The sequence below is a fragment of the Pseudomonas sp. GD04091 genome (genome assembly GCF_029836165.1).
In the GTDB taxonomy this organism is placed as follows: Bacteria; Pseudomonadota; Gammaproteobacteria; order Pseudomonadales; family Pseudomonadaceae; genus Aquipseudomonas.
On record NZ_JAOEBG010000005.1, the window covers coordinates 1 to 57208 of the forward strand.

The 57208-nt window shown below is 65.5% G+C and carries 48 protein-coding genes and 1 pseudogene (1 of these 49 cut by a window edge); 29 read left to right on the top strand and 20 right to left on the bottom strand.

Annotation, left to right across the window (positions count from 1 at the left end):
- Positions 1–43: 43 nt before the first annotated feature.
- Positions 44–637 (bottom strand): TetR/AcrR family transcriptional regulator, encoded by a 594-nt coding sequence (locus tag N7422_RS08195; protein WP_279806074.1) that lies wholly within the window; start codon positions 635–637, stop codon positions 44–46.
- Between the two features lie 103 nt (positions 638–740).
- On the opposite strand from N7422_RS08195, the gene N7422_RS08200 reads away from it, so the two are divergent.
- Positions 741–2111: an MATE family efflux transporter gene (locus tag N7422_RS08200; RefSeq protein ID WP_279806075.1), complete on the top strand. Its 1371-nt coding sequence runs from the start codon at positions 741–743 to the stop codon at positions 2109–2111.
- Here N7422_RS08200 and N7422_RS08205 read toward each other — a convergent pair.
- Together N7422_RS08205 and N7422_RS08210 are read right to left on the bottom strand one after the other, a co-directional pair.
- Positions 2099–2427: pseudogene (locus N7422_RS08205) on the bottom strand (cupin). The gene N7422_RS08200 and the pseudogene N7422_RS08205 overlap by 13 nt on opposite strands.
- A gap of 52 nt (positions 2428–2479) precedes the next feature.
- Positions 2480–3091, bottom strand: a complete 612-nt coding sequence (locus N7422_RS08210; RefSeq protein WP_279806076.1) for a LysE family translocator — start codon at positions 3089–3091, stop codon at positions 2480–2482.
- A gap of 99 nt (positions 3092–3190) precedes the next feature.
- Between N7422_RS08210 and N7422_RS08215 the strand changes: the two genes are divergently transcribed.
- The gene (locus N7422_RS08215; RefSeq protein WP_279806077.1) at positions 3191–4198 is read left to right on the top strand and encodes a helix-turn-helix domain-containing protein; all 1008 of its coding nucleotides are present in this window, start codon (positions 3191–3193) and stop codon (positions 4196–4198) included.
- Here the strand turns inward: N7422_RS08215 and N7422_RS08220 are convergent.
- Entirely contained in the window at positions 4165–5022 is an 858-nt protein-coding gene (locus tag N7422_RS08220; RefSeq protein WP_279806078.1) for a CAP domain-containing protein, read from the bottom strand. The genes N7422_RS08215 and N7422_RS08220 overlap by 34 nt on opposite strands.
- A 257-nt stretch (positions 5023–5279) precedes the next feature.
- Here N7422_RS08220 and N7422_RS08225 point away from each other — a divergent pair, with 257 nt between their 5' ends.
- A complete protein-coding gene (locus N7422_RS08225) occupies positions 5280–7448 on the top strand; it encodes a TonB-dependent siderophore receptor (RefSeq protein WP_279806079.1) in 2169 nt (722 codons plus the stop codon).
- Between the two features lie 34 nt (positions 7449–7482).
- On the opposite strand, the gene N7422_RS08230 is transcribed toward N7422_RS08225, so the two are convergent.
- The 3 genes from N7422_RS08230 to N7422_RS08240 form a co-directional block, all read right to left on the bottom strand.
- The gene (locus tag N7422_RS08230; protein ID WP_279806080.1) at positions 7483–8094 is read right to left on the bottom strand and encodes a cell wall hydrolase; all 612 of its coding nucleotides are present in this window, start codon (positions 8092–8094) and stop codon (positions 7483–7485) included.
- A gap of 48 nt (positions 8095–8142) precedes the next feature.
- Positions 8143–9060 carry an AEC family transporter gene (locus N7422_RS08235; RefSeq protein WP_279806081.1) on the bottom strand — a complete coding sequence of 306 codons (918 nt, stop codon included), beginning with the start codon at positions 9058–9060 and terminating at the stop codon, positions 8143–8145.
- 111 nt (positions 9061–9171) lie between these two features.
- Positions 9172–9522, bottom strand: a complete 351-nt coding sequence (locus N7422_RS08240) for a response regulator (RefSeq protein WP_279806082.1) — start codon at positions 9520–9522, stop codon at positions 9172–9174.
- 255 nt (positions 9523–9777) lie between these two features.
- Between N7422_RS08240 and N7422_RS08245 the strand changes: the two genes are divergently transcribed.
- The 12 genes from N7422_RS08245 to N7422_RS08300 all read left to right on the top strand — a co-directional run bounded on the left by N7422_RS08245 (position 9778) and on the right by N7422_RS08300 (position 29157).
- The gene (locus tag N7422_RS08245) at positions 9778–13245 is read left to right on the top strand and encodes a response regulator (RefSeq protein WP_279806083.1); all 3468 of its coding nucleotides are present in this window, start codon (positions 9778–9780) and stop codon (positions 13243–13245) included.
- Positions 13246–13249: 4 nt separating this feature from the next.
- Entirely contained in the window at positions 13250–14071 is an 822-nt protein-coding gene (locus tag N7422_RS08250) for a protein-glutamate O-methyltransferase CheR (RefSeq protein WP_279806084.1), read from the top strand.
- Positions 14068–14643 (top strand): chemotaxis protein CheB, encoded by a 576-nt coding sequence (locus N7422_RS08255; RefSeq protein WP_279806085.1) that lies wholly within the window; start codon positions 14068–14070, stop codon positions 14641–14643. Before N7422_RS08250 ends, N7422_RS08255 begins: the two co-directional genes overlap by 4 nt.
- Complete coding sequence (locus N7422_RS08260) at positions 14637–15863, top strand: hybrid sensor histidine kinase/response regulator (protein ID WP_279806086.1); 1227 nt, start codon at positions 14637–14639, stop codon at positions 15861–15863. Before N7422_RS08255 ends, N7422_RS08260 begins: the two co-directional genes overlap by 7 nt.
- 44 nt (positions 15864–15907) lie before the next feature.
- Positions 15908–16285, top strand: a complete 378-nt coding sequence (locus N7422_RS08265) for a response regulator (protein ID WP_279806087.1) — start codon at positions 15908–15910, stop codon at positions 16283–16285.
- Between the two features lie 167 nt (positions 16286–16452).
- Positions 16453–17649: an aspartate/tyrosine/aromatic aminotransferase gene (locus N7422_RS08270; protein WP_279806088.1), complete on the top strand. Its 1197-nt coding sequence runs from the start codon at positions 16453–16455 to the stop codon at positions 17647–17649.
- A gap of 293 nt (positions 17650–17942) precedes the next feature.
- Positions 17943–19223: a serine/threonine transporter gene (locus N7422_RS08275; RefSeq protein WP_279806089.1), complete on the top strand. Its 1281-nt coding sequence runs from the start codon at positions 17943–17945 to the stop codon at positions 19221–19223.
- 165 nt (positions 19224–19388) lie between these two features.
- Entirely contained in the window at positions 19389–19889 is a 501-nt protein-coding gene (tpx, locus tag N7422_RS08280; RefSeq protein ID WP_279806090.1) for a thiol peroxidase, read from the top strand.
- 286 nt (positions 19890–20175) lie between these two features.
- Entirely contained in the window at positions 20176–21468 is a 1293-nt protein-coding gene (locus N7422_RS08285) for an MdtA/MuxA family multidrug efflux RND transporter periplasmic adaptor subunit (protein ID WP_279806091.1), read from the top strand.
- A complete protein-coding gene (locus N7422_RS08290; RefSeq protein ID WP_279806092.1) occupies positions 21465–24563 on the top strand; it encodes an MdtB/MuxB family multidrug efflux RND transporter permease subunit in 3099 nt (1032 codons plus the stop codon). The genes N7422_RS08285 and N7422_RS08290 overlap by 4 nt, the downstream gene beginning before the upstream one ends.
- Positions 24560–27670, top strand: coding sequence for an efflux RND transporter permease subunit (locus N7422_RS08295; protein ID WP_279806093.1), 3111 nt, complete (start codon positions 24560–24562; stop codon positions 27668–27670). The genes N7422_RS08290 and N7422_RS08295 overlap by 4 nt, the downstream gene beginning before the upstream one ends.
- Positions 27667–29157 (top strand): efflux transporter outer membrane subunit, encoded by a 1491-nt coding sequence (locus N7422_RS08300; RefSeq protein ID WP_279806094.1) that lies wholly within the window; start codon positions 27667–27669, stop codon positions 29155–29157. The genes N7422_RS08295 and N7422_RS08300 overlap by 4 nt, the downstream gene beginning before the upstream one ends.
- Before the next feature lie 38 nt (positions 29158–29195).
- On the opposite strand, the gene N7422_RS08305 is transcribed toward N7422_RS08300, so the two are convergent.
- The 4 genes from N7422_RS08305 to N7422_RS08320 all read right to left on the bottom strand — a co-directional run bounded on the left by N7422_RS08305 (position 29196) and on the right by N7422_RS08320 (position 32723).
- The gene (locus N7422_RS08305) at positions 29196–29891 is read right to left on the bottom strand and encodes an anti-sigma factor (protein WP_279894797.1); all 696 of its coding nucleotides are present in this window, start codon (positions 29889–29891) and stop codon (positions 29196–29198) included.
- Positions 29888–30436: a sigma-70 family RNA polymerase sigma factor gene (locus N7422_RS08310; protein ID WP_279806095.1), complete on the bottom strand. Its 549-nt coding sequence runs from the start codon at positions 30434–30436 to the stop codon at positions 29888–29890. Before N7422_RS08310 ends, N7422_RS08305 begins: the two co-directional genes overlap by 4 nt.
- Before the next feature lie 87 nt (positions 30437–30523).
- Positions 30524–31051, bottom strand: coding sequence for a DUF3455 domain-containing protein (locus N7422_RS08315; protein WP_279806096.1), 528 nt, complete (start codon positions 31049–31051; stop codon positions 30524–30526).
- A 109-nt stretch (positions 31052–31160) separates the two neighbouring features.
- Positions 31161–32723, bottom strand: a complete 1563-nt coding sequence (locus tag N7422_RS08320; protein ID WP_279806097.1) for a winged helix-turn-helix domain-containing protein — start codon at positions 32721–32723, stop codon at positions 31161–31163.
- A 225-nt stretch (positions 32724–32948) separates the two neighbouring features.
- Between N7422_RS08320 and N7422_RS08325 the strand changes: the two genes are divergently transcribed.
- The 5 genes from N7422_RS08325 to N7422_RS08345 all read left to right on the top strand — a co-directional run bounded on the left by N7422_RS08325 (position 32949) and on the right by N7422_RS08345 (position 37701).
- The gene (locus N7422_RS08325; protein ID WP_279806098.1) at positions 32949–33695 is read left to right on the top strand and encodes an SDR family oxidoreductase; all 747 of its coding nucleotides are present in this window, start codon (positions 32949–32951) and stop codon (positions 33693–33695) included.
- Between the two features lie 39 nt (positions 33696–33734).
- Positions 33735–34148 carry a cupin domain-containing protein gene (locus tag N7422_RS08330; RefSeq protein ID WP_279806099.1) on the top strand — a complete coding sequence of 138 codons (414 nt, stop codon included), beginning with the start codon at positions 33735–33737 and terminating at the stop codon, positions 34146–34148.
- A gap of 68 nt (positions 34149–34216) precedes the next feature.
- Positions 34217–35302, top strand: coding sequence for an HlyD family secretion protein (locus N7422_RS08335; protein ID WP_279806100.1), 1086 nt, complete (start codon positions 34217–34219; stop codon positions 35300–35302).
- Between the two features lie 44 nt (positions 35303–35346).
- Positions 35347–36870, top strand: a complete 1524-nt coding sequence (locus N7422_RS08340; protein ID WP_279806301.1) for an MFS transporter — start codon at positions 35347–35349, stop codon at positions 36868–36870.
- Between the two features lie 132 nt (positions 36871–37002).
- Positions 37003–37701 (top strand): alpha/beta hydrolase, encoded by a 699-nt coding sequence (locus N7422_RS08345; RefSeq protein WP_279806101.1) that lies wholly within the window; start codon positions 37003–37005, stop codon positions 37699–37701.
- A 1-nt stretch (position 37702) separates the two neighbouring features.
- Here N7422_RS08345 and N7422_RS08350 read toward each other — a convergent pair whose 3' ends face one another.
- Positions 37703–37984 (bottom strand): hypothetical protein, encoded by a 282-nt coding sequence (locus N7422_RS08350; protein ID WP_279806102.1) that lies wholly within the window; start codon positions 37982–37984, stop codon positions 37703–37705.
- A 308-nt stretch (positions 37985–38292) separates the two neighbouring features.
- Between N7422_RS08350 and N7422_RS08355 the strand changes: the two genes are divergently transcribed.
- Positions 38293–40380 carry an EAL domain-containing protein gene (locus tag N7422_RS08355; protein ID WP_279806103.1) on the top strand — a complete coding sequence of 696 codons (2088 nt, stop codon included), beginning with the start codon at positions 38293–38295 and terminating at the stop codon, positions 40378–40380.
- Here N7422_RS08355 and N7422_RS08360 read toward each other — a convergent pair.
- On the bottom strand, positions 40377–40640 hold the full coding sequence (locus N7422_RS08360) for a DUF1652 domain-containing protein (protein WP_279806104.1): 264 nt from the start codon (positions 40638–40640) through the stop codon (positions 40377–40379). The genes N7422_RS08355 and N7422_RS08360 overlap by 4 nt on opposite strands.
- A gap of 296 nt (positions 40641–40936) precedes the next feature.
- On the opposite strand from N7422_RS08360, the gene N7422_RS08365 reads away from it, so the two are divergent.
- The gene (locus N7422_RS08365) at positions 40937–42166 is read left to right on the top strand and encodes an aminotransferase class I/II-fold pyridoxal phosphate-dependent enzyme (protein WP_279806105.1); all 1230 of its coding nucleotides are present in this window, start codon (positions 40937–40939) and stop codon (positions 42164–42166) included.
- Here N7422_RS08365 and N7422_RS08370 read toward each other — a convergent pair.
- Together N7422_RS08370 and N7422_RS08375 are read right to left on the bottom strand one after the other, a co-directional pair.
- On the bottom strand, positions 42092–42739 hold the full coding sequence (locus N7422_RS08370) for a DUF1345 domain-containing protein (RefSeq protein ID WP_279806106.1): 648 nt from the start codon (positions 42737–42739) through the stop codon (positions 42092–42094). The genes N7422_RS08365 and N7422_RS08370 overlap by 75 nt on opposite strands.
- 61 nt (positions 42740–42800) lie before the next feature.
- A complete protein-coding gene (locus N7422_RS08375) occupies positions 42801–43982 on the bottom strand; it encodes an NnrS family protein (RefSeq protein ID WP_279806107.1) in 1182 nt (393 codons plus the stop codon).
- Between the two features lie 214 nt (positions 43983–44196).
- On the opposite strand from N7422_RS08375, the gene N7422_RS08380 reads away from it, so the two are divergent.
- The gene (locus N7422_RS08380; protein WP_279806108.1) at positions 44197–45111 is read left to right on the top strand and encodes a tyrosine-type recombinase/integrase; all 915 of its coding nucleotides are present in this window, start codon (positions 44197–44199) and stop codon (positions 45109–45111) included.
- 59 nt (positions 45112–45170) lie between these two features.
- Here the strand turns inward: N7422_RS08380 and N7422_RS08385 are convergent, their stop codons facing one another.
- Positions 45171–46349 (bottom strand): type II secretion system F family protein, encoded by a 1179-nt coding sequence (locus tag N7422_RS08385; RefSeq protein WP_279806109.1) that lies wholly within the window; start codon positions 46347–46349, stop codon positions 45171–45173.
- An 11-nt stretch (positions 46350–46360) separates the two neighbouring features.
- Positions 46361–46786, bottom strand: a complete 426-nt coding sequence (gspG, locus tag N7422_RS08390; RefSeq protein WP_279806110.1) for a type II secretion system major pseudopilin GspG — start codon at positions 46784–46786, stop codon at positions 46361–46363.
- A 182-nt stretch (positions 46787–46968) separates the two neighbouring features.
- Here gspG and N7422_RS08395 point away from each other — a divergent pair, with 182 nt between their 5' ends.
- The 4 genes from N7422_RS08395 to N7422_RS08410 all read left to right on the top strand — a co-directional run bounded on the left by N7422_RS08395 (position 46969) and on the right by N7422_RS08410 (position 52407).
- Positions 46969–47562 carry a lytic transglycosylase domain-containing protein gene (locus N7422_RS08395; RefSeq protein ID WP_279806111.1) on the top strand — a complete coding sequence of 198 codons (594 nt, stop codon included), beginning with the start codon at positions 46969–46971 and terminating at the stop codon, positions 47560–47562.
- Between the two features lie 218 nt (positions 47563–47780).
- Entirely contained in the window at positions 47781–49226 is a 1446-nt protein-coding gene (locus N7422_RS08400) for a HAMP domain-containing sensor histidine kinase (protein WP_279806112.1), read from the top strand.
- Positions 49227–49517: 291 nt separating this feature from the next.
- Positions 49518–51011, top strand: a complete 1494-nt coding sequence (locus N7422_RS08405) for a HAMP domain-containing sensor histidine kinase (RefSeq protein WP_279806113.1) — start codon at positions 49518–49520, stop codon at positions 51009–51011.
- Positions 50980–52407 carry a sigma-54 dependent transcriptional regulator gene (locus N7422_RS08410; RefSeq protein ID WP_279806114.1) on the top strand — a complete coding sequence of 476 codons (1428 nt, stop codon included), beginning with the start codon at positions 50980–50982 and terminating at the stop codon, positions 52405–52407. The genes N7422_RS08405 and N7422_RS08410 overlap by 32 nt, the downstream gene beginning before the upstream one ends.
- A gap of 41 nt (positions 52408–52448) precedes the next feature.
- Here the strand turns inward: N7422_RS08410 and N7422_RS08415 are convergent, their stop codons facing one another.
- From N7422_RS08415 to N7422_RS08425, 3 genes are all read right to left on the bottom strand, one after another.
- Positions 52449–52748, bottom strand: a complete 300-nt coding sequence (locus tag N7422_RS08415) for a hypothetical protein (RefSeq protein ID WP_279806115.1) — start codon at positions 52746–52748, stop codon at positions 52449–52451.
- A gap of 105 nt (positions 52749–52853) precedes the next feature.
- Positions 52854–54206 (bottom strand): GntP family permease, encoded by a 1353-nt coding sequence (locus tag N7422_RS08420; RefSeq protein WP_279806116.1) that lies wholly within the window; start codon positions 54204–54206, stop codon positions 52854–52856.
- Positions 54207–54324: 118 nt separating this feature from the next.
- Complete coding sequence (locus N7422_RS08425; RefSeq protein ID WP_279806117.1) at positions 54325–54864, bottom strand: gluconokinase; 540 nt, start codon at positions 54862–54864, stop codon at positions 54325–54327.
- 208 nt (positions 54865–55072) lie between these two features.
- On the opposite strand from N7422_RS08425, the gene N7422_RS08430 reads away from it, so the two are divergent.
- Together N7422_RS08430 and N7422_RS08435 are read left to right on the top strand one after the other, a co-directional pair.
- Positions 55073–56092 (top strand): LacI family DNA-binding transcriptional regulator, encoded by a 1020-nt coding sequence (locus tag N7422_RS08430; protein WP_279806118.1) that lies wholly within the window; start codon positions 55073–55075, stop codon positions 56090–56092.
- Positions 56093–56420: 328 nt separating this feature from the next.
- Positions 56421–57208 carry the 5' portion of a PAS domain-containing methyl-accepting chemotaxis protein gene (locus N7422_RS08435; protein WP_279806119.1) on the top strand. It continues 532 nt past the right edge of the window, so the window shows 788 of its 1320 coding nt (coding positions 1–788); it begins with the start codon at positions 56421–56423; its stop codon lies off the right edge, out of view.

A 57208-nucleotide genomic window follows, 5' to 3' on the forward strand; every position in this document is an offset into this window, starting at 1 on the left:
CGACACAAGGCCGCTCCTACAGGTCGACGCCACCAGCATGAACTCAGGCCTGCAGCCCCTCCATCAGGCAGCGCAACGCGCCCTTCACCCGCTGCGCCGCCGCCTGTGGATCGTCCTGGGCGATCATCCACATGCCGCTGTCGCCCATCGCCCCGTTGATCAGGTGGGCCATGGCCACCGCATCGAAGTCGCGCAGCCGGCCGGCCTGCTGCAGTTCCACCAGCCCCTGGGCCATGGGCCCGATGTAGCTGGCTTCCTCCAGTTCACGCAGGCGTGGGCCCAGCACGGCGGGGGCATCCTGCAGCAGGATGCGGCGCAAGGCCGGCTCGTGCAGCAGGTCGTAGTAGTACAGGCAGGTGTCGATGTAGCCCTCCCACGGATCGTCGTGGGTGGCGTAGCGGGCATCGATCGCCAGATTGATCTCGTCGAGCAGGTGCTGCACCACGGCGCTGAACAGCCCGGCCTTGCCGCCGAAGTGGTGGTGCAGGGCGCCGCGGGTCAGGTCGGCCTCGGCGCACAGCTCGTCCATCACCACGGCGGCAAAGCCTTTCTCGGCGAACTGGCGACGGGCGACGGCGATCAGCCGTTCGGTGGTGTCCGCGCTCATGGCGGCGCGGCTGCGGCGAGGGTTGGGCATGGAGGGCTCCGGCAAAAGGCGATGGACGCAAATTAGCATACGTTGCGTATGTCAATAAATGGCATTAGCATACGCAGCGTATGTCAATTGGAGGTTTCTTACCGTGACCGCTCTCGTTTCGCGCAAACGCATCGGCTGGCTGGGCGAGTTGCCCGGCCTGCTGCGTCTGGCGCTCCCGCTGGTGCTGGGCCTGTCGGCGGCCGAACTGATCAGCCTGACCGACACCGTGCTGCTGGCCTCGCTGGGGACCGTGGTGCTGGCCTGTGTCGCGTTGACCAGCAGCGCAGGGCTGATTTTCCATGCCGGGTTGTACGGCATGCTCGCCACCCTCAGCGTGCGGGTCGGTCATGCCTTTGGCGCCGACGACCCTGCTGCCGTGGCCCGCACCTTGCGCGCCGGGTTGGGTTACGGCCTGCTGGTCGGCATCCTCGGTTGCCTGGCGATGCTCGCCAGCCTGCACGCGGTGCAATGGCTGGGCGTGCCGCTGCCGGACGTGGCGCTGCTGACGCCGTACTGGCAGGCGATGGCGGTGTTCCTGATCCCGTATTGCCTGGCCGTGGTGTTCAAGGATGTACTGGAGGCCATCGGCCGGCCCTGGACGGGCGTGCTGCTGGTGATGAGCGCGGTACTGTTCAACATTCCGCTGAGCTATGGCCTGATCCATGGGCATTTCGGCTTGCCGGCGCTGGGGTTGGTGGGGGCAGGTATCGCCGGAGTGATCGCCGAATCGCTGGCGGTGCTGCTGGCGTTGGCCTACTGGTGCCTGGCGCCGTCGCTGGCGCGCTATCGCCAGGCGCCGCGCGGGCCACGGCTGGCCTGGCGCACGCTGCTGGGCGAAGGCTGGCCGCTGGGCCTGGGTTACCTGGCCGAAGCGGGCGCGGTGGTGATCGCGGCCTGGATGCTTGGCTGGCTGGGCAATGCGGCGCTGGCCGCCAACCAGGTGGTGCAATCGATCGGCGCGTTGCTGTACATGCTGCCGCTGGGCATGGCCGCGGCGGTGAGCATTCGCATCAGCCAGGCCCAGGGACGGGGCGAGACGGCGCGCATCCGGGCCATCGGCAGCGCCACCTTCGCCAGTGTCACCGCCTGGATGCTGGTGGCCACCGTGCTGCTGGCGCTGTTCGGGCGGCGCATCGCCGAAGCCATGAGCGACGATCCGCAGGTGATCGCCATCGCGGTGCCGATGTTCGTGGTGGTCGCGGCCATGCAGGTGGCCGACGGCCTGCAGTCCACCGCGCTGGGGGCCTTGCGTGGATTGCAGGACTATCGCTGGCCGGTGGGGGTGACCCTGGTCAGCTACTGGCTGCTGGCGCTGCCGCTGAGCTACTGGCTCGCCTTCCACTCGTCCCTGGGCGCCGTGGGTGTGTGGGTTGGCTTCGCCTGCGGCCTGACCGTCGCGGCGGTGCTGCTGCCATGGCGCTTCTACCGGCTGCAGGCGCTGCCGGTCACGGCGGCGCTGGCTCAGCCTCGGTAGAACACGGCCAGCCATACCGTGGCCACGCCGGGCTCGGTCCATTCCACGCGATGGTGGCAGTGGGGCGGGATGTCCAGATGATCACCGGGGCGCAGCACGCGGGTCTGCGCCTCGTGCGCCAGGCGCACGAGGCGCTGCCGCTGAGCAACACCACCCATTCGCCTTCGGCCTGGTCGTACCAGAACCCCGGTGGGCTGGCCTGGCCGCTGGAAACGATGCGCTCGACGCGCAGACCCGGGCGTCGGAGCAGCTCGGTGAACTGTTCTTCAGCGTTTGCTGCCAGCGGGGGCAGGGCGGCGAACAGGTTGTCGGTCATGAACGGCTCGCGTGGAGGTGATTGTTGCACGTGAGTGTAGGCAGTGACCGCTTCAGCGCCCCAGCGGCAACGCCACGCCGATCAGCGCGAACAGGCTCCCACAGCAGCGATTGAAGCCTCGGCCGCCCTTGGCCAGCCAGGGGCGGACGCGATACGCCAGGCGCGCCAGCAGGTACTCGACGAGGAACTCGATGCTGACGAACGTCGTCGCCATCACCACGAACTGCACCAGCAGGCCACGTTGCGGGTCGATGAACTGCGGCAGGAAGGCGCCATAGAACAACAACACCTTGGGGTTGGCCAGCGCCGACAGGCAGCCCTGGCGGAACAGCCCGGCGTTGCTCAGCCGGGTGTCGCCCCGGGCCTGCTCGAGCTGCAGCGCCGGCGTGCGCCAGAGCTGGATGCCCAGCCACAGCAGGTAGGCGCCGCCCACCCACTTGAGCACCGTCAGCACCGAGGCCGAGGTCTGCAGCAGCGCGCTCAGGCCGAACATGGCCAGGGCGATCAGCGTGCCGAAGCCCAGCACGCCGCCGAGGATGGTGAACAGCGTGCGGCGGGCGCCATACAGCGCGCCGTGGGTCAGGGCCAGCAGGCTGTTCGGACCGGGGGTCAGCGACAGGCCGATGCTGGCGAGCAGGTAGAGAAGCCAGGTGTCGAGCGCCATGGAGATGCCTAGTGATGATCCAGGGCGCCAGTGTAGGGCAGGGTGGAGGGTTTAGAGGGTAGTATTCGGACATTTCATGGTCATACCTGGACATTCCTCATGACGCCCGACCTGCGCCTGCTGATCCTGCCGCTGCCGGAGTTCGCCTTGCTGCCTTTTGGCGCCTTCCTCGACAAGCTGCGTTTCTCCGCGGATGACGAGGACTACAGTCGCCAGCGCTACTGCCGCTGGACGGTGATGGGCCTGGACCTGGAGCCTGTGGCGTCGAGCAGTGGAGCCGTCGTGCAGGTCGAGGTTGCCCACGATCAGGTGGATTGGCGCGAACACGACTACCTGGTGCTGTTCGGCGGGCGCAATGCCAGTGCCACGGCGGCTCTGGCGCCGCGCTACAAGGCCTTGCTCAAGCGGGCGGCGAAGGCCGGGGTGAAGCTGGCATGCGTCGACAACGCGGCGTTCCTGCTGGCCGCCTGCGGCCTGCTGGACGGCCACAAGGTGGTGGTGCACTGGCGCCATGAGGCCGAGTTCCGGGTGGCGTTTCCCCGTGTGCAATTGCTTACCGGGCAGCTCTATTGCTTCGACGGTGCGCGTGTCACCTGTGCCGGCGGCACTGCGGCCATCGACCTGGCGGTGGAGCTGATCGCCCGCGCCAGTGGCCGCGCCCGGGCGCTCAAGGGCTTGGCCGACATGCTGGTGGACGAAAGCCGTGACAGTCGCCACGCCTTGCGCTCGCTGGAGCTCGGGTCGGCACAGGGGCGCCAGGTGCAGCGTGCCACGGCGCTGATGCGCCACCACCTGGCAGCGAGCTTGCCTGTCGAGGCGCTGGCGGCGCAGTTGGGCATCAGTCGGCGGCAATTGGATCGCCAGTTCCAGGCGTGCCATGGCATGAGCGCCAAGGCCTGGTGGCTGGAGATGCGCCTGCAGCAGGCACGCTGGCGCCTGCTCAACTCCAGCCACAGCCTGGCGCAGATTGCCGATGAAGTGGGAATGGCAGACGCCAGCCAGCTGGGCAAATGGCTGCGGCGGCGCTTTGGCTGCACGGCGCAGGCGTTGCGCAGGTCGGCCCTGTCAGACGCTTATTGCGGTGTGCCGAACAACCCCGTCCAGTAGATCCCGGCATCGCTCTTCGGATCCACCGCATAGGCCGCGCCCAACTCGCGGTAGTCCGGGTTCATCAAGGTGGCGCAGTGTCCAGGACTGGCCAGCCAGCCATCGACCACCTTGCGCGCGGTATCGCGCCCGGCGGCGATGTTCTCGCCGATCTGCCGGTACAGGTAGCCGGCCAGCTCCGCCCGGTCGCCAGGGGTACGGCCGTCGCGGTCGAGGTGGTCGAAGAAATTCTGGTTGGCCATGGCCCGGGTATGGTTGGCGGCGACGCCGGCCAGCATCGTGTTCCAGCTCAGCGCCGGGGCGGCGGGGAAGGGCTGGCCGCCACACTGGCGGGGGAGGTTGCGTGCGGCGTTGACCTCCTGCAGCAGCTTCTGCCCTTCGGCCTGCCAGTCGCCCAGGCGCCCACTGAGCAATGGCCGGGCCAGGACGATGCGCCAGTCGCGGCCTTCCTGGCTGACGCCGATATCGACGAACTGCGGGTCGAGCACCACCTGGCAGAAACTTTCCTCGATGGCCTTCATGGCCGCCTTGGCGTCACGCGGGCCGGACAGGCTGATGGCCTGCACGTTGACCATGGGGTAGGCGGCGCGGGTCATGGCCTGTTGCAGGTCGCGGGTACCTTCCGGCGACAGGGCTAGGCGGGTGTCGCTGTTGAGCGGTGGCAGCTCCAGCGAAGCTTCGCCACCGCAGCGCTGGGCCTGGCTGCGGTAAGCATTGATCGTATCGATCAGTTGCGCCTCTTCGCCGGTGATGGCCAGGGCGCTGGTCGAGGCGAGCAGGCCCAGCGACAGGCCGAGGAGGCAGGCAACGGATGGGACGCGCATGTGGATCTCCCTGTAACTGGCAGCGTCTGGATCTGCGCTGCTCATCCTACACAAGCGCACGGCTTTTGGCCCGGCGATGTGCGGTGCGAAAACAATGTCGACAATCAGTGCTGGCGGCATAAGAGGAAGTAGACCGCTGGTCGGAGAAAAAGTGCGACTGTTTGGAAATAATTCGTAATATCAGCTAGAAACGCTACTCAGTAGTTTCAGGTTTCTCATCCGCCAGGAAGGCTCTCACTCACCCTCTGGAGCCTTGCATGGCGCGACCCTGCCCGTATCAATCGACTCTGCTGGCCTTGTGCTGTTCCGTTGCCGTCAACGCCCTGGGCGCCGATGGCCCCATCGAGCTGGATGCCACCGCCATCAACGCCGAAGCCGCCAAGGCGCCGCGCGGCGAGCTGCCCGAGGTCTATGCGGGCGGTCAGGTGGCCCGGGGCGGGCAGATGGGCGTGCTGGGCAACCAGGACATGATGGACGTGCCGTTCACCATGACCAGCTACACCGCGCAGCTGATCCAGGACCAGCAGGCCGAGGACGTCGGCGACGTGCTGCTCAACGACCCATCGGTGCGCCAGTCGTTCGGCTTCGGCAACCAGTCCCAGGTCTTCGTCATTCGGGGCCTGCCGCTCAGCGGGGATGATGTCGCGTTCAATGGCCTGTACGGCGTGCTGCCACGGCAGATGATCTCCACCGACGCCGTGGAGCGGGTCGAGGTGTTCAAGGGGCCCAATGCCTTCCTCAACGGCGCCAGCCCCACCGGCACCGGCCTGGGCGGCAACGTCAACCTGCAACCCAAGCGTGCCGGCGATACGCCGACCCGCCGCTATACCCAGGACATCAGCAGCGATGGGCGCATCGGCGAGCATCTGGACATCGGTCAGCGTTTCGGCGAGGACAACCGGTTCGGCGTGCGCCTGAACCTGTCCCAGCGCGAGGGCGAGACGGCGGTGGACGACCAGGACCAGCGCAGCAAGCTGTTCGTCGCCGGGCTCGACTATCGCGGCGACAACGTGCGCCTGTCCGGCGACTTCGGCTACCAGAAGCAGCGGGTCAACCACCTGCGTAACTCGGTACGTCTGGGGGCGGGGCTGACCGATATCCCGCGCGCGCCGGACGCCGACCACAATTATGGCCAGGACTGGTCCTGGACCGAGACCGAGGACACCTTCGGCATGGTCCGCGGCGACTACGACTTCAACGACAACTGGAGCGGTTACCTGGCGGGGGGCGTCAAGCACACCCACGAGAACGGCTTCTACGGCACGCCGATTCTCACCAACGCTGCCACGGGCGCGGCCACCATCGGCGGCTCGAAGATTCCTCACAACGAAGACAACACCACCTTCATGGGCGGTATCAATGGGCGTTTCCAGACCGGCCCGGTGAGCCACCAGCTGAACATCGGCGCGGCGAGCATCTGGACCCAGCAGGAGAACGCCTTCGTCTTCTACAACTCGCAAGCCACCAACATCTACCGCACCGACCCATTGCCCAAACCGACCACGCCGACCTTCGTCGGCGGCAAGCTGGACGATCCGGGCGTGACCGGCAAGACCCGCAACCGCAGCATCGCGTTGTCCGACACCGTGGGCCTGTTCGACGACACCCTGCTGCTCACGGCAGGGGTGCGGCGTCAGCAGCTGCGGGTCGAAGGCTACGCCTACGATGGCCCAGGGGCGGACCTGGGGCGCACCGCGTTCTATGACGAGGCGGTCACTACCCCGGTGTACGGCATCGTCTACAAGCTCAATCCGTCGGTCTCGCTGTATGCCAACCGCATCGAGGGCCTGGCCCAGGGCGCCACGGCCTCGGGCCAGGTGGTCAACGTCGGCCAGGTGTTCCCGCCGGCCAAGACCAAGCAGGTCGAGGCAGGTGTGAAACTCGACTATCAAAGCTTTGGCGGCAACCTGGCGGTGTTCCGCATCGAGCGGCCCACCGATGGCTTCGTCCAGGGCAATGTGTTCGTCCAGGACGGCGAGCAGGTCAACAAGGGCATCGAACTCAGCGTGTTCGGCGAACCCGTGCGCGGCCTGCGCCTGATGGCCGGGGGCACGCGCATGGACACCGAGCTGAAGAACACCCAGGGTGGCAGCGCCGATGGCAATCATGCCGTGGGCGTGCCGACCTTCCAGCTCAACGCCAGCGTCGACTGGGACGTGCCGGGGCTCGAAGGCGTGGCCCTCAATGCGCGCATGCTGCGCACCGGCGGGCAGTACGCCAACCCGGCCAACACCCTGAGCCTGCCGACCTGGAATCGCTTCGACGTGGGCGCGCGGTATCGGTTCAGGGTGCAGGAGAAGGACGTCACCCTGCGGGTCAATGTCGAGAACCTGACGGACAAGAACTACTGGGCGTCGGCCAACGGCGGCTACCTGACCCAGGGCGATCCACGGCTGGTGAAATTCTCGGGGTCGATCGACTTCTGAGCTGTCCGGCTTTCATCGCTTGCCGGCCCGGTTTCTACCGGGCCAGTGCCTGGTTTGGCTTGTAGAACAGAAAGTGCGTGGTCTCGGCCGTCTTGCGGTAGGCCTTGGCCCAGTCGGGCCTGACATTGCGGTCGTGGAAGTACAAGGCGCCGCCGGTGGGGTCCTTGAGCTGCTGGTTCAGCGCCTTGCGCGCGATTTCCTTGGCGACCGCATAGCGCTCGGCTTCTTCCACCTGGTCGGAGCGCCCGTCGCACCACCAGGAGAACTGGCAGCTTTTGCTCTCGACGCCTTGCTTGACCACCCCGCAGATGCTGTCGGGAAAACCGTCGTGACCCAGACGGTTGAGCACCACGCTGGCCACGGCGCTCATGTCCCGGGCGTCGGCGCCCTTGGCCTCCCAGTAGATGGTGCGGGCCAGGCAGGTGATGCTGTCGTCCATGGGCGCCTGGCCGGCGGGGTCCACCGCCTGGGCTTCGCTGGGGGTCAGGATTTCCTGTTTCTTCGGTGGCGGTGCATCCTCGACCACCTTTTCCTCCAGCACCTGCGCCTTGTCTTCGGCGACCGCGGCCTTCTGTTCGTCGGCGGCGAGGATCGGGCCTGCGAACAGGGTCAGGGACAGGCCGAACACAATCCACGAAAGGCGCATGGTCGAGATTCCGCAAGGGTGGGCTGAGCACAGTCTAGCCGTACCGCTTCAATTCAGCGTCAGGCTCAGCACCAGTGGCAGCGTGGCGGCGGCGACGACGGTCTGCAGGGCGATGATGGTCGCCATCAGCGGTGCATTGCCGCCCATCTGCCGCGCCATCACATAGGACGAGGACGCCGTGGGCAGGGCCTGGAACAGCACCGCCACCACCGCGGCCTGGCCGCCCAGGCCGAGCAGCCGACACAGGCCCCAGGTGGTGACGGGCATGACCAGGAACTTGAACAGCGATGCCGCCACCAGGGGTTTGACCTGCTGGCCGAGGCGCGCGCCGCCGAGTGCCGCGCCCACGCACAGCAAGCCCAGCGGCAAGGCAGCCTGGCCGAGCGCCTTGACCGTCGGCTCCAGCCCTGCCGGCAGCCCAAGGCCGGTCACCCGCAGCAGCAGGCCGCCGGCACAGCCAACGATCAACGGGTTGGCGAAGATCGCCTTGAGCACGCTGGCCGGTGAGGCGTGACGCGCGCTGAAACGGGCGAACACCAGCACGCAGAGCAGGTTGACCAACGGCACGATGGCGGCGTTGGCCACCGCCGCCAGGGCGATACCGGCGCTGCCATAGATGCCGGCGGCCAGGGTGGCGCCGATGTAGTTGTTGAAGCGCACGCCGCCCTGGAACACCGAGGTGAAATCGGCGCCGTCGTGGCTGGCGGCGCCCTGGTACAGCACCAGCAGCAAGGCGCCCAGCAGGGTGGAGAGCATCAGCACGCCGACCATGCCGAGTATCGGTACGCCGTCGAGGTTGGCGGTGGCCAGGCCATGCAGGAACAGCGACGGCAGCAGCACGTAGTAGCTCAGCCGCTCGGCACCAGGCCAGAAATGCTCGGCGAGAAAGCCGCGAACCCGCAGCCAGGTGCCGAGGGCGATGAGCAGGATGATGGGGACGAGGGTCGTCAGCAGCAGAGAGAGCATGGGGCCGGTTCCGTGGTCGGGTACCGGCACAGGGTAATGTTGACGTTGAACAGAAAAAAACGTTGTTTTCTGCAGCGAGTGTTGAGGAAAACTTAAGGGTCGCTGAGGCTGTCACACGGTGCCGAGAATCTCGATCACCTTCGCGCGCAGTTGCTCGATGCTGAAGGGCTTGCCGATCAGGTGCATGCCCTGCGGCACCTCGACGCTTTCGGCGTAGCCACTGGCGAACAACACGGGCAGCAGCGGGCGCAGTACCCGCGCCCTGGCGGCCAGGGCTTCGCCGCGCATGTCGGGCAGGCCGACGTCGGTCATCAGCAAGGCCAGGGCAGTGTTGGGGTCTTCGAGAATCTTCAGGGCGGCGTTGGCGCTGTCCGCCTCGATGGCGCTGTAGCCCAGTTCGTCGAGCACTTCGACTATCAGCATGCGTACGATGTCGTCGTCTTCGACTACCAGAAGGTGCATGGCGGGGGGTCCTGTTTCGGTGGATTGTCTCTACTCTGTGCCCGGGGCGGTGGCAGAAGTTCCCAAGCTTAACGGCCTGGGCAAATAGATGGAACGATTGGCGCACAGCGCCTTCAAATACTGGCTAAATGCCCTGCCAGATCGGCCAAAGCTGGTTAGACTCGCTGTATTTCCCGGTCGGTCTGGCACAGGCAATGCCTACATGACGTAGCCGCCATATCGTTTCAATGGATTTCTTCACTCGGGCACCTTCAGATGATTCAAGCAGCCTCGATGGATCAACGCAGCTTCCGCAAGCTGCTCAGCCGCAACGTCGGCCTCCCCCTGGGCGTGGGGCTCCTGGGGGCCGTGGCGTTTGTCGCGGTGATCAACTACCTGCTCTCGGCCATGCAATGGGTCGAGCACACCGACCGGGTGATCGGCAATGCCAACGAGACGGTCAAGCTGTCGATCGACATGGAGACCGGCATGCGCGGTTTCCTGATCACCGGCGACGAGCGCTTCCTCGATCCCTACGAGGTCGCCAAACCGCGTATCTTCAGCAGCCTCGACAGCTTACGCGGCATGGTCGAGGACAACCCCCAGCAGGTGGACCGCATTGACCGCCTGGTGGCGCTGCAACGGGCCTGGAACGAGTTCGCCAGTGAGATGATCAGTCTGCGCCGCAACCAGGGCGAGTATCAGGTGTCGATCGGCAATGGTCGGGGCAAGCGCATCACTGACGAGATCCGCAAGGAATTCGACGCCTTCGTCGCCACCGAACAACAACTGCGCATGGCGCGCAACCAGAAAGTCAGCGATGTCACGGTGACGGCGATCACCGCTTTCGTGCTGTTCATCGTCGCCCTCAGCGCCTTGCTCGCCTACCTGGGCCGCCGCGACCTGCTGGCCTTGTCCGACAGTTATGTCGACAACCTGCAGGCCCAGCAGCGCAGCGCCGAGCGCCTGGAACACCAGGCCTGGCTGCGCGCCGGGCAGACCCAGCTGGCCGAGCAGGTGCTCGGCCAGCTAACCCTGCCGATGCTGGGCGACAACATCCTGCGCTTCTTCGCCGGCTACCTCGGCAGTGTGGTCGGCGCGCTGTATGTGCGCGACGAGCATGGCAACCTGGTGCGCGTGGCCTGTTATGGCCTGGATGCCGGGCAGCAGGGGCGCGACCCACGGCTGGGCGATCATGGCAGCCTGTTGGGGCAGGCGGTGACGCAGGGCCGCTTGCTGCGCCTGGATGACCTGCCCGAAGACTACTACCGGCTTAGCTCGGGCCTGGGCAGTGGCTTGCCGCGCAGCGGCCTGCTGATGCCGGCCAGGGACGACGGGCGCATCAACGGTGTGCTCGAGCTGGGTTTCCTGCGCCCGCTGCAGGCGCGCGACAGCGAGCTGCTGGAACGGGTGGCGGAAAACGTCGGCACCTCAATCGAGAGCGCGCGCTATCGCCAGCGCCTCCAGGAAGTGCTCGCCGAGACCCAGCAGTTGAACGAGGAACTGCAGGTCCAGCAGGAAGAACTCAAGACCGCCAACGAAGAGCTCGAAGAGCAGTCCCGTGTGCTCAAGGAGTCCCAGGCGCACCTGGAAACCCAGCAGGCCGAACTCGAGCAGACCAACGAACAACTGGCCGAGCGCACCGACGCCCTGGACCGCAAGAACAGCGAACTCAACCAGGCGCAGCTGGAGCTTCAGGCCCGCGCCGACGACCTGCAGCGCTCGAGCAAGTACAAGTCCGAATTCCTCGCCAACATGTCCCACGAGCTGCGCACGCCACTCAACAGCTCGCTGATCCTGGCCAAGTTGCTGGCCGAGAACGGCGAGGGCAACCTCAGCCAGGAGCAGGTCAAGTTCGCCGAGTCGATCTATTCGGCCGGCAATGACCTGCTCAACCTGATCAACGACATCCTCGACATTGCCAAGGTCGAGGCGGGCAAGCTCGAGGTGCGCGCCGAGACCACGCCACTGGAGCGTCTGGTCGAAGGCTTGCGGGGCATGTTCCGGCCATTGGCGCAGGACAAGGGCCTGGCCTTCGATGTGCAGCTCGAGCAACCGCTGCCGCCGACCCTGTTCACCGACCGCCAGCGCCTGGAGCAGATCCTCAAGAACCTGCTGTCCAATGCCATCAAGTTCACCGAGCGTGGCCAGGTCAGCCTGCGTATCAGCCACCAGGCCGGCCTGGGCATCGTCTTTGCCGTGCGCGACACCGGGATCGGCATCGCCGCCGACCAGCAACAGGCGATCTTCGGTGCCTTCCACCAGGTCGACGGCACCAGCAACCGCCGTTACGGCGGCACCGGCCTGGGCCTGTCGATCTCCCGCGACCTGGCGCACCTGCTCGGCGGTCAGATCAGCGTCGACAGCAGCCCGGGGCAGGGCAGCGTGTTCAGCCTGATCCTGCCCGAGCGTTTCGAGCCTTCGACAGAGCAGACCGAAGTGCACAGCCTGCGCCCGACCGTCGATGAGCTGCCGCCGGCGCCCCAGGTGCCGGCCCCCGTGCGGCCCGAGCGTCCGGCCGCGGCGTTCGCTGACGATCGGGAACAGGCGCCGTTCACCAACCGCTGCATCCTGGTCATCGAGGATGAGCCGAACTTCGCCCGTATTCTCTACGACCTGGCCCACGAACTGGGCTACAGCTGCCTGGTCGCCCACGCCGCCGACGAGGGCTTCGAGCTCGCCGCCCGCTACCTGCCCGACGCCATCCTGCTGGACATGCGCCTGCCCGACCATTCCGGGCTGACCGTGCTGCAACGTCTGAAGGAGCAGGCCGGCACCCGGCACATTCCGGTGCACATCATCTCGGTGGAGGACCGTGTCGAGGCGGCCATGCACATGGGTGCGGTGGGCTACGCGGTCAAGCCCACCAGCCGCGAGGAACTCAAGGCCGTGTTCGGCCGCCTGGAGGCCAAGCTCACGCAGAAGCTCAAGAAGATCCTGCTGGTGGAGGACGACGACCTGCAGCGCGAGAGCATCGCCCGCCTGATCGGCGACGACGACATCGAGATCACCGCCGTGGCCATGGCCCAGGATGCCCTGGCGCTGCTGCGCGAGAACATCTACGACTGCATGATCATCGACCTCAAGCTGCCCGACATGCTCGGCAACGAGCTGCTCAAGCGCATGACCGCCGAAGACATCCGCAGCTTCCCGCCGGTGATCGTCTACACCGGGCGCAACCTCACCCGTGAGGAAGAGGCCGACCTGCTCAAGTACTCGCGCTCGATCATCATCAAGGGCGCCCGCTCGCCGGAGCGCCTGCTCGACGAAGTGACGCTGTTCCTGCACAAGGTCGAGTCGCAACTGTCCAACGAACGTCAGCGCATGCTCAAGACCGCGCGCAGCCGCGACAAGGTCTTCGAAGGGCGCAAGATCCTCCTGGTGGACGATGACGTACGCAACATCTTCGCCCTGACCAGCGCCCTGGAGCACAAGGGCGCGATCGTCGAGATCGGCCGCAACGGGCGCGAGGCCCTCGAGTGCCTGGAGGCCAACGACGACATCGACCTGGTGCTGATGGACGTGATGATGCCGGAGATGGACGGCTACGAGGCCACCCGGCTGATCCGCCAGCAGCCGCGCTGGCGCAAGCTGCCGATCATCGCCGTGACCGCCAAGGCGATGAAGGACGACCAGCAGCGCTGCCTGCAGGCCGGCGCCAACGACTACCTGGCCAAACCGATCGACCTGGACCGCCTGTTCTCGCTGATTCGTGTCTGGCTGCCGCAATTGGAGCGCATCTGAAATCTTGACCAGTGAACGCAATACCGACATCGAGATCCGACTGCTGATCGAGGCGATCTACCTCAAGTACAGCTACGATTTTCGCGACTACTCCGGGGCTTCGATCAAGCGCCGGATCCTCCACGCCCTGCGCCAGTTCGACTGCCGTACCGTATCGGCGCTGCAGGAACGGGTGCTGCACGACCCGGGCATGTTCATGGAGCTGCTGCAGTACCTGACGATCCCGGTCAGCGAGATGTTCCGCGACCCCGGGCACTTCCTCGCGCTGCGCAACGAAGTGGTGCCGCTGCTGCGCACCTGGCCGTCGATCAAGGTGTGGATCGCCGGCTGCAGCACGGGCGAGGAGGTGTACTCCATGGCCATCCTGCTGCGTGAGGAAGGGCTGCTGGAGCGCACCATCCTCTATGCCACCGACATCAACCCGCACTCGCTGGAGAAGGCCAAGCAGGGCATCTATTCGATGCAGAGCATGCGCGAGTACGAAGAGAACTATCGCAAGGCCGGCGGGCGCCGGGACTTCGCCGAGTACTACACCGCCGCGTATGGCAACGCCATCATGGACGGCAGCCTGCGCGACAACGTGACGTTCGCCGACCACAGCCTGGCCACCGACAGCGTGTTCTCCGAAACGCAGCTGGTGTCGTGCCGCAACGTGCTGATCTATTTCAACAAGGACTTGCAGGACCGTGCCCTCGGGCTGTTCCACGACTCCTTGTGCCACCGGGGCTTCCTGGTGCTGGGCAGCAAGGAGTCGGTGGATTTCTCGGCCTACGGCGAGCGCTTCGAGCCGCTGGTGCGGCCCGAGCGGATCTACCGCAAGGTATGAACGGCGTGCGCGCGATCGTCATCGGCGCCTCGGCGGGAGGCGTTGCCGCGCTGTTCAGCGTGCTCGGCGCGCTGCCGGCTGGCTTCGCCATTCCGGTACTGTGCGTGCTGCACCTGCCGGAGGACCGTCACAGCCATCTGGCGCAAGTGCTGCAGCGCCGCCTGCACCGCCCGGTGCGCGAGGCCGTCGACAAGGCCCGCGTCGAGCCGGGCCTGATCTACGTGGCGGGGCCGGGCTACCACCTGTCGGTGGAGCGCGACCTGAGCTTCTCGCTCAGCCAGGAGCCGCCGGTGCATTTTTCCCGGCCAGCCATCGATTTTCTCTTCGCCTCGGCGGCCGACGCCTATGGCCCGGACCTGCTCGGCGTGCTGCTCACCGGTGCCAACGAAGACGGCGCCCAAGGGCTGTTGCGCATCAAACAGAACGGCGGGCGCACAATCGTGCAGGACCCCCGCGAAGCACAGGTCGCGCTGATGCCGGAGGCCGCGCTGGCCCTGCACAGCCCTGACCACATCCTTTCTCTGAGCGGTATCGGGCAGTTGCTCGCTACCCTGGAACCCCGCGCATGCTAAGCCATATCACCGCCAAACTGCTGATCGTCGACGACCTGCCGGAAAACCTGCTGGCGCTGGACGCCCTGATCCAGGGCGCAGACCGCGAGGTGCATCAGGCCCAGTCGGCGGAACAGGCGTTGTCGCTGCTGCTCGAACACGAATTCGCCCTGGCCATCCTCGACGTGCAGATGCCCGGCATGAACGGCTTCGAACTGGCCGAGCTGATGCGCGGCACGGAAAAGACCCGCAGCATTCCCATCGTCTTCGTCAGCGCGGCAGGCCGTGAGATGAACTACGCCTTCAAGGGTTATGAAAGCGGGGCCGTGGACTTTCTGCACAAGCCGCTGGATACCCTGGCAGTCAAGAGCAAGGTCTCGGTGTTCGTCGACCTGTTCCGTCAGCGCAAGGCCCTCGACCGGCAACTGCAGGCGCTGGAACGCAGCCGCGAAGAGCAGGAGCAGTTGCTGTCGCAGCTGCAACTGGCCCGTGGCGAGCTGGAACGGGCGGTGCGCATGCGCGACGATTTCATGTCGATCGTTTCCCATGAGGTGCGCACGCCGCTCAACGGCCTGATTCTCGAAACCCAGCTGCGCCGCATGCACTTGTCGCGGGGCAATCTGACGGCATTCAGCGAGGACAAGCTCAAGGCGATGGTCGAGCGTGACGAGCGTCAGATAAACAGCCTGATCCGCCTGGTCGAGGACATGCTCGACGTATCGCGGATTCGCACCGGCAAGCTGTCGATCCGGCCCAAGGCCTTCGATCTGGGGCAACTGGTGCAGGGCCTGGTGGAAAACTTCGCCGCCCAGGCCGCTGCCCTGGATACCCGCATCGAGCTGGAGCGCTGTCAGGCCTTGCGGGGCGAGTGGGATGAGTTTCGTATCGAACAGGTGCTGGCCAACCTGTTGTCCAATGCCTTGCGCTATGGCGAGCGCAAGCCGGTGCAGGTTCGGGTGTTCGAGGACGGTGCGATGGCCTGCGTGCAGGTGCGCGACCAAGGCATCGGCATCAGTGCGCAGAACCAGCAGCGGATATTCCAGCAGTTCGAGCGTGTGGCCGCGCACCAGGCCAGCGGTGGACTGGGACTGGGGCTGTACATTTCCGAGCAGATCGTGCTGGCGCACGGTGGGCGTATCCAGGTGGAAAGCGAGGAGGGCGCGGGTGCCGCCTTCAGCGTCTACCTGCCGTTGCCGGCGGTGCGTCAATCCAGCGATCAGGCGCAGGCAACCTCTGCGTAGCCTTGGGGTCTGATTGCCAACCTGTTGAATTCGAAGGCGTTGTCATGAGTGAAGATGCACAAGATGTCGTACTGATCGTCGAGGATGAACCGGCGATTCGCATGATTCTGCGCGATTACCTGGCGGGTGAGGGCTACCATGTGCTGGTGGCGGAGGATGGCGAGCAGGCGTTCGCCATCCTGGCCAGCAAGCCGCACCTGGATCTGATGGTCACCGATTTTCGCCTGCCGGGCGGGATTTCCGGCGTGGAGATTGCCGAGCCGGCGGTGAAACTGCGGCCTGATTTGAAAGTGATCTTCATCAGTGGGTATCCGGCGGAGATTCTCGAGTCGGGGAGCCCGATCGCGCGGCGGGCGCCCATTCTGGCCAAGCCGTTCGACCTGGATACGCTGCATGGGGAGATCCAGACGTTGTTGCGCTAGCCGCTGAGCCAGGGTGGACGTTTGCCGGGGCAGGTGCCGCGATGTCCGCGGTCCATGCGCCGCTGCACGGACGTCCTTGCACATCGGTGATGTTCCGCGCGCCTCACTGCAGGTATCCTCGGCTCATCCTCCCCCGAACTGAGTTGATTCCCAAGGAGCTGCACGCTGTGTTCAAACATGTCGATGCCTACGCCGGCGACCCGATCCTTTCGTTGATGGAAACCTTCAAGGCCGACCCCCGTGCCGACAAGGTCAACCTGAGCATCGGCCTGTACTACGACGAAGCCGGCGTGGTGCCGCAACTGGCGGCGGTGGGCGAAGTGGAGAAACGCCTGGCCGGCCAGCCTCACGAAGCCTCGCTGTACCTGCCGATGGAAGGTCTGGCCAGCTATCGCCAGGCGATCCAGGCGCTGCTGTTCGGCGCCGACCACCCGGTCGTGACCGATGGTCGCGTGGCCACCGTGCAGACCGTCGGTGGCTCCGGCGCGCTGAAAGTCGGCGCCGACTTCCTCAAACGCTACTTCCCCGACTCCGAGGTGTGGGTGAGCAACCCGACCTGGGACAACCACCGGGCGATCTTCGAAGGCGCGGGCTTCAAGGTGCACGCCTACCCGTACTTCGACCAGGCCAGCCGTGGCGTGGATTTCGCCGGCATGCTCGCTACCCTGCAGACCCTGCCGGCCAACAGCATCGTCCTGCTGCACCCTTGCTGTCACAACCCCACCGGGGCGGACCTGGAGCCGCAGCAGTGGCAGCAGGTGGTCGAGGTGGTCAAGGCGCGCCAGTTGATCCCGTTCCTCGACATCGCCTACCAGGGCTTCGGCGAAGGCCTCGTGGAAGATGCCTACGCCATCCGCGAGATGGCGCGCGCCGGTGTGCCGTGCCTGGTCAGCAACTCGTTCTCGAAGATCTTCTCGCTGTACGGCGAGCGGGTAGGGGGCCTGTCGGTGGTTTGCGACGATGCGGCCACCGCCGCCAGCGTGCTCGGCCAGCTCAAGGCCACCGTGCGCCGCAACTACTCCAGCCCGCCTGCCTTCGGCGCCCAGCTGGTGGCCGGCGTGCTCGGCGATGCCGAGCTGAGCGGGCAGTGGGCAGCGGAAGTGGAGGTCATGCGCAAGCGCATCCTCGACATGCGCCAGGGCCTGGTCGATCTGCTCGGCGAACTGTTGCCGGGCCAGGACTTCCAGTTCTTCGTGCGTCAACGCGGCATGTTCAGCTACACCGGTCTGAGCGTCGAGCAGGTGCGCCGCCTGCGTGACGAGTTCGGTGTGTACCTGATCGACAGCGGCCGCATGTGCATGTCCGGCCTGCGTCCGGCCAATCTGCGTCGGGTGGCCGAGGCGTTCGCCGCCGTTCAGAAGTAAAGGCTTCAGGGCCGCTTTGCGGCCCACTCGCGGGCAAGCCCGCTCCCACAGGAATGCGCGGGGCCTGGACCTGGCACTCTCCTGTGGGAGCGGGCTTGCCCGCGATTGGGGCGTGCGGCGCCCCTTCGACGCACCCGCTTGTAAAGACAAGTGCAACCGTCCCTCGGGCGGGGCTTCCCCAAGTGCAACCTTTGCATGCACAATCGCGGGCCCTTTACCCGGTTGAGTTGGGCGAATCGTCTATTTCGCCATTCTCAGCCTGTTGCAGTCTTGCGAGTGGAGCTTCACCCGGAATGAATGAGCAGGCCCCAAGCGTTGAACAACGCTTTGTAGAATCGACCCCCGCCACCCTCGGCAGCTGGTCGCGTCACGACACCACCTGGATGCTGGGCCTGTTCGGCACGGCCATCGGCGCCGGAACCTTGTTCCTGCCCATCAATGCCGGCCTTGGCGGTTTCTGGCCGCTGCTGGTCCTGGCCTTGCTGGCCTTCCCCATGACCTACTTCGCGCACCGCGGGCTAACCCGTTTCGTGCTCTCCGGCAGCAAGGGCGGCGACATCACCGAAGTGGTCGAGGAGCATTTCGGCATCACCGCCGGCGCGCTGATCACCGTCCTGTACTTCTTCGCCATCTTCCCGATCCTGCTGATCTACAGCGTGGCGCTGACCAACACCGTCAGCAGCTTCATGGAGCACCAGCTGCACATGACACCGCCGCCGCGGGCGATCCTTTCGTTCGTGCTGATCCTCGGCCTGCTGGCGATCGTGCGCTGCGGTGAACAGGCCACGGTCAAGGTCATGAGCCTGCTGGTCTACCCGTTCATCGTCGCCCTGGCGCTGCTGGCCCTGTACCTGGTGCCGCACTGGACCGGCGGGATCCTCGACACCGCCACCCAGGTGCCGTCCGGTTCGGCGTTCCTGCACACCGTGTGGCTGGCGATTCCGGTGATGGTGTTCTCGTTCAACCACTCGCCGATCATCTCGGCCTTCGCCGTCGACCAGAAGCGCCGTTACGGTGAGCACGCCGATGAGCGCAGTGGCCAGATCCTGCGTCGCGCCCACTTGCTGATGGTGCTGATGGTGCTGTTCTTCGTGTTCAGCTGCGTGCTGACCCTGAGCAGCGCCCAGCTGGCCGAGGCCAAGGCGCAGAACCTGTCGATCCTGTCGTACCTGGCCAATCACTTCGACCAGCCGGCCATCGCCTTCGCCGCGCCGCTGATCGCCTTCATCGCCATCGCCAAGTCGTTCCTGGGCCACTACATCGGTGCCAGCGAGGGCCTCAAGGGCATGATCGTCAAGGCCGGCATGCGCCCGGGCGCCAAGACCCTGGACCGCGTGGTCGCCGCGCTGATGCTGGTGGTGTGCTGGATCGTCGCCACCCTCAATCCGAGCATCCTCGGCATGATCGAATCCCTGGGCGGCCCGATCATCGCCGTGCTGCTGTTCCTGATGCCGATGTACGCCATCCGTCGCGTGCCGTCGATGCGCAAGTACAGTGGCGCGCTGTCCAATCTGTTCGTGGTGGTCGTCGGCCTGGTGGCCCTGACTTCGGTGGTGTACGGCCTGCTGGCTTGATACGCCGCTGAAGGAAAGTGCCCGGGTCGGTTGTCGCCACCCGGGCATTTTCTTGTCCACGATAATTGTCTGGCAATACAACAATTTCATGTTTGCTTATAGGCACTTGCGCGGCTTCATGCTTAACTCAGGGTCTTTTTCCAACCCCGCATAAGGATTTCCGCCATGGCTCAAGTGACTCTCAAAGGCAACCCGGTTCAGGTCAAAGGCGAACTGCCCAAGGCCGGCGCCGCGGCTCCGGCCTTCTCCCTGGTCGCGGGCGATCTGTCCGACAAGTCGCTGAAAGACTTCGCCGGCAAGCGCAAGGTGCTGAATATCTTCCCGAGCGTCGACACCCCGACCTGCGCCACCTCCGTGCGCAAGTTCAACGCCCAGGCCAATGACGTGGCCAACACCGTGGTGCTGTGCATCTCCGCCGACCTGCCGTTCGCCCAGGCACGCTTCTGCGGCGCCGAAGGCCTGGAGAACGTCAAGAACCTGTCGACCCTGCGTGGCCGCGAGTTCCTGGAGAGCTACGGCGTGGCCATCGCCGACGGCCCGCTGGCCGGCCTGGCCGCCCGCGCCGTGGTGGTGCTGGACGAGCACGACAAGGTGCTGCACGCCGAGCTGGTGGGCGAAATCGCCGACGAGCCGAACTACGAGGCGGCGCTGGCTGTCCTGAAGTAAACGCTATTGGGGCTGCTGCGCAGCCCATCGCCGGCAAGCCGGCTCCCACAAAGACCGCACGCACCTGTGGGAGCCGGCTTGCCGGCGAAAGGGGCGTGAAGCGCCCCAAGGGTTACACCCTGTAACGGCCTGGACCCTGTTCCAGGCCGTTTTCATTTAAAGTCCACGTCTTTGCCAACGTCAGCCGAAGGTAAAGCACTGGTAAAGCCCCTTTGCTAAAACGATGCCAGTGCTTATCGTTCACGCTCTCCACGCCGTCTTTCTCTGAACAAGGTTCGTTCGACCCATGCAAGCCTCCAATTCCCGTTCCCTCCGTCGCTGGCTGTTCGGCCTGCTGATCCTGCTGCTGGTAGCCGTGCTGGCCTGGTGGCTGTGGCCTGCGCCGGTAGCCCACCAGGAAGGCGCCAGTGGCCGTCCGGGGCGGGGCGCGGGGATGGGCATGGGCGGGCGCCCGGGCTTCGGTGCTTCCGCCGAGGCGGTGCCGGTCCGCGTCGAGCCGGTGCGGGTGGGTGATTTCCCGCTGTACTACAAGGCCCTTGGCACCGTCACCGCGACCAACACGGTCAATGTGCGCAGCCGGGTGGCCGGCGAGCTGGTCAAAATCCACTTCAAGGAGGGCCAGCAGGTCAAGGCCGGCGATCTGCTCGCCGAGATCGATCCACGCGCCTACCGCATCGCCCTGCAGCAGGCCGAAGGCACTCTGGCGCAGAACCAGGCGCAACTGAAGAATGCCCAGGTCGACCTGGCCCGCTACAAAGGCCTGTACGCCGAGGACAGCATCGCCAAGCAGACCCTGGACACCGCCGAGGCGCAGGTTGCCCAGTTCCAGGGCCTGGTCAAGACCAACCAGGCGCAGGTCAACGATGCTCGCCTGAACCTCGAATTCAGCCAGATCCGCGCCCCGATCAGCGGCCGTGTCGGCTTGCGCCAGCTGGACCTGGGCAACCTGGTGGCCGCCAACGACACCACGGCGCTGGTGGTCATCACCCAGACCCAGCCGATCAGCGTCGCCTTCACCCTCCCGGAAACCCAGCTCGACACCGTGCTCGCCCGCTACCGCAGCGGCGCGAGCCTGCCGGTGGAGGCCTGGGACCGTGGCGACCAGAAGCTGCAATCCACCGGTGTGCTGGGGAGCCTCGACAACCAGATCGACACCGCGACCGGCACCTTGAAGTTCAAGGGCACCTTCGAGAACAGGGACCACGCCCTGTTCCCCAATCAGTTCGTCAATGTGCGTCTGCTGGCCGACACCCTGAAGCACGTGGTGCTGGCGCCGGCCGCGGCCATCCAGTTCGGCAACGACGGCACCTTCGCCTATGTGGTCAACGCCGAGAACACGATCAACATCCGCAAGCTCAAGGTCGGTGCCAGCGATGGCGAGAACACGGTGATCGTCGAGGGCCTGGCGGCCGGTGATCGCCTGGTGCTGGAAGGCACCGATCGCCTGCGCGAAGGCACCAAGGTCGAGGTGGTCGAAGACAGCTCGCAAGTGCCGACCACCCCCGGCCAGCACCTGCAAGGGCAGGGCGCCGGTGGCTCGGCGCAGACCGGTGAGTCGAGCGGCAAGGCGGGCGCATGAACCTCTCGCGCCTGTTCATCCTGCGGCCGGTCGCCACCACGCTGAGCATGCTGGCCATCGTCCTGGCCGGCCTGATCGCCTACAAGCTGCTGCCAGTGGCGGCCTTGCCGCAGGTCGACTACCCGACCATCCGGGTCATGACCCTTTACCCAGGCGCCAGCCCACAGGTGATGACCAGTGCGGTCACCGCCCCGCTGGAGCGCCAGTTCGGCCAGATGCCGGGCCTGGAGCAGATGGCGTCGACCAGCTCAGGTGGCGCCTCGGTGCTCACCTTGCGCTTCAACCTCGACATGAACATGGATGTCGCCGAGCAGCAGGTCCAGGCCGCGATCAACGCCGCCAGCAACCTGCTGCCCAGCGACCTGCCGGCGCCGCCGGTGTACAACAAGGTCAATCCGGCCGACACCCCGGTGCTGACCCTGGCCATCTCATCGAAGACCATGCCGTTGCCCAAGCTCAACGACCTGGTCGATACCCGCGTGGCGCAGAAGATCGCCCAGATCAGCGGCGTCGGCATGGTCAGCATCGCCGGCGGCCAGCGCCAGGCAGTACGGATCAAGGTCAATGTCGAGGCCCTGGCCGCCAATGGTCTGAACCTGGATGACGTGCGGACCCTGATCGGCGCGTCCAACGTCAACCAGCCCAAGGGCAACTTCGACGGCCCCACCCGCGTGTCGATGCTCGATGCCAACGACCAGCTGCGCTCGCCCGCCGAGTACGCCAACCTCATCCTCAAGTACAACAATGGCGCGCCGCTGCGCCTGAAGGACATCGCCGAGATCGTCGACGGCGCCGAGAACGAGCGCCTGGCCGCCTGGGCCAATCAGAACGAGGCGGTGCTGCTGAACATCCAGCGCCAGCCTGGCGCCAACGTCATCGAAGTGGTCGACCGGATCAAGGAGATGCTGCCGTCGATCACCGACAACCTGCCGGCCGGGCTGGAAGTCAGCGTGCTCACCGACCGTACCCAGACCATCCGCGCCGCCGTGCGCGACGTGCAGCACGAACTGCTGTTCGCCATCGCCCTGGTGGTGATGGTGACCTTCCTGTTCCTGCGCAGGGTCAGTGCCACCCTCATCCCGTCCATCGCCGTGCCACTGTCGTTGATCGGCACCTTCGGGGTGATGTACCTGGCCGGATTCTCGGTCAACAACCTCACGCTGATGGCCCTGACCATCGCCACCGGATTCGTGGTGGACGATGCCATCGTCATGCTGGAGAACATCTCCCGCCATATCGAGGAGGGCGAAACGCCGTTGCAGGCTGCGCTCAAGGGGGCCAGGCAGATCGGTTTCACCCTCATCTCGCTGACCTTCTCGCTGATCGCGGTATTGATCCCGCTGCTGTTCATGGCCGATGTGGTCGGGCGACTGTTCCGCGAATTCGCCATCACCCTGGCGGTGGCGATCCTGATCTCGCTGGTGGTTTCGCTGACGCTGACACCGATGATGTGCGCCCGCTTGCTCAAGCGCGAGCCCAAGGAGCAGGACCAGGGCCGTTTCTACCGCGCCAGTGGCGCCTGGATCGACTGGCTGATCAAGCACTACGGCCGTGCGTTGACCTGGGTGCTCGAGCGCCAACCGCTGACGCTGCTGGTGGCCGTGGCTACCCTGGCGCTGACCGTGGTGCTGTACCTGATGGTGCCCAAGGGCTTCTTCCCGGTGCAGGACACCGGGGTGATCCAGGGTATTTCCGAAGCGCCCCAGGCCACCTCGTTCGCCGCCATGAGCGAGCGCCAGCAATCGCTGGCCAAGGTGATCCTCGAAGATCCGGCGGTGCAGAGCCTGTCTTCCTACATCGGCGTGGACGGCGACAACGCCACCCTCAACAGCGGCCGCCTGCTGATCAACCTCAAGCCCCATGGCGAGCGCGACGTCACCGCCGCCGAGGTCATCCGCCGCCTGCAGCCGCAGCTCGACAAACTGGTGGGCATTCGCCTGTTCATGCAGCCGGTGCAGGACCTGAGCATCGAGGACCGGGTCAGCCGCACCCAGTACCAGTTCAGCCTCAGCTCGCCGGATGCCGACATGCTCGCCGAGTGGAGCGGCAAGCTGGTGCAGGCGCTGCAGCAGCGCCCGGAACTGCAGGACGTGGCCAGCGACCTGCAGGACAAAGGCCTGCAGGTGTACCTGGTGATCGACCGCGACATGGCCAGCCGCCTTGGCATCAGCGTGTCGCAGATCACCAACGCGCTGTACGACGCGTTCGGCCAGCGGCAGATCTCGACCATCTACACCCAGGCCAGCCAATACCGCGTGGTGCTGCAGTCGCAGACCGCGGCCAGCCTCGGTCCGCAGGCGCTGGAGTCGATCCACGTCAGCGCCACCGATGGTGGCCAGGTGCGTCTGTCGGCGCTGGCGCGCATCGAGCAGCGCCAGGCCCAACTGGCCATTTCCCATATTGGCCAGTTCCCGGCGGTGATGATGTCGTTCAACCTGGCCCATGGCTCGTCGCTGGGCGAGGCGGTAAAGGTGATCGAGCAGGTGCAGCGGGACATCGGCATGCCGCTGGGCGTGCAGACTCGCTTCCAGGGGGCCGCCGAGGCGTTCCAGGCCTCGCTGTCGAGCACCTTGCTGCTGATCCTGGCCGCCGTGGTGACCATGTACATCGTGCTGGGCGTGCTCTACGAGAGCTACATACACCCGGTGACCATCCTTTCCACGCTGCCGTCGGCGGCGGTGGGGGCCTTGCTCGCGCTGCTGCTCAGCGGCAATGACCTGGGCATGATCGCCATCATCGGCATCATCCTGCTGATCGGCATCGTCAAGAAGAACGCGATCATGATGATCGACTTCGCCCTGGAGGCCGAGCGTCATCAGGGCATGAGCCCGCGTGAGGCGATCTACCAGGCGGCGCTGCTGCGCTTCCGGCCAATCCTGATGACCACCCTGGCCGCGCTGTTCGGTGCCGTGCCGCTGATGCTCGCCACCGGCTCCGGCGCCGAGCTGCGTCAGCCCCTGGGCCTGGTGATGGTCGGTGGCCTGCTGGTGAGCCAGGTGCTGACCCTGTTCACCACCCCGGTGATCTACTTGTACTTCGATCGTCTGGCGCGCCGCTGGCGCCCGGCTGCCGACGCGCAGCAGGCTGACGCATGAACCTGTCCGGACCCTTCATTCGCCGACCGGTAGCGACCATGCTGCTGAGCCTGGCGATCATGTTGCTGGGCGGGGTGAGCTTCGGTCTGCTGCCGGTATCGCCACTGCCGCAGATGGACTTCCCGGTGATCGTGGTGCAGGCCAACCTGCCAGGCGCCAGCCCCGAGGTCATGGCCTCCACCGTGGCCACGCCGCTGGAGCGCAAGCTCGGCGCCATCGCCGGCGTCACCACGCTGACCAGCAGTTCCAACCAGGGCTCGACCCGGGTGATCATCGGCTTCGACCTGGGCCGCGACATCGACGGCGCCGCCCGTGAGGTGCAGGCGGCGATCAACGCCACCCGCAACTTGCTGCCCAGTGGCATGCGCAGCATGCCCACCTACAAGAAGATCAACCCGTCCCAGGCGCCGATCATGGTGCTGTCGCTGACCTCGGACGTGCTGTCCAAGGGCAAGCTCTACGACCTGGCCGATACCATCCTGTCGCAGAGCCTGTCCCAGGTCAGCGGAGTAGGCGAGGTGCAGATCGGCGGCAGCTCGCTGCCGGCGGTGCGCATCGAGCTCGAACCGCAGCTGCTCAACCAGTACGGGTTGTCCCTGGACGAGGTGCGCACCGCGGTGGCCAACGCCAACCAGCGCCGGCCGATGGGCTTCGTCGAGGACAGTGAGCGCAACTGGCAGGTGCGCGCCAACGACCAGCTGGAAAGCGCCGAAGACTACAAGCCGGTGGTGATCCGCCAGCAGAACGGCGCGATCCTGCGCCTGGCCGACGTGGCCAAGGTCACCGACGGCGTGGAGAACCGCTACAACAGCGGGTTTTTCAACGATGAGAGCGCGGTGCTGCTGGTGGTCAACCGCCAGACCAACGCCAACATCATCGAGACCGTCGAGCAGATCAAGGCCGAGTTGCCGGCGTTGCAGTCGCTGCTGCCCGCCAGTGTGAAGCTCAACGTGGCCATGGATCGTTCGCCGGTGATCAAGGCCACCCTGAAGGAGGCCGAGCACACCCTGCTGATCGCCGTGGTGCTGGTGATCCTGGTGGTCTACCTGTTCCTAGGCAACTTCCGCGCCTCGCTGATCCCCAGCCTGGCGGTGCCGGTGTCGCTGGTGGGGACGTTTGCGGTCATGTACCTGTGCGGCTTCTCGCTGAATAACCTGTCGCTGATGGCGCTGATCCTGGCCACCGGCCTGGTGGTGGACGACGCCATCGTGGTGCTGGAGAACATCTCGCGGCATATCGAGAACGGTGAAACCCCCATGCGCGCCGCCTACAAGGGCGCCAGGGAGGTCGGCTTCACCCTGCTGTCTATGAACGTCTCGCTGGTGGCGGTGTTCGTCTCCATCCTGTTCATGGGCGGCATCGTCCGGGGGTTGTTCAAGGAGTTTTCGATCACCTTGGCCGCGGCGATCATCGTTTCGCTGGTGGTGTCGCTGACGCTGACGCCGATGCTCTGCTCGCGCTGGCTGAAGGTCCATGGCCCGCAACAGCAGACCCGCCTGCAGCGCTGGAGCGACCGTATCCACCAGCGCATGGTCGCAGGCTACGACAGGAGCCTGGGTTGGGCGTTGCGCCACAAGCGCCTGACGCTGATCAGCCTGCTGGCCACCATCGTGCTCAACATCGCGCTCTATGTCGTGGTGCCCAAGACCCTGATGCCGCAGCAGGACACCGGCCAGTTGCAAGGTTTCATCCGTGGCGACGATGGCCTGTCGTTCACCGTCATGCAGCCGAAGATGGAAATCTACCGTCGGGCGCTGCTCAAGGATCCGGCCGTGGAGAGTGTCGCCGGTTTCATCGGCGGCAACAGCGGCACCAACAACGCCTTCGTCCTGGTGCGCCTCAAGCCCATCGCCGAACGCAAGGAAAATGCCCAGAAAGTCATCGATCGCCTGCGCAAGGAATTGCCCAAGGTGCCGGGCGGGCGTTTGTACCTGATGGCCGACCAGGACCTGCAGCTAGGGGGCGGCGGCCGCGACCAGACCACTTCGCAGTACCTTTACACCCTGCAGAGTGGCGAGCTGGATGCCCTGCGTGAGTGGTTCCCGAAAGTCGCGGCGACCCTGCGCACGGTGCCCGAGCTGACGGCGGTCGATGCCCGAGACGGCGCGGGCACCCAGCAGGTGACCCTGGTGGTGGATCGTGACCAGGCCAAGCGCCTGGGTATCGACATGGACATGGTCACCGCCGTGCTGAACAACGCCTACAGCCAGCGGCAGATCTCGACCATCTACGACAGCCTCAACCAGTACCAGGTGGTGCTGGAGATCAACCCCAGGTATGCCTGGGACCCAAGCACCCTGGAACAGGTGCAGGTGATCACCGCCGACGGCGCCCGCGTGCCGTTGTCCACGTTCGCCCATTACGAGAACAGCCTGGCCAACGACCGCGTCAGCCACGAAGACCAGTTCGCCTCCGAGGAAATCGCCTTCGACGTCGCCGAGGGCTACAGCACCGACCAGGCCATGGCCGCGCTGGAGCGCGCGGTGGCCAGGCTGGGCATGCCCGAGTCGATCATCGCCAAGCTCGGCGGCACGGCCAGCGCCTTTGCCAGCACCACCGAGGGCCAACCGCTGATGATCCTCGGCGCCCTGGTGCTGGTGTACCTGGTGCTGGGCATTCTCTACGAGAGTTACATCCACCCGTTGACCATCCTCTCCACGCTGCCCTCGGCCGGCGTCGGCGCCTTGCTGGTGCTGTACCTGACCGGCGGCGAGTTCAGCCTGATCTCGCTGCTGGGGCTGTTCCTGCTGATCGGCGTGGTGAAGAAGAACGCCATCCTGATGATCGACCTGGCCCTGCAGCTGGAGCGCAACGACGGCCTCACGCCGGAAGAGTCGATCCGCCGCGCCTGCCTGCTGCGCCTGCGGCCGATCCTCATGACCACCCTGGCCGCCATCCTCGGCGCGCTGCCGCTGCTGCTCAGCCAGGCGGAGGGCGCCGAGATGCGCCAGCCGCTGGGCCTGACCATCATCGGCGGCCTGGTGTTCAGCCAGGTCCTGACCCTGTACACGACGCCGGTGGTCTACCTGTACCTCGACCGCCTGCGTCACCGTTTCAACCGTTGGCGCGGTGTGCGCACCGACGCTGCCCTGGATACCCCGCTATGAACTTTGCCGAAACCCAAATCCACCGTGCCCTCCAGCTGCTGACCCGGGGACGTGGCTCGCGCCTGGTCGGCGCCGGCCTGTGCGTGGCGATGCTCAGCGCTTGTACGCTGAGCCCGGATTATCACCGGCCCGAGATGAGCACGCCGGCGCAGTTCAAGCAGGCCGAGGGCTGGACCCAGGCCAATCCGTCGGATGCCATCGCCCGCGGGGCGTGGTGGGAAATCTACGGCGACAGGCAGTTGAACGGGTTGGTCGAGGAGCTCAACCGCAGCAATCAGACGGTCGCGCAGTATGAAGCCCAGTACCGTCAGGCCCAGGCTCTGGTGCGTAGCAGCCGTGCCTCGCTGTTCCCCACGCTGGACCTGACCACCAGCAAGAATCGCTCGGCGCAGGGAACAGGCAGCTCCAGTTCCAGCCTGTCGAACAACAGCAGTGGCATTCGCAACACCTACAACGCGCAGCTCGGCGTGAGCTGGGAGATCGACCTGTGGGGCAAACTGCGCGAGACCCTGAACGCCAACGAAGCGAGCGCCGAGGCCAGCCTGGCCGACATGGCGGCGATCCGCCTGAGCCAGCAGTCGGAGCTGGTGCAGAACTACCTGCAGTTGCGGGTGATCGATGAGCAGAAGCGTCTGCTCGAAGCCACGGTCGCGGCCTATGAGCGCTCGTTGAAGATGAACGAGAACCAGTACCGCGCCGGGGTTTCCGGGCCGGACGCCGTGGCCCAGGCACGGACCCAGCTCAAGAGCGCCCAGGCCGATCTGATCGACCTGGCCTGGCAGCGAGCGCAGTACGAGAACGCCATCGCCGTGCTGATGGGCAAGGCGCCGGCGGACTTCGCGCTGGCGCCGAGCAACGACATCCCGGCGTTGCCGCAGATTCCGCTGGCGCTGCCGTCGCAACTGCTGGAGCGCCGACCCGACATCGCCTCGGCCGAGCGCAAGGTGATGGCGGCCAACGCCAATATCGGCGTTTCCCGTGCCGCGTATTTCCCGGACCTGTCGTTGAGCATGAGCGGGGGCTATTCCAGCAGCAGCTTCAACAACTGGATCGAGTTGCCCAACCGTTACTGGTCGGTCGGACCGCAACTGGCGCTGACCCTGTTCGATGCTGGCAGGCGCAGCGCCGAGGTGGATCGCACCGTGGCGGTGTACGACCAGACCGTGGCGCAGTACCGCCAGACCGTGCTGGATGGTTTCAGGGAGGTCGAGAACTACCTGGTGCAGCTCAAGGTGTATGGTGACGAAGCCGTGGTGCGGCAAGAGGCTCTGGAAGCGGCGCGCGAGTCGTTGCGCCTGACCGAGAACCAGTACAAGGCCGGGCTGATCGGGTATCTGGATGTGGTGAACGTGCAGACCACGGCCCTGAGCAATGAGCGCAGCGTGCTGACGTTGCTGCAGGGGCGGTTGGTGGCGAGTGTGCAGTTGATTGCGGCCTTGGGAGGTGGTTGGGATGCGCAGCAGGCGCTGGCGGTACAGGAGGACTGAACGGCGTTGCCTTGCCCGCAACATCGAGGTGACTGGGTTCAGATCACCTTGACCGCTCGACCGATGAATTGCACTGGACCCGTCGGGCGGCCAGTGAGCGAGCCGCCGGCCCTCTCCAGGGTCAGCTCGAACAGCTGGTTGGGTTCGAGCGGCGGCAGGCGATCCAGGGGAACGGTGAGCTGTTCTCCCGGCTTGACCAGCCCCAGGGACACCGGCGCCTGCCATTGCGCGCCCTTGGTCCAGAACTGCAGGACCTTGTCCGCTGGCACCTCGGACTTGCCCAGTGGAATAAGCTGGACTTTACGTGTATCGCTGGCCTGGACCACCCAGCCAGGTACCTGGTCCGCAGGCGCCACCAGCACCACCAGGTAAGTGGTCGTTGGCGGCTGGGCGGTCAGCAGCAGCAAGGCCAGCAGCAGGCTGGCCGCCACGCCGATGCCGCTCAGCCCCTGCCACAGCGCCAGGCGCTGCCACCTGCGAGGACGCGTACGGCGTTCGTCCAGGCTGCGGGTGATCCGCCCCCACAGCCTTGCGCTGGGGGGCAGGGGAGTGGCCAGCGTGTTGAGTTCCAGCAACCGGTTCTCCCAGTCATCCACGGCGGTGCGCAAGGCCCGATCCGTGTCCAGACGCTGAAGCACCGCCGCGTTCTGCTCGGCAGACAGAGTACCGAGCACATACTCCCCGGCCAGCTGGTCGATGTCTTCGCGGCTTTCGTCGTCGGACTCGGTAGTCATCCCATGCACTCCCGCAACACCTTGAGGCTGCGCTTGATCCAGGCCTTGACCGTGCCAAGGGGGGTACCGAGCAACCTGGCGATCTCGGCGTGGCTGAAGCCGTCGACATAGGCATGCAGGATGCACAGCCGACGTGCTGGCTCCAGTTGCCTGAGGCAGCGATGGACCTTGGCGGTGTCGGTCAGCAGCTCGAGATTCTCCTGGTAGGGCGCCAGTGCCTCGGTGTTGGTGAGGGTCGTCTCGTCCAGCGTGACTTCACGGCGGGTGTCGCGCACGAAATTCAGGGCCAGGTGTCGGGTCACGCTGTATACCCAGCCACGCGCCGACCCGCGTGCGGGATCGAAGCTGGCCGCGTGGGTCCAGATGCGGATGAAGGCATCGTGGACGATGTCCTCGGCCGTGGCGTCATCACGGGCTATGCGCCGCGCCACGCCGAGCAAGCGGGAGCCTTCCTGGTCGTAGAGCGCCTGCAACGCGTGCCGATCACCCAGGGCACAGGCCTCGAGGCAACGCTGAAAGTCGAAAGGCGTGGAGGACAGGTTCAAGACAGGGGCAATCCTTCTGCTACCGGCTGGTCGAGGTCTGCCGATGAGCGTAGCCGAAGGATGCCCGCGCGCCTGCTTTTCAAGCAGTCACTTGGCGGCCCAGAAGATGTAGTCGGCCTGGTACTTGACGATCTGTTTCTCGCCCTTGTTCTGGGCCGAGCAGGCGCTTTGCGGGGCCACGCCTCCGCGAGTGGCCAGGCGCTGGATGAAACTGACGCCGCTCATCGCACCCTTGCCCTCGGCGGGGTTGGCCTTGACCAGTTGGTACGGCAGATCACCCTTGGCCGCCGGGGCGATGGCCAGCTGGGTGCCGGTGATCTTCGAACCGTCCCTGGCCTGCCAGGTGGCGGGCGGCCCGAAGTAGTCGCCCACCGGTTTTCCAGCGCGGTCATTGAGCACCGCCTTGGGGCCGACGAAGGTCCATTCGGTCTGGCCAGGAGCGTTGGCCTTGTCGCGGCACTCGTAGGTGATTTCACCGACACCGACGGTTTCCAGAGCGACCTTGTGACCATCGGGCACCTTGACGGCATCGGGAACGCCGGTCTGGGCATGGGCGGTCTGCAGGGCCAGGGCGAGGCCAGAGGCAAGCAGCAACGAAGCGAGCGTGATGTTCATCGAGGGATCTCCTGGAGAGTCATGGACAGGGCAGGCCTGGACCGCCCTGACGTATATACCCGCCAGCAGGACGTTTGGATGCAGTCGATCGCGCAAAATATCCAGCGGGTCATTCAGGCAGCCCTGCCTGTCGCAAACCCTCGGCAAGCCGAGCAAGGTCCTCGTCGCGATAAATCGGCAGCCACTGCCTCAAGGTCGATACCTGCAACGCTGGGTCCTGCGCCCGCAAGCGCGCCATGGCCTGTCTTGCGCTGTCGAACCGGCCGTTCAGCGCGTGGCAGGCTGCGACCAGGGCCACCGCCGGGAGCAGGGTGGGGAGGTTGCCGAGCGCCTTTTCCGCCCACTCCAGGGCGTTGTCCAGGCGTCCGGCGAAGAAGTGGGCGAGGGCCATGCCCACCTGCATGCGGAACATTTCCGGATCCAGCGGGCTCAGGCGGGTGGCATGGTTGAGGTTGTCGATCGCGGCCTGGGTCTCGCCGCGCAGGGCACGCAGGATCCCGCCGAGGTACCAGGCGGGCGCCAGGTTAGGGTTGAGCAGGCGCGCCCGGTCGAGCATGGCGATTGCGCCGTCGAGGTCGCCGGCCAGGTGGCCCAGGGCGTGGCCACCCCGGGTCAGCGCGACGGCATCGTCCCGCCCCAGGGCCACGGCCAGGTGCGCCAGGCGCGCGCCCTCGGCGATTTCCGCCGGGCGATCGTCCATCCAGCCATTGACCTTGCGCCAGAAGTAGCACCAGGCCGCCATGCCGTAGGCCGAAGCGAACTCCGGGTCGAGTTCGACCGCCTGGTGGAACAGCGACAGTGCCTGGGCGATGGCTTCGCGGGTGCCGGTGTGCATCTTCGCCGTGCCGCGCAGGTAATAGTCGTACGCGCACAGGCTATCGGTGGGCTTGCGCTTGGCCCGCTCGATCTCGGCACGCTCGAGTTGTGGCGCGATCGCCCCCACCACGCTTTCGGCCACCTGGTCCTGCAGTTCGAACAGATCGTCGAGCAGGCCTTCGAAGCGCTCGGCCCACAGGTGTTCGCCGCTGCTCGCGTCGATCAGCTGGCCTGTGATGCGTATGCGATTGCCCGCCTTGCGCACGCTGCCTTCGAGCACGTAGCGCACGCCCAGGGTCTGGCCGATCTGATGGACATCGATGCGTTGGCCTTTGAAGGTGAAGCTGGAGTTGCGGGCGATGACGAACAGCCAGCGGAACCGTGACAGGGCGGCGATGATGTCTTCGACGATGCCATCGGCAAAGTAGTCCTGTTCCGGGTCGCCGCTCAGGTTCTGGAAAGGCAGGACGGTGATCGAGGGTTTGTCCGGCAGCGCAAGGGCCTGGCCAGGCTCGACGGGGCGGGGGGCGGGCTGCTCGACGGGCGGTGCCTCGAGGATCTGTCCGACGAAGCGGTAGCCCTTGCGCGCCACGGTGCGCAGCAGGCGTTGTTCTTCGCCCGAGTCGCCGATGGCCTTGCGCACGGCGTTGATATGGCTGGCGATGGTCGATTCGGAGACGATCCTGCCGTTCCACACGTTGGCCAGCAATTCGTCCCGGCCCATCACCCGGTCGCGATTGACCACCAGTTGCAGCAACAGGTCGAACACCTGCGGGCCGATGGCAACGGCCTGCCCGCGTCGGGTGAGCTCCCGGCGCTGCTCGTCGAGCACATAGTCGTCAAACTCGAATGACACGTCTTGTCCCCTCGCGCGCCCAAGGTTTTGTGTCCGAGGCGACCGTTCGTTGGCATCCGTCGATGATAAGGCAGCGTCGTACAGGCCGCCATCGCGGCACTCTGGACGTGAATCCAAGGTGCCTTGAAGGTAAATCCAAGGGCTGCGCAAGGACTCGCCGGCGTGTCCGGCGCATTGTCTGTCTGAACGACGGCAATGGTTGCGGTCGAGACGCGGAGAAAGCCCATGAAACTCGTTGTCATCGGAGGCACCGGCCTCATTGGATCGAAACTGGTCAATGCGCTGCGCGAGCGTGGCCATGATGCCGTCGCGGCGGCGCCCAGCACGGGCGTCAACACGATCACCCGCGAAGGGCTCGCCGAGGTGCTGGATGGCATCGATGTCGTGGTCGATGTCAGCAACGCACCGTCCTGGGAGGACCAGGCTGTCCTCGAGTTCTTTCAGACGTCCACCCGCAACCTGCTGGCGGCGGAAGCGGCAGCGGGCGTGCACCACCACGTGGCCTTGTCGATCGTCGGCAGCGAGCGGCTGCCGGAAAACGGCTACTTTCGCGCCAAGGTGGCCCAGGAGGACCTGATCAAGGCCTCCGGGCTGCCGTACACCTTGCTGCGGGCCACGCAGTTCTTCGAGTTCGTCCCAGGCATCGCCGAGGCCGCCAGCGTCGGCGACGAGATCCGCCTGTCGCCGGCGCTGTTCCAGCCGATGGCCTCGGACGATGTCGCCGCGGCCCTCACCGATGTGGCGCTGGCGCCTCCGGCCAACGGCACCCTTGAGGTTGCAGGGCCCGAGGCCGGGCCGCTGGATGAGCTGGTCCGTACTTTCCTGCGCCTGAACGGCGACCCGCGCAAGGTCGTCGCCGATGTCCATGCGCGCTACTTCGGCGCCGAACTCGACGATCAGTCGCTGACCCCCGGCCGTGGCGCCCGACTCGCAGAGACGCGCTTCGTCGATTGGCTCGCGCGTCGCTCGTGAACCTGTCACATCCATTGTCCTCGTAGAAGGAGTACTCCCATGTTCAGCCGAATCTTCCTGGCCGCTACCTTGAGCGCGCTGACCCTTACTCCCGCACTGGCCGCCGACCGCCCGGCAAGCAAGGTCACGGTCGTCTTCGACAAGCCGCTGCCGAACGTGCCTGGCAAGAGCATGAGGGGGGTGATCGTCGATTACGCGCCGGGCGCCTCGTCACCGGCGCACCGGCATCCGAAGTCGGCGTTCATCTATGCCACCGTGCTCGAAGGAGAAGTACGCAGCAGCGTCAATGGTGAACCGGCCAAGGTCTACAAGCCTGGGGAGAACTGGTACGAGGCGCCGGGCGCGTTCCACGGTGTCAGCGCCAATGCCAGCGACAGCAAGCCGGCACGGCTGATGGCGGTGTTCGTGCTCGACAGTGACGAGACGGTACTGGTCACCCCCAGCGACAAGTGAGTCGGGCCATCGCCCTCGGCCCTGGCGGCAGCGAGCTGTCGTCAGGGCCGTCAACAGGACGAAAGAGCATGAAGACAGATGAACACGATCAGGCCGGCGACGCCCTGGGCGAGACCCGCATGGCGCGATCCGGCCGGGGCCGCAGGGTCGGCATCGGGCTGTGCGTGGCGGCCGTTCTGCTGGTGACGGTGGGCTGGGTGGTGTTTCGCTCCTTCGATGCCATTTCGACCGACAACGCCTACGTACGTGGCGATGTCACATCCCTGGCCGCCAAGGTGTCGGGATACGTGACGGTGGTCGAGGTCGAGGACAATCAACGCGTGCTGGCCGGTGATGTGCTGTTCCGGATCGATGACAGGGACTACCGTGCGCACCTGGCGCAGGCCGAGGCCAACCTGGAGTCCGCCCAAGCGCGGTTGAACGACGTCGATGCCCAGACCCAGTTGCAGAAGGCCCAGATCCGCCAGGCGCAGGCTCAACGACACGCCGCCATGGCCGAACGCACGCTCGCCGACAAGACCCATGAGCGCAACCGCAAGTTGATCGTGCACAGCGCCGTCAGCCAGGCCCTGGTCGATCAGACCGCGGCCGCCCGTACCGGAGCCAAGGCCGCCGTGACGGCCGCCGGTGCCACCGTCGATGCCCAGCTGCAACGCATCGTGGTGCTGGCGGCGCAGCGTGAGGCGGCGCTGGCGACCATCGCGCAGGCCAGGGCCGCCCGCGAGCTGGCCTTGATCGACGTGGAGCACACCGTGGTACGGGCGCCGGTGTCCGGCGTGGTTGGCAATCGCCAGGTGCGCGTCGGGCGCTTCGTCACCCCAGGGGGGGCATTGCTCGATGTGGTGCCGGTGGAAAATGTATGGATCGTGGCCAATTTCAAGGAGACCCAGCTGGAACACATGCGACCTGGGCAGCGGGCGCGGATCACCCTGGATGGTTATCCCAGCGATGTGCTCGAAGGTGTGGTCGACAGCTTCGCGCCCGGTAGCGGGGCCGCGTTCAGCCTGTTGCCGGCGGACAATGCCACGGGCAATTTCGTGCGGGTGGTGCAGCGCGTGCCGGTGAAAATCCGCCTGGCACACAACCCCTTGCCGGGGCGTATCGTGCCGGGATTGTCGGCACGGGTACGGGTCGAAGTCGGAGGTGGTTCGTGAGTGCGACACCGGTGAGTGGCGGTTCGCCCCGCGGGTTGCTGCTGATGGCCGGCATCGTGCTGGCTGCCTTGACCGAGGCGATCGCCAGCAGCGTGCTGGCGATCGGGCGCAGCGACATGCTCGGCGATACCCACGCCACGCCCGATGAGTTCGCCTGGCTGGACATCGGTTACACCGCCTGCAAGCTGATGGGATTTCTGATCGCGCCGTGGCTGATGACGCGACTGGCGCCGCGTAGCGTGGTCATCGCCGCGACCCTGCTGATGGGGCTGGCCTGCGCGGCGTCGGCGCTGACGGCGGATGTCGATCTGCTGGCCGCCTTGCGGGCGTATCAAGGCATGGCGGGCGGGATATTGCTGGTGGCGGGGCAGGCGCTGGTCTTTCTGACGTGCCCGCGCGCGCAGCAGCCGGCTCTGCAGGCGGTGTTCGCCATGGGCGCGGTGGTGGCGCCGACGGCCCTTGCGCCGGCCTTGCAAGGATGGCTGATCGACAGCCAGTCCTGGACTTGGATCTTTCTCTGCGTCGTGCCTTTGGCGTTGGCGGCGGCCGGCCTGTTGTTGGCCATCGGGCCGCTGGTGTCCGATGGCCCTGGCCGCAGGCCCTTCGATGGGCTGGGCTGCCTGGTCTGCGCCACCGCCCTGGGTTGCCTGACCTATGCGCTGAGCCAGGGCAGCCGCTGGGACTGGTTCGAGGAGCCCGCCATTGCCTGGAGCTGCGTGATCGGGGGCGCGGCATTGCTGCTGTTCATTGGTCAGCAGCTGCTGGGAAAGGGGCCGGGCCTACTCGATTTCACGCTGTTCAGATCGAGCGATTTCACCTTTGCCTTGATCGTCAGCTTCGTCGCGGGCGCGGCGTTGTTCGGCAGCGCTTTCGTGATCCCGGCTTTCGCCCTGTCGGTGCTGGCCTTCACCCCCACCGATGCCGGGCTGTTGCTGTTGCCCAGTGGCGCGGTGTTCATCGGCGTGCTGCTGCTGGTGGCCTACCTGATCCAGGTGCGTGGCGTCGCGCCGTTCGCCACGGTACCGTTCGGCATCCTGATGATCATGGTCGCGATGTGGATGTTGTCGGGTTCGACCGGTGAAAGCGGCAAGGACGACATGATGGCGGCGGTGCTGCTGCGCGGCGCCGGCCTGGGCATGTTGTTCCTGTCGTTGACCTTGATCGCCTTCGGCAAGCTTGACCGGCACAACCTTGCCAGCGGCATCGGCCTGTTCAATACCGGGCGCCAGCTCGGCGGATTGATGGGGGTGGCGGGGTTGCAGACGCTGCTTGACCGGCACGGAGTGCTTAATACGCAGGTGCTTGGCTGGCAGGTCAGCCCGGCCAGCCCGGCGCTGGTCGAGCGACTCGACAGCATCACTGCCATGCTGCGGCTGGAGGGCCTGGACGCCACGACCGCCGCGCGCATGGCCACGAGCCTGCTGGGCAGGACAGTGTCGGGGCAGGGGGCGGTGATCGCGTTCGACACGGCCTTCAATGCGGTGGCGCTGTTGTTCGCCGTGGCGGCACCGTTGCTGGTAGGCATCAAGCTGCTGTTGGCGCGTCGGTCCAACCGGGCTTTGCCCTAAGGAGGTCCCAGCAGCCGTTGCGGTAATTAACCGGCGAACGGTCCAAGGTCTTTGATCTAAACCGTCAGCGCTGGTGGCCTATGCTATCCCGGCGAAGCACATCCTGGTTCATTACAACGAAGGTGTTCAGCCATGAGCAGCAAGCCAACGGTCGTTCTGGTACACGGTTTCTGGGGGGGTGCCGCCCATTGGGGCAAGGTCATCGTCGAGCTGGCGCGCAAGGGCATCACCGACCTGCGCGCGGTAGAGCTGCCGCTCACCTCGCTGGCCGAGGATGCGCAGCGCACGCGCAAGATGGTGGCGCAGATCGACGGGCCTGTGCTGCTGGTGGGGCACTCCTATGGCGGGGCAGTGATTACCGAGGCGGGAAACCAGCCGAATGTAATGGGCCTGGTCTATATCGCGGCCTTTGCACCTGATGCAGGCGAAAGCCCCGGTGGGCTGACCCAGGAACATCTCCCCAAGGCGGCGCCCAACCTCGAGCCGGACAGCGACGGCTACCTGTGGATCAAGGCGGACAAGTTCCACGAGAGCTTCTGCCAGGACCTGTCGGCCGATGAGGCGCTGGTCATGGCGGTGACGCAGAAGGCACCGCTGGCGAGCACCTTCGGTGAAACGATCAGCAATCCGGCCTGGAAGAGCAAGCCGAGCTGGTATCAGATTTCCAGCGAAGACCACATGATCGCGCCTGAGAACCAGGAACGGATGGCTGCGCGCATGAACCCACGCAAGACCATCACGCTGAAGGCCAGCCATGCTTCGCTGGCTTCCCAGGCGAACGAGGTCGCGAAGCTGATCGAACAAGCGCTGGCCGAATCGAGGCAGAGCTGATTCAACCTTTGCACTTGGCCACGACGACCTGGCAGGTGCGTGGCGTGCCGCCGGAGCGGCTGGCGTAGCGCACGCAACTGTCCAGCGACTTCCTGCTGGCCGTGGCGAGGGTCGGGCCGAACGCCAGGCCGCCCTCGCCGCTGCTGGGCAGGGCCTTGGCGTAGCAGTTGGAGCCTTGGGCGGCGTATCGCGTGGTGGAGTGCTTGCTCGAGCAACCGGCTGTCAGGGCCAGGGTCAGGGCAAGCAGGAGGAGGGCGAGCATGTGCCTGGGCAAGGTGGCCATTTCAAGCTCCTGAACAAAGGATTTCTGCTGCGTTGGCCTGTTCAGATTAGCCGGAGCCGCTTCGCTTGGCTCGGGGTTTGTGTCGGGCGCCGTCCGCGCGCCAGGCATCCTGGCTGTCAGTGGTGCCGCGCGACCAATGGCAATTTGCCGTTATGCGCGCCTGGAAGTGCTCTACACAAGGTGTTGCGCTGCCTCCGGTCGATTATTGGATCCATTCTCATTCGCGAAAACCCCGTGCGTTTCGCCAAAGCTTGAGTACAATCATCGGTTTTTCCGAGCCCTCCCTTGGCTCGTTCCTGGACGTGCAAATGCTGATCGGTAGTTATTCCTCCGCACTGGTGTTGATCTCGCTGTGCGTGGCCATCCTCGCCTCCTATACGGCCCTGGATCTCACCGGGCGCATCGCCACGGCCAAGGGGCGGGCGGTGTACCTGTGGATGGGTGGCGGGGCATTCGCCATGGGCATCGGCATCTGGTCGATGCACTTCATCGGCATGCTGGCGTTCAGCCTGCCGATCGAGCTGGGTTATGACACGGTGCTCACGGCCGTGTCGCTGCTGATCGCGGTGGCCTCTTCGGGCTTCGCCCTGTGGCTGGTGAGCCAGCCGAAACTGCCGTGGCTGCAACTGGCCTTCGGTGCCTTGGTCATGGGCACCGGCATCGCTTGCATGCACTACATGGGCATGGCGGCGCTGCGCATGCAGCCGGGCATCGACTATGATCCGGCGCTGTTCGGCGCCTCTCTGGCCATCGCGGTGGGCGCGTCGGCGGCGGCGTTGTGGATCGCCTTCCGCCTGCGTCGGCACACGCCTTACGTGCGGCAGATCCGCGGATTGGCGGCGGTGGTCATGGGCTTTGCCATCGTCGGCATGCACTACACCGGCATGGCCGCTGCCAATTTCCCCGAGGGCAGCTTCTGTGGCGCGCTGGCCACGGGCCTGGCCGGGAACGGTCTGGAGTACGTGGTGCTGATCACCACCCTGGCGGTACTGGCGGTGGCGCTGCTGACCTCGGTGCTGGACGCCCGCCTGGAGGCTCGCACGGCGGAACTGGCGCGCTCGCTGACGCTGGCCAACCAGGAACTGACCCAACTGGCCTTGCACGACACCCTCACCGGATTGCCCAATCGCACGCTGTTGGCCGACCGTATCGAGCAGGCCATTGGCCGGGTGGCGGAGCAGGGCGGCTGTTTTGCCCTGATGTTCATCGACCTCGATGGTTTCAAGCCAGTCAACGACGCTTTCGGCCACCACGTCGGCGACTTGCTGCTCAAGGCCGTGGCGACGCGTCTGCGCGGTCACCTGCACAGCCAGGACACCCTGGCGCGCATCGGTGGCGACGAGTTCGTGCTGCTGGTGGAACTGGACGAGCCGGACGATGCGATGAACGTCGCGGTCAAGCAGGTCAACCTGGTGTCCCGGCCGTTCCGCGTCGCCGAACATGACCTGCAGCTGTCGGCGAGCCTGGGTATCGTGCTGTACCCGGGCAATGGCCTGGACCAGCATGAATTGCTGCGCAACGCCGACGCCGCCATGTACCACGCCAAGAGCGCCGGCAAGAACGGCTACAGCTTCTTCGACGCATCGATGAACAGCAACGCGCGCCAGCAGCTGCAACTGCTCCAGGACCTGCGCACGGCCCTGGAGCTGGGCCAGTTCCGTCTGTATTACCAGCCCAAGTTCGACGCCGCCCTGCGCCAGCCCATCGGTGCCGAGGCGTTGTTGCGCTGGGAACATCCGCAGCATGGCCTGATGCTGCCGGATCGTTTCATCGGGCTGGCGGAAAAGACCGGCCTGATCATCCCGATTGGCGAGTGGGTGCTGGGCGAGGCGTGTCGGCAGATGCGGCAGTGGATGCAACAGGGGCATGAGGACTGGCGTATCGCGGTGAACCTGTCGGCGATCCAGTTCTGTCACGCCGGGCTGGTCGACAGCGTGGCGGGGGCCCTGGAGGAGAACGGCCTGCCGGCCAATCGCCTGACCCTGGAAATCACCGAAACCACCGCCATGCGCGACGCCGATGCCAGCCTGCACGTGCTGCAGCGCCTGGCGCAGATGGGGGTCGACTTGTCCATCGATGATTTCGGCACCGGCTATTCCAGCCTGATGTACCTCAAGCGTCTGCCGGCCAACGAGCTGAAGATCGACCGTGGCTTCGTCCGTGACCTCGAGCAGGACAGCGATGACGCCGCCATCGTCTCGGCCATCGTCGCTCTGGGCCAGGCCCTGGGGCTGCGTATCGTCGCCGAAGGCGTGGAGACGGACCGTCAGCAGGATTTTCTGACCCGGCTGGGTTGCGATTCGCTGCAGGGCTACCTGCTTGGCCAGCCGGCGCCGCCGGAACAGTTCATGCAAGCACTGCAGGCGCTGCGGGAGCGTCAGGGGACGTTGAGCTAGACGACGTCGCGCAGGGGGCTGGCGAGCAGGTCGAAGGTTTCCATCTCGGCCTCCACGGCCTCGATGATCCGTTCGACATCGGCGGCGGGCATGATGGTCGCGCAGGGGATGCCGGCAATGGCCAGCAGGGTTTCACCGGTGGCGCGGTCGAACAGGCGGGCGATCATGCTGCGCGGCGCATCCATGCTCGCCTCGAAACCCAGCGGATGGAAATGCCAGCGCATCACCTGGCAGGCGTTGGGGAACGTCATCTTGTTCATGCCAGCCTCCTTGTTCGTGTCCTGAGCGTGGTGAGTCCAAAGCACTTGCGCAGTGGCCGTCCTGGCCGTCGGGACTCTAACCATAGCACCTGCCATGACAGTGTTCCCTGGAAAATATGGCAAATGTGCTAATGCATGACAGCCGTCACAGTGCTGTCACGCAAGGCGGTGGATGGTCACTGGCGGGGCAAACGTTTTCCTGTAAGGGGCGGGGCTGAGGGAAATCGCCGCTCTGCTATGTTTACCGGCAGCATCTTTCGGACCAACGGTGCCGACCGGCAGACAGGGAGACAGCCATGCGTTATTCCTCGCTCACCCAGCGCATTGCCGGCGATGCGGCCTCGGCCTGGGATATCCATTATCAGGCGCTGGCCATGCGCAGGCAGGGGCGAGAGGTATTCCTGTTGTCGGTGGGCGACCCGGATTTCGACACGCCGGCACCGGTGGTGGAAGCCGCGGTGGCGAGCCTGCGTCGTGGCGATACCCACTACAGTGACGTGCGCGGCAGCCTGGCCCTGCGCGAGGCGATCGTGCGCCGCAGCGGGCTGGCGGTCGAGCCGGATCAGGTGGTGGTCATGGCGGGTGCGCAGTGTGCGCTGTTCGCCACCTGTCAATGCCTGTTCGAAGCGGGCGACGAAGTGATCGTCGCCGAGCCGATGTACGTCACCTATCACGCCGTGCTGGGCGCCTGCGGCGCTCGGGCGGTGCCCGTGGCGACGCGCGCCGAGGAGGGTTTTCGCCTTGATCCCGACGCCGTGGCGCGGGCAGTTTCCGCGCGCACCCGCGGGCTGCTGCTCAATACCCCGCACAACCCCACGGGCGCGGTCGTCGATGCGCCGGACCTGCAGCGCCTGGCGACGCTGTGTCGGGCGCATGACCTGTGGCTGCTCTGCGACGAGGTCTATCGGGGGCTGTCATATGACCGCGAAGCGCCGTTGCCCTTGCAGCTGCCTGGCATGGCCGAGCGCTGCGTGGTCATCGACAGCCTCTCCAAGTCCCATGCCATGAGTGGCTGGCGGGTGGGCTGGGTGATCGGGCCGCCAGCGCTGGCCGGACACCTGGGCAACCTGGCCATGGCCATGCTGTTCGGTTTGCCGGAGTTCGTCATGCACGCGGCTTGTGTCGCGCTGGAGCAGGCGCTGCCCGAGGTGGGGCAGATGCGCGAGGCTTATCGGCAGCGGCGCGACCGAGTGTGCGCGGTGCTCGAAGGCTGCCTTGGCGTGCGCGCCCATCGCCCGGCCGGGGGCATGTTCGTCATGCTCGATATTCGCCGCACCGGGCTCGGCGCCCAAGCCTTCGCCCAGCGCTTGCTGGACGAGGAGGGTGTGGCACTGTTGCCTGGCGATGCCTTCGGGCCCAGTGCGGCAGGGCATGTGCGCCTGGGCCTGGTGTTGGAGGTCGAGGTGCTGGAGAAGGTGTGCCGGCGCATCGCCGCCTTCGCCATGCGCCTGTCAGCCGAGCAGGCCAGCGGCGATGTTGATGGTGAAGCCCAGGATCGCCGTGTTGAACACGAAACCTACCAGTGAATGGGCCAGCACCACCTTGCGCAGTGGCCGGCTGGCGACCCCGATGTCGGAAGTCTGCACCGCGACGCTGATGGTGAACGAGAAGTAGTGGAAGTCCCAATAGTCCGGATTGCGCTCGCCATCGGGAAAGCACAGAGGGGGGTTGCGCGCCTCGTCGGTATAGAACAGCCGTGCGTAGTGCAGGCTGAAGATGCAGCCGATCAGCAGCCAGGAGCCCGCCACCGTCAGCCCGGTGTACAGGTAGTGCAAGGCCAGGGCACTGCCTTCCAGGCCCCGGCTCGAGACCAGCTGCAGGGTGACGGCGGCCAGGCTGGCGATGGCCGAGACGCAGACGGTGATCAGCACCAGGCCGGCATTTTCGTCCTCGATGCGGGCGACGTTGCGCACCCGCTCGGCGTTGGCCCGCAGGCTCAGCCACAGGACCATGAGCAGGTACAGCCAGACCCCGAGGTTCCAGCCGGTAAGGATGTGCTGCACGGTATCGTCGGCGGGGATCAGCCAGCCGCCGAGCACGCCGGCCAATGTGGCGATGCTCAGGCGCGGGTGGGTGCGGGTGAGGCGGAGAAAGGCCATGCGGTCCCTTGGCTGGATGGGCGTGGGTTGAACTGTAGACCAGCAATGGCGCTGTCGCGGCTCAGCCCGGCATGCCATCCACCCGGGGCCGCATCAGAATCGGCAGGTAGTGCCACAGGAACAGCAACAGCGCGCCGCTGCCGAACAGCACCGACAATGCCAGCCCCGAGGGCGTGAACGGCGTCACCACCACCCGCGCGAGCGCCGCCAGCTGGATCAGCGCGAATGCCCAGCCGATGCTGCGTGGCACCTGCAAGGGCCGTCCGGTATGGCCCAGGCTAACCCGGGCCATCATCGCCACGATCAATCCGCTCATGGCGCCGACCGTCAGTGCATGGGTAGCCAGGCTCGGGTTGAGGCCCACCCCCGCATGCCACAGTGCCAGGCCCAGGCATGCCGGGACCAGCCAGGCATAGGCCAGGTGCAACGACCACAGCAGCGGGAGCCGCCACAGGCCGCGATCATGCCACGACACCAGGCGTAGTCCGTGCAGCACGGCCAGGGCGCAGAACAGCACGGCCAGCGAAGGCCGGGGCGCGTCATCGAGCCCGGCGACAAAGGTGAGCGGCACTGCCACGCTGCCCACCAGGCTGGCGCGGTCAAGCCATGGACGTGCCTTGGCAGGCGCCGGGTTGCCCAGGCCGCGGCGGGTGAAGAACGGGATCACCCGGCCACCGATCACACTCATCATCGCGGCGACCAGCCAGAGCCCCGCCAATACGCCGCGTCGTTGCCACTGCTCGTTGTGCTCCAGCCAACCCGCCAGGGTCAGCCACTGGCAGGCTGCGATCAGCAATATCAGGCCGACGATCGGGTAGTTGTTGCGCAGCCGCCGTTGGATGATCGGTCGGGCCAGGGCCAAGGCGACCAGCGGCAGAAAGGTGCCCTGGATGAGCACCAGCAGCCAGCTCGGCAGCGCCAGGAACCAGGTCACCCGGCCCAGCAGCCAGAGCAGGAACAGCCCCTGCAGTGGTCGGCCGCTCAGACCAGGAATACCGCTCCAGTTCTGCACGGCGGTGAGCAGAAAGCCGGCGATGATGGCCACGGCGAAGCCGAACAGCATCTCGTGGCGATGCCAGGCAAGCATGCCGCCGGGCGGGGTGGGCGACAGTGCGCCGGTGAGCGTGCCGGCCCAGAGCATCAGGGCGATCAGGGCAAACAGGCTGCCGCCGAGGAAGAACGGGCGAAACCCCAGGGCCCATAGGGCCTGGCGAGGGCGAGCGGGGATCGGTTGGATCAGCATGGCGGGAACCTTGGTTCGATCAGAGCGGTTGAATCGAGTACCATCACGAATGGTGCCATCGCTCAAAGCCTTGAATATCAAGGTGATGGCACCGTAATCAGTCATATTGACTCTATTTGTTTGTTGTCATTTTGACCTTGATCAAGGTTGAAATGACTTGTTTGCGTCGCATCACGTCGTTGCGAGGTGCCGCACTGCTACAGGATTCCCCGTTGTGACCGATCTCCTGCGCAACCCGCTGCTGCAGTACTTCGCCCGTTTGGCACCCTCGAGCCAGCTGACCATGCGCTACATCCTGCAGGATGCCGCCGACCGCCTGGGTTTCGTCGACTGCGATATCGCCGACGTGCCCTGGCACCGTCTCGAGCCCGGCCATGTGATCGCGCTGGTCGCCGCCTTGCGCGCCGACGGCTACGCCCCCAACACCTCATCCCTCTACGTCAATGCCGTGCGTGGAGTGATGAACGAAGCCTGGCGCCAGGGCCTGATCGAACATGAGCAGTTGCTCAGGATCCGCGAAATCAGACCGGCCAGCGGCAGCCGCCTGCCGCCCGGGCGCAACCTGCGCCGCAGCCTGATCCGCGAGTTGATGGAGGTGTGCGCCGCCGACCCCCGCCCGCAGGGGGTGCGCGATGCGGCGATTCTGGCGCTGCTGTACGGCACAGGCATGCGCAAGTCGGAATCGGTGGATGTCGACCTGGCCCAGGTGGATTTCCAGGAACACAGCGTGCAGGTGCTGGCCAAGGGCAATCGCCAGCTGGTCAAGTACGCCCCGGCCTGGGCCTTCGAAAAGCTGCAGGCCTGGCTTGACCTGCGGCGCGAGCACCTGCCGGCCGGCGAGCGTGACGACAGCTTCCTGTTCAACCGGATCCGTCGGGGCAGTCACATCACCCGGGCGCGTATCAGCAAACACGCGATCTACTACATCGCCCGTCAGCGCGGGGCGCAAGTCGGGGCGAAGATCATGCCCCACGATTTCCGCCGGGCCTTCATCACCCGGGTGATCGAAGAGCATGACCTGTCGATCGCGCAGAAGTTGGCGCATCACGCCAACATTCAGACCACGGCCGGCTACGATCGCCGGGATGACAACGAGCGTCGTCGCGCGGTGGATCGTCTCGACTACTGAATGGCCACGCTGCTGGGGGTGTCGGTCCCGGATACCGCCGCCCCCCTTGGCTACCGCACTCAGTGGATACTCGAGGCCAGCTCGAAGATCGGCATGTACATCAGGATCACGATCAGCCCGATCAGCAGGCCGATGAAGGTCATCAGCAAGGGTTCGAACAGTTTGACGAACCATTCCACCCAGCGGCCGATCTCCTGGTCGTGAAAGTCCGCGCAGCGCTCCAGCATCTCGCCCAGGTTGCCTGACTGCTCGCCGGCGCGTAGCAGGCGCAATGACACGGGCGTCACCAGTTGGCCGGCTTCGAGCGCGTCAGACAGGGGCAGTCCCTCGGCGACTTGCCGGCTGGCGTGCTCCAGGCTCTCGGCCGCGGCGTTGCCCAGCAGGCCACGGGCCATGCCCAGCGCCGTGAGGATGGGAATGCCGCCTTGCAGCAGGATGCCCAGTGAGCGGTAGAACCGCGCCAGCTCGTACATCACCAGGCGCTGGTGCAGGGCTGGTAAGCGGCGCAGTTGCCGGCTGGCCCAGCGGCGCACGACCGGGTGGCGGCGCAGGGCGATCATTGCCGCGATGCCCGTCAGCGTAGCCAGGCCCAGCGGCAGTTGCTGGGCGTGCAGAAACAGGCCGATCTGCATCAATGCCCGCGACAGCCATGGCAATTCAGTGCCCATGCCTTCGAACACCAGGCTGAAGCGGGGCACCACGTAGCCGAGCAGGAACAGCACCACGCCGCCGCCTACCAGTAACAGCAACAGCGGGTAGACCGAGGCGCCGATCAGCTTCTGCCTCACCAGGTCCAAGCGTTGGCGATAACCGATGTAGCGGGTGAGGGCATCGCCCAGGGCGCCGGTGCGTTCGCTGGACTGCACCAGGGCGACGTACAGGGTGGGGAACACCAGGGGCTGTCGGGCCAGGGCCTGGGACAGCGAACGCCCTTCATACAGCTGGCGTACCAGCTGCTCGAGGGTCTTGCGTGCGCTGCCGCCTGGCGCTTTCTCGGCCAGGCTTTCCAAGGCGTCGATCAGTGGCAGGCCGGCATTGAGCAGGGTGGTCAGCTCCTGGCTGAACAGCACCAGGTCGAACGCCGCCGTGCGGCGCCTCCAGGCCAGCCCCTGGCTGCGCACGCTGAGCACGCGCAACCCCCGGTCCTCGACTTGGCGCCGGGCCTGCTCGATGTCCTCGGCATCCACCTGCAGCTGCACCACGCCCTGGCTGCCCAGGGCCTTGAGCTGATAGCGCATGGTCAGGCTCCTTACTGCCAACTGGTGATCTCGGCATTCTCCCCGTCGCCGCCGGGCTGGCCGTCCTTGCCCATGGACAGCAGGTCGTAGTCGCCGCCGTTCTCGCCAGGTTGCCGGTAGATGTAGGCGCGCCCCCAGGGATCCTGGGGCACGGCTTTCTGCAGATACGGCCCTGACCAGCGTGCTTCGCCACTGGGGGCGTTCACCAGAGCCTGCAGGCCTTGCTCGCTGCTGGGGTAATGGCCGATTTCCAGGCGATAGAGATCCAGGGCCTTGCCCAGTCCTTCGATCTGCGCCCGGGCTACCTTGGCCTCGGAGCGTCCCAACTGGCTGAAGTACTTGGGGGCGACGATACCGGCCAACAGGCCCAGCACCACAAGCACCACCAACAGTTCGAGCAGCGTGAAGCCGCGTTGGACATGGATGTTGCGCTGCATGGTGAACCCCTCCGTTGCGTGGGCAGGCTTGCCTTTGCAGTCCCCATGCAACAGCCGTGCACGTCTGCCTCGGGCCCTTGCGCCATGGGCGCCGGCGGCGGCACGGTGCTTGCGTCATAGGCGAAAAGCCCGGATTCGCGGGGCATTTCCCCCACTTCGGGGCACGACGGGAGGCGACCGACATGCGTGGACTGATCCTGGGATTGTTGGCGGGGCTGCTGGCGCTGGATATCCAGGCCGACGTGTACGTCTCCAGCGATGGCAAGGGCGGCGTCGTGCTGTCCAACGTCCACCGCCCAGGGCGGCACTACGATCGGGTGATCCGCGAAACGGGCGCTGGGCCGGTCAATGCCCAGTTGGTTACCGGTCGGCCGTATGCCGAACTGGTGGCCGCCGCCGCCCTGGCCAATGATGTGCCGCAGGCTTTGCTGCATGCGCTGATCAAGGCCGAGTCCGGCTACAACCCCAAAGCCCGCTCGGCCAAGGGCGCGGCGGGCTTGATGCAGCTGATGCCGGGCACGGCGAAGGAGATGGGGGTCAGGGATGTGCTCGACCCCGAGGCCAACGTGCGCGGTGGAGCGCGTTACCTCAAACGCATGCTGAGGTTGTTCGACAATGACATCACCCTGGCGGTGGCCGCCTACAATGCCGGCCCCGATGCGGTACTGAGCCGGGGACGGGTGGTGCCGCCCTTTGCCGAGACGCGCAGGTATGTACCGACCGTGCTGCGCGAGTATCGCCTGCTGCGCGGGCTGGCCGAGGATGCGCCGCTCTGACGCAAGGCGTGATAGGCAGGTTGTCGGGGCCGCTGCGAGTGGGCGGGGCGGGCCTCCACGCCATCCGGCCCTGTGTTGCTGATGATCGTGGGTAAACCCGCTCCCGCACCCGGGCGGCTTGCAGCAATGTTCCCTGTGCGACAAGACGGCCCTGGCAACTCATGGTTTCCCCAACTCTGGGCTATAACCTCTAGAGGTGCCCAGCCGCGGAGCCCGCCATGGACCTCGCTTCACGTCCCGACATGCCTGTGCCCGCCGATGCCGGCGCGGCGCGCAAGCCGTTCAACCTGCTGCGCTGGTATGCCTGGGTCAGCCTGGCCATCATCCTCTCGGTGGGCATCGGCCTGGGGCTGATCTCCAGCCGGTTCATCATCGACGAGAGCGTTGAACGCGACGCGCTGCTCACTGCGCAGTTCATCACCTCCATCGCCGACGCCGAGGTCCGACATGTCTCGATTCCCAATGTACGGACCATGGGCGAGCTGCTCGACCCGCGCAACGACGACGCCGCGCCGGAAGTCACGCCGCAGGCGCGGCGCAAGGCCCGGGGCGAATTCCTCGACCATGTCGCCCACCTGCCGGACCTGCTCCTGGCCAACATCTACGCGCCTGACCGGACGGTGATCTGGTCGAGCAATCCGGCGCTGATCGGCAAGTCGATCGAGTCCGACGAGGACCTGGACAAGGCGTTCGAATACAAGATGCGGGTCTCGGCCAGCTATCACGATTTCGAACAGGCGCGCAGCGAGCAGAAGTTCATCACGCCGCCCGAGCAGTTGTTCATCGAAAACTACATTCCGTTGTTCGATGCCGATGGCGAAAAGGTCACGGCGATGGTCGAGATCTACAAGGAACCCCATGACCTGATCACGCGCATCGAGCATGGCCTGATGCTGATCTGGCTGGCCATCGCCTTGGGCGCGGGGCTGGTCTATGTCGGGCTCTACGGCATCATGCGTCGCGCCGCGCGGTTGATGGCCGCGCAGCAGAAACGCCTGATTGGCAACGAAACCTTCGTGGCCCTGGGCGAGGTGTCGTCGGCGGTGGCCCACAGCCTGCGCAACCCGCTGGCCAGCATCCGCTCCAGCGCCGAACTGGCCCAGGCCTTCGATGAAGGGCCGGCGCAGAAGAACATCAGCGACATCATCAGCCAGGTCGATCGCATGTCGCAGTGGGTGCGCGAATTGCTGCAGTCACTGCGCCCGCTCAACGACGACACACGGCCGGTGGATGTTGCCCAGACCCTGCGCGAAAGCCTGCAGGCGTTCGCGCCGACGCTGGAGCGTGGCGGCATCCGTCTGGTGCTGGCGCAGTTGCCGGCGGTGAAGGTACTGGGGCAGCCGGAACTGATAGGGCAGATCTTCGACAGCCTGATCGCCAACGCCCTGGAGTCGATGGAGCCCGGTGGCGAGTTGCGCGTGGAGCTGGTGCGGCATGACCGACGCAGCCTGACCTTGCGCTTGTCGGATACCGGCAAGGGCATGAGCGAGCAGCAGCAACGCATGGCGTTCCGCCCGTTCTTCACCACCAAACAGGGAGGTCTGGGGGTGGGGCTGATGCTGGTCAAGCGGATCATGGAGCGCTGCGGTGGCTCGGTACGGTTGAGCAGCCAGGAAGGCCTGGGGACCCGTGTGTTGCTGAGTTTTCGCGTGGCGAGATCTTGATAATTTTTATAGAAATGATGTTTAACTAGTTGATTTTCAACGTTTTATTTCTTTTGGGTGAGTTTTACCCAAATCTGGGGAATTTATCTATTTTTAGGATTAGATTGTTTTAATAACCTTTTGAAAAATAAAGAATTTTAATGATTTTATTTTTCTGGCTGAGTTTTTGCTAAAGCTTCTCTCAACCCAGGGGCGACGATCAACAGTCATGGTGGTGCCTGGTATTTCGCTACTGCGGGTAGCAACGGCGCGCTGGTGACGCTCACCGGCTTTCAGGCGGAAAACGAAGCGATGCAGACGCTCGACAACGAAGCCCCCGACAAAGCCGCCATCTCCGTCTCAGGGCTGGTTTCACCACCGCACGAATTCAACCTGCTGCGCTGGTTCTCGCTGGTCAGCCTGCTGATCATCGCGTCAGTGGCGGGTGGCCTGGGCTATGTGTCGACACGTTTCGTGGTACGTGACAGTGTCGAGCGCGACGCCATGCTCACTGCCCAGTTCATCCAGGCCATGGCCCAGGCCGAAGTACGTCATTCCCAGCTGCCGCCAGGCGTCACCATGGGGGAGTTGCTCGACCCGCGACTGGATGAGCAGCATCTGCAGTTCACGCCGCAGTTGGCCCGCTCGACCCGAGTGGAGTTTCTCGATCATGTCGAGCACTTGCCCGACACCCTCCTGGCCAATGTCTATGCCCGGGATCGGACGGTAGTCTGGTCGACCAACCCGCAGCTGATCGGCAAGCGCATCGAGGGGGACGATGACCTCGAGCACGCGTTTCGCTCTCGCCAGCCGGTTTCGGCCAGCTATCACCAGGCCGACGAGGATCGGGATGAGCAGAAATTCCAGCGCAAGCCCAGGCTGCTGTTCATCGAGAACTACATCCCTTTGTTCGACAGCCAGGGCGAGCAGGTGCTGAGCATGGTCGAGATCTACAAGGAGCCCCAGGACCTGGTGCGGCGCATTCAGCGCGGCTATGTGCTGATATGGACCTCCACGCTGGCGGGCGGTGCGCTGATCTACTTCGGTCTGTTCTGGATCGTGCGGCGCGCCGCCAGCCTGCTGCACCATCAGCAGGACCGGCTGGTGGCCAGCGAGACCTACGTGGCCCTGGGCGAAATGTCCTCGGCGGTGGCCCACAGCCTGCGCAACCCGTTGGCCAACATCCGCTCCAGCGCCGAACTGGCCCAGGACATCGCCAGCCCGGCGGCGCAGAAGAACATCGGCGACATCATCACCCAGGTCGATCGCATGTCGCGCTGGGTCCGCGACCTGCTGGTGTCGCTGCGCCCGACCAGCGACGAAGCCGAAGCCGTCGACCTGGTGGCGGCCATCGAAGATGCGCGGCAGACCTTCGCCCCGCAGATCGAGCGCAATGACGTGCGCTTCAGTCTCGAGGGGCCACGGACGCAGTGGGTGGCGAGCCAGCCGCTGCAGCTGACGCAGATTCTCAACAGCCTGTTCGCCAATGCGCTGGAGGCCATGCCCCGGGGTGGCGTGCTGCGGGCCGAGGTGCGCCAGCTCGATGGCCAGCAGGCCCAGTTGCAGCTCAGCGACTCCGGCAGCGGCATGAGCGAGCAGCAACGGCAGATGGTGTTCAAGCCATTCTTCACGACCAAGCAAGGCGGGCTGGGCGTCGGCCTGGCCCTGGTCAAACGGATCATGGAACGCTTTGGCGGCTCGGTCGAACTGAGCAGCCGCGAAGAGGAAGGAACCCGCGTCAGCCTGACTTTCAATATCGCAGCGGGAGGGGACCATGGAGCGCAGCATCCTGGTGGTCGAGGATGATGAAATCCTCGCCGACAACATTCGCACCTACCTGAATCTCAAGGGTTTCGAGGTCACGGTGTGCCATAGCGCCGAGCTCGCGCTGGAGCAGATCAAGCGCGCCCAGCCCGATGCCGTGCTGACCGACAACTCGCTGCCTGGCATGAGTGGGCACGACCTGTTGCGCACCCTGGTGGCGCAGGCGCCGGAGCTGAAGGTAATCATGATGACCGGCTACGGCAACGTCGAGGACGCGGTGCTGGCCATGAAGGAAGGCGCCTTTCACTACCTGACCAAACCGGTGGTGCTGGCCGAACTCAAGTTGATGCTGGACAAGGCCCTGGCGGCAGAACGCATGGAGCGCACGCTGACCTTCTACCAGGAGCGCGAGGCGCAGAAGTCGGGGATGCAGGCGCTGATCGGCGAGTCGCCGGTGATGCTCGAGCTCAAGCACACGCTCAAGCAACTGCTTGACGCCGAGCGGCGCATGGCCAGCGATGACCTGCCGCCGGTGTTGATCGAGGGCGAGACCGGCACGGGCAAGGAGCTGGTGGCCCGCGCCCTGCACTTCGATGGCAGCCGGGCCAAGGGGCCGTTCATCGAGTTCAACTGCGCGTCGATTCCGGCCAACCTGCTGGAGGCCGAGCTGTTCGGCCACGAGAAGGGGGCCTTCACCGACGCCAAGGAGCGCCGTGTCGGCCTGGTCGAGGCGGCCGATGGCGGCACCCTGTTTCTCGATGAGATCGGCGAGATGGACCTGGTGCTGCAGGCCAAGCTGCTCAAGCTGCTGGAGGACCGCAGCATTCGCCGCATCGGCGCGGTCAAGGAGCGCAAGGTGGATTTACGGGTGATCAGCGCCACCAACTGTAACCTCGAGCAGATGGTCCAGCAGGGTAAGTTCCGCCGCGACCTGTTCTTCCGCCTGCGCATCATCGCGCTCAAGGTCCCGCGGCTGCATGCGCGCGGCCAGGATATCCTGCGCCTGGCCCGGCACTTCCTGGCCCATCATGGGCGCCGCTATGGCAAGCCTAACCTGCGTTTCTCCGCCGATGCCGAGGCCTTGATGCTGGGGTACGGCTGGCCAGGCAACGTGCGCGAGTTGCGCAACATGCTGGAGCAGACCGTGCTGCTGGCGCCCGCCGAGGTGATCGGCGCGCATCAGTTCAACCTGTGCATGACGTTGGTGGATGAACCACTGGCGCAGCCTTCACCCATTGCGGTTTTCGATGCGTATCGTCATGAGCCAGAGAATACCGGCAGCCTGCCGGACATGGAGCGCGACATGGTCTGCCGCACCCTCGATCGCACCGACTGGAACGTCACCAAGTCGGCGCGGCTGCTGGGCTTGTCGCGGGACATGCTGCGCTACAAGATCGAAAAGCTGGGCTTGACCAGGCCGGACAAGCGGCAGTGGTGAGCCTGTCCGGGCGGGCCCCCGCTGGCGCAGGGCTTGCCAGGTCACGGTTTGCCGCTGGCGCCTGAATCGCCTCCCTCACGGCCCATTCCTTCCGAGCCGCTACCACCCATGCCGGGCAGATCGCGATCATCGTTCTGTTCCGCTGGCGGACTGTCCGGGTCGTTGCCCTTGATCCGTGGGTCGGTGTCCCGCGGCATGGGCTTTTCGATGGGGTTGAGCGTGCTGTCCACGCCCGGCTGCGGCGCCGGGTTATGTGGATCGTCGGGGTAGGTGGTACCGGTCCCGGCCGCCAGGGCCAGAGGAGAGGCGAGCAGAGCTGCAAGCAGTACGGCACGTTTCATGGGGCAGGCTCCTTTGCGATGAAAAGCGTCGGCCCTGCCTGAGCAGGGCCGCTCTTCATGTGTGGCATCTGACTGTCGCCAAGGTGCCATCACCCCGATCAACGGTCACACCACCAGCGACAGCAACATGATGAATATGATGCCGACCACCGAAAGAATGGTTTCCATCATGCTCCAGGTCTTGAAGGTTTCCGCCACGGTCATGTTGAAGTACTGCTTGACCAGCCAGAAGCCGGCGTCGTTGACGTGGGACAGGATCAGCGAGCCGGCGCCGGTGGCCAGCACCAGCAGTTCGCGGTTCACCCCGGGTACCAGGTCGATCACCGGCGCGACGATACCGGCGCCGGTGATGGTGGCCACGGTGGCCGAGCCGGTGGCGATGCGGATCACCGCCGCCACCAGCCAGGCGAGCAGGATCGGCGAGATCTCCGCCTGTACCGCCATCTGCCCGATCACGTTACCGACGCCGGTGTCCACCAGCATCTGCTTGAAGCCGCCGCCGGCACCGACGATCAGTACGATGGCGGCGGTGGGGGCCAGGCTCTGGTCGAGCATCTTCATGATCTGCTGGCGGTTGAAGCCACGCGCCGAACCGAAGGTGTAGAAGGCCAGCAGCAGGGCGGCGAGCAGGGCGGTGATCGGGTGGCCGATCAGGTCCATCCACTGGCGCACGATGTGCTCGGCGGGCAGCACCACGTCGGCGAAGGTCTTGAGCAGCATCAGCGCCACCGGCAGCAGCACGGTGACCAGGGTCACGGTGAAGCTCGGCAGGTTCTGCTGGTTCGATTCACGGGCGATCTGGTCCATCAGTTCCTGGGACGGGTTGCCCGGGATGTAGCGCGAGATGAAATTGCCGAACAGGGGGCCGGCGATGACCGCCGTCGGCAACGCCACCAACAGGCCGTAGAAGATGGTCTTGCCGATGTCGGCATGGAAAATGCCGATCGCCAGCAGCGGCCCCGGATGCGGCGGCACCAGGCCGTGCACCACCGACAGGCCGGCCAGCAGGGGGATGCCGATCTTCACCAGCGACACGCCGGAGCGGCGGGCGACGATGAATACCAGCGGGATCAGCAGCACGAAACCGATCTCGAAGAACAGCGGGATCCCCACCAGGAAGGCGGCGAACATCATCGCCCAGTGCACCTTTTGCTTGCCGAAGGCGCGGATGAGGGTCTGGGCGATCTGGTCGGCGCCGCCGGAATCGGCCATCAGCTTGCCGAGCATGGTGCCCAGGGCCAGGACGATGCCGACGAAGCCCAGCACACCGCCGAAACCGTCCTGGAACGATTTCATCACCTTGGCCACCGGCATGCCGGAGGTCAGGCCGAGGAAGCCTGCGGCCAGGGTGAGGGCGACGAAGGGGTGGACCTTGAAATGGGTGATCAGCAGGATGAGCCCGACGATGGTGACCAGTGCGTCGAGCAGCAGAAAGGTATCGGTAGCCAGTCCGAACATGGTTCGTGAACCTCGGTCTTTTCGTTTCGTTGTTGTTTTGGTGTCGCGTGTCTTGCTTCACAAGCCGTCAGCGGCACGGAGACAGCGCTGTCTTTGGTGAGCCGGAAAAACCGCCGGGTCAGGCAGTCCGCGCCAGCGCCTGCTCACCGCAGGGCTTTAGCCACTGGTGCACATCCTCGGCCAGCAGCGTGAGCGGGCGGGTGGCGTCCAGCGCCAGGGTCAGGGGTTCTCCGTGCGGAGGCTCCAGTGCGGCGAACTGGCTGTCGATCAGACTGGCCGGCATGAAGTGACCGGGGCGGGCGAGCACACGTTTCTCGGCTTCCTGCGGGGTCAGCTCGAGGAACACGAAGCACAGCTCGGACACGGCCAGACGCAGGGTGTCGCGATAGCGGCGCTTGAGGGCCGAACAGGTGAGAATGGGGCGTTCGCCCGCGGCGAGGGTGGCCTGCAGCTCCTGGCCAAGCAGCACCAGCCAGCCGGCGCGGTCATCGTCGTCCAGGGGGACGCCGGCACTCATCTTGGCGATGTTCGCGGCAGGGTGGAAGGCATCGCCTTCGATCAGGCGGCCGCCGCTGCGCGCGGCAATGGCGGCACCGACGCTGCTCTTGCCGCAGCCGGCCACGCCCATGACCACGATCGCGGACAGGGAAGGGTTCATCTGTACCTCCTGCTGGGTGAGATAGCGCTGTCTTGGCCGAGGCTGGCCAAACTCGACAACGCGACCCTCCCGGGTGTTATTGATCTTGTCTTTGGCAGTATGGACGCTGAACGCATGCCTGCTACCAAGATTGCATTGCCTGCATCCAGAGACAGCGCTACCTTAGTGACCGTTCCCCATTCCTGCAAGCAGTAAAATTACAACACTCATGTCTCGTACCGGCTCGCGCACCACTGGTCGTCCCACTCTGGCGGAAGTCGCCAGGCTTTCCGGGGTTTCCCCCATCACCGCCTCTCGCGCCCTGCGCGGGGTCAGCACGGTCGCGCCCGAACTGGTGGAAAAGGTCCTGGCGGCGGCGTCCAGCCTGGGGTATGTCGCCAACCCGGCGGCCCGCGCCCTGGCATCGGCGCGCAGTCAGTCGGTGGTGGTGCTGATTCCGTCGCTGTCCAACCAGCTGTTCATCGACACCCTCGAAGCGATCCATGAGGTGATGCGTCCGCGTGGGCTGGAGGTGCTGATCGGCAACTATCACTACGATATCGCCGAGGAAGAGAACCTGATCCGCAACTACCTGGCCTATCAGCCCTGCGGGATGCTGCTCACCGGCTTCGAGCGCAGCGAAGGCTCGCGAAAGATGCTGGCGGCCAGCCAGGTGCCCTGTGTGCACATGATGGAGCTGGGCGGGGAGACCGGTGCGTTGTCGGTAGGCTTCTCCCAGCATGAGGCCGGACGCGCCGCGGCGCGGCACCTGATCGAGCGGGGGCGTCGGCGCCTGGGTTTCATCGCGGCGCAGCTTGACCCGAGGGTGATGCAGCGTGCCGAGGGGTTCCGACAGGCGCTGGCCGAAGCCGGGCTGCAGGCGTCGGAACTGGAAGTGCTGGATCCGCAGCCATCGTCCATCGGTCTGGGCGGTGAACTGTTCAGTCGATTGCTGGCGCGGGCGCCGGATGTCGATGGCATCTTCTTCTGCAACGATGACCTGGCGCAGGGCGCGGTGCTGCAGGCCCTGCGCGAGGGGGTCGAAGTCCCACGGCAGGTGGCCATGGTCGGGTTCAACGACTTGCCGGGCTCGGCGCACATGGTGCCGCGCCTGACGTCCATTCGTACGCCGCGGGCGGCGGTTGGGCGCGGGGCGGCGCAGGCTTTGCTGGCGATGCTCGACGGCAAGCGGGTGGCTGAGGGGCAGCAGGACCTGGGGTTCGAGTTGATGGTGCGGGAGAGTTCCTGAGGCATCTTCTTGGATCTTTGTTGCCAGTTGCTGGTGGTTTCGATGGTTTCATGCTTATGCGCATTCATTTGCGATGTCGAAGCCCTGTCACCTTTGCGCCCGCGCGAAAGAGCCAGAACAGTCAGCTGCAACCCACTAACTTCAAACTTCCCCCCGCTGTTGCTCTGGCTCCCCTGCGCGCGATAGTCCAGGCGCCACACGTTGCGACTTCAGTAACTCCAGACAAACGGCTCAATTCGTTAATCCAAAAGTGATATCAGATCGCTTGCACGCCCCAAACCCCGATCTATGCTCAGGATCATCCCGTGGACACAAGGAGACCCGGCACATGTTCGAGTACCATCGCAAGTCCGATCTGGTCGAGATCCAGCGCAGCCGACAGGCCTTGGCGGGCATGCAAGCGAAGCTGGCGGCAATCAGCCGCTCCATGGCGATGATCGAGTTTGCGCCCGATGGCACCATCCTCGATGCCAACGAAAACTTCTGCAATACCATGGGCTATACCCCCGATGAAATCCGCGGCAAGCATCACCGCCTGTTCTGCGACCCCGGCTACGCCAAGAGTGCCGAGTACCAGCAGCTCTGGCGTGAGCTGGGGCAGGGCAAGGCCATCAGCGGCACCTTCGAGCGCCTGGACAAAGCCGGTCGCGAAGTCTGGCTAGAGGCCAGCTACATGCCGGTCGTCGACGAACGGCAGCAGGTGACCAGTGTGATCAAGGTGGCTTCCGACATTACCCGGCATGTGATCGAGGAACACGAGAGCGACAGTCTGCTCAAGGCGATCGGGCGGTCAATGGCGGTGATCGAATTCACCCCGGCCGGGCGGGTGATCAAGGCCAACCAGAACTTTCTCGACACCATGGGCTACCGCCTGGAAGAGGTGGTGGGGCGCCACCACGGGCTGTTCTGCCTGCCCCAAGAGCGTGAATCGGCTACGTATCGCGAATTCTGGGCATCGCTCAACCGTGGCGAATATCACTCCCATCGCTTCGAGCGCATCAACAAGCAAGGGCAGACTGTCTACCTCGAGGCCTCCTACAACCCGATCTTCGACAACAAAGGTCGGTTATACAAAGTCGTGAAGTTCGCCAGCGACATCACCCGGCAGGTGAGTAC

Bases quoted from the DNA above. Each gene is read 5' to 3' on its own strand.
- N7422_RS08255 (WP_279806085.1), top strand. From the start codon at position 14,068: ATGAACGGCGTGCGCGCGATCGTCATCGGCGCCTCGGCGGGAGGCGTT.
- N7422_RS08285 (WP_279806091.1), top strand. From the start codon at position 20,176: ATGCAAGCCTCCAATTCCCGTTCCCTCCGTCGCTGGCTGTTCGGCCTG.
- N7422_RS08210 (WP_279806076.1), bottom strand. From the start codon at position 3,091: ATGGCGCTCGACACCTGGCTTCTCTACCTGCTCGCCAGCATCGGCCTG.
- N7422_RS08385 (WP_279806109.1), bottom strand. From the start codon at position 46,349: ATGCGCTATCAGCTCAAGGCCCTGGGCAGCCAGGGCGTGGTGCAGCTG.
- N7422_RS08315 (WP_279806096.1), bottom strand. From the start codon at position 31,051: ATGAACATCACGCTCGCTTCGTTGCTGCTTGCCTCTGGCCTCGCCCTG.
- N7422_RS08225 (WP_279806079.1), top strand. From the start codon at position 5,280: ATGGCGCGACCCTGCCCGTATCAATCGACTCTGCTGGCCTTGTGCTGT.
- N7422_RS08325 (WP_279806098.1), top strand. From the start codon at position 32,949: ATGAAACTCGTTGTCATCGGAGGCACCGGCCTCATTGGATCGAAACTG.
- N7422_RS08400 (WP_279806112.1), top strand. From the start codon at position 47,781: ATGGACCTCGCTTCACGTCCCGACATGCCTGTGCCCGCCGATGCCGGC.
- N7422_RS08410 (WP_279806114.1), top strand. From the start codon at position 50,980: ATGGAGCGCAGCATCCTGGTGGTCGAGGATGATGAAATCCTCGCCGAC.
- N7422_RS08430 (WP_279806118.1), top strand. From the start codon at position 55,073: ATGTCTCGTACCGGCTCGCGCACCACTGGTCGTCCCACTCTGGCGGAA.
- N7422_RS08345 (WP_279806101.1), top strand. From the start codon at position 37,003: ATGAGCAGCAAGCCAACGGTCGTTCTGGTACACGGTTTCTGGGGGGGT.
- N7422_RS08230 (WP_279806080.1), bottom strand. From the start codon at position 8,094: ATGCGCCTTTCGTGGATTGTGTTCGGCCTGTCCCTGACCCTGTTCGCA.
- N7422_RS08340 (WP_279806301.1), top strand. From the start codon at position 35,347: ATGGCCGGCATCGTGCTGGCTGCCTTGACCGAGGCGATCGCCAGCAGC.
- N7422_RS08335 (WP_279806100.1), top strand. From the start codon at position 34,217: ATGAAGACAGATGAACACGATCAGGCCGGCGACGCCCTGGGCGAGACC.
- gspG (WP_279806110.1), bottom strand. From the start codon at position 46,786: ATGCAGCGCAACATCCATGTCCAACGCGGCTTCACGCTGCTCGAACTG.
- N7422_RS08260 (WP_279806086.1), top strand. From the start codon at position 14,637: ATGCTAAGCCATATCACCGCCAAACTGCTGATCGTCGACGACCTGCCG.
- N7422_RS08295 (WP_279806093.1), top strand. From the start codon at position 24,560: ATGAACCTGTCCGGACCCTTCATTCGCCGACCGGTAGCGACCATGCTG.
- N7422_RS08300 (WP_279806094.1), top strand. From the start codon at position 27,667: ATGAACTTTGCCGAAACCCAAATCCACCGTGCCCTCCAGCTGCTGACC.
- N7422_RS08330 (WP_279806099.1), top strand. From the start codon at position 33,735: ATGTTCAGCCGAATCTTCCTGGCCGCTACCTTGAGCGCGCTGACCCTT.
- N7422_RS08245 (WP_279806083.1), top strand. From the start codon at position 9,778: ATGATTCAAGCAGCCTCGATGGATCAACGCAGCTTCCGCAAGCTGCTC.
- N7422_RS08360 (WP_279806104.1), bottom strand. From the start codon at position 40,640: ATGAACAAGATGACGTTCCCCAACGCCTGCCAGGTGATGCGCTGGCAT.
- N7422_RS08305 (WP_279894797.1), bottom strand. From the start codon at position 29,891: ATGACTACCGAGTCCGACGACGAAAGCCGCGAAGACATCGACCAGCTG.
- N7422_RS08395 (WP_279806111.1), top strand. From the start codon at position 46,969: ATGCGTGGACTGATCCTGGGATTGTTGGCGGGGCTGCTGGCGCTGGAT.
- N7422_RS08405 (WP_279806113.1), top strand. From the start codon at position 49,518: ATGCAGACGCTCGACAACGAAGCCCCCGACAAAGCCGCCATCTCCGTC.
- N7422_RS08370 (WP_279806106.1), bottom strand. From the start codon at position 42,739: ATGGCCTTTCTCCGCCTCACCCGCACCCACCCGCGCCTGAGCATCGCC.
- N7422_RS08415 (WP_279806115.1), bottom strand. From the start codon at position 52,748: ATGAAACGTGCCGTACTGCTTGCAGCTCTGCTCGCCTCTCCTCTGGCC.
- N7422_RS08425 (WP_279806117.1), bottom strand. From the start codon at position 54,864: ATGAACCCTTCCCTGTCCGCGATCGTGGTCATGGGCGTGGCCGGCTGC.
- N7422_RS08355 (WP_279806103.1), top strand. From the start codon at position 38,293: ATGCTGATCGGTAGTTATTCCTCCGCACTGGTGTTGATCTCGCTGTGC.
- tpx (WP_279806090.1), top strand. From the start codon at position 19,389: ATGGCTCAAGTGACTCTCAAAGGCAACCCGGTTCAGGTCAAAGGCGAA.
- N7422_RS08350 (WP_279806102.1), bottom strand. From the start codon at position 37,984: ATGGCCACCTTGCCCAGGCACATGCTCGCCCTCCTCCTGCTTGCCCTG.
- N7422_RS08265 (WP_279806087.1), top strand. From the start codon at position 15,908: ATGAGTGAAGATGCACAAGATGTCGTACTGATCGTCGAGGATGAACCG.
- N7422_RS08275 (WP_279806089.1), top strand. From the start codon at position 17,943: ATGAATGAGCAGGCCCCAAGCGTTGAACAACGCTTTGTAGAATCGACC.
- N7422_RS08375 (WP_279806107.1), bottom strand. From the start codon at position 43,982: ATGCTGATCCAACCGATCCCCGCTCGCCCTCGCCAGGCCCTATGGGCC.
- N7422_RS08220 (WP_279806078.1), bottom strand. From the start codon at position 5,022: ATGCGCGTCCCATCCGTTGCCTGCCTCCTCGGCCTGTCGCTGGGCCTG.
- N7422_RS08235 (WP_279806081.1), bottom strand. From the start codon at position 9,060: ATGCTCTCTCTGCTGCTGACGACCCTCGTCCCCATCATCCTGCTCATC.
- N7422_RS08365 (WP_279806105.1), top strand. From the start codon at position 40,937: ATGCGTTATTCCTCGCTCACCCAGCGCATTGCCGGCGATGCGGCCTCG.
- N7422_RS08240 (WP_279806082.1), bottom strand. From the start codon at position 9,522: ATGCACCTTCTGGTAGTCGAAGACGACGACATCGTACGCATGCTGATA.
- N7422_RS08290 (WP_279806092.1), top strand. From the start codon at position 21,465: ATGAACCTCTCGCGCCTGTTCATCCTGCGGCCGGTCGCCACCACGCTG.
- N7422_RS08215 (WP_279806077.1), top strand. From the start codon at position 3,191: ATGACGCCCGACCTGCGCCTGCTGATCCTGCCGCTGCCGGAGTTCGCC.
- N7422_RS08420 (WP_279806116.1), bottom strand. From the start codon at position 54,206: ATGTTCGGACTGGCTACCGATACCTTTCTGCTGCTCGACGCACTGGTC.
- N7422_RS08195 (WP_279806074.1), bottom strand. From the start codon at position 637: ATGCCCAACCCTCGCCGCAGCCGCGCCGCCATGAGCGCGGACACCACC.